The following is a 41,336-nucleotide window of genomic DNA, read 5'->3' as shown; positions in this document are numbered from 1 at the left end:
GTAGCGTCCGCCGGACAGTCCCGGGGAGCCGAGCAGTCCGGTCCCGTGCGACCGTCCGAGCCGGCTGAGGCGCGGCGCCCTGGCCCGCGGCGCGCGCGCGACCTGCCGGTGGGCTGTGTGTCCGCCGGCGATCAGGGACCGCACCGGGGCGAACGTGTCCCCGGTGACCCGGCCGGCCCAGGCGAGATCCCAGATGGCGGAAACGACGTCCTGGTCGCCCAGTACGGCGTCCATGCCGCCGGCAATGTCCGTCAGCTGCCGGAAAAAGTAACCGCCTCCGTTGGTCTGCAGGTGGTCCAGCAGCCGCCGCTGGGCATCGCCCGGTTCAAACTCGGGGGCAGGGTTCAGCGTCAGTTCCACCGAATCCGCGAGGTGCAGGCTGATCCAGCCGTCGTTGCCCGGAAGCGAGCCGGCACCTGACCAGAGGACCTCCCCGGCGGCCATGAGCTCGTCCAGCATGGCGGGCTGGTAGTTGGACACCCGGCTGGCGAGCACCAGCGGTTCCCAGGCGGACGCGGGGATGGGCACGCCGGAGAGCTGGTCCACCGCGGTGATGATGCCGTCGAGTCCGCGCAGCGCCGGCTGCCCCCGTCCCGCGCCCGGAGTGCGGACGTGCTGCCACGCCGGCAGGAACCGGCCGTAGGCGGTGATGTCCACGGGCTCCACCTCGGCCCGCAGCGCGGCCAGCGAGCGGCGGCGGAGCTTGCGGAGCACTTCCGCGTCGCACCATTCACTTCCGGCCAGGGACACGGCCGCTGAGGCCCCGGCCGACGCCGCCGCCGCTTCCGCGACGGGGTCGAGACCGGCACCGGAATCAGAAGCGGCGGCCGCCGGGCGTTCGCCGCCAGCCACCTCCGCATGGGGCCGGAACTCGCCTTCCACCACGCGGCCGTCGGCTGCCAGCCGCTTGAGGGCAGTTCCGACGACGGCGACGCCAAGTCCCAGCCTGGCAGCGGCTTCGGTGGCGGTGAACGGACCGTGGGTGCGGGCATAGCGCGAGACGAGATCGCCCAGCGGGTCCGCCACCGGCTCGATAAAGGCAAGCGGAACGCCCATGGGCAGCGGGACGCCGATGGCGTCTCTCAGCCTGGCCGCGTCCTCCACCGCGGCGAAGCGTTCGACGCCGGCGATGGTCACCTGGATGGCCCGGTTGGCCCGCTGGAGGGCCGCGAGGTGGGCGGCGGCTTCGGCAACTGTGGTTCCGGCGGATCTGGTTTCGGCGGGCTCAACCGCCGAGACGTCGGTTTCGGCAGGCGCGTCCGGCGAGGTGAGCCGGGCCGCAACTTCCCCGGGGTCCAGGGGGCCCAGCAGGCGGAGCAGATCGGCCACGCCCTCCATGCCGCGGACTTTGCGGTCGGGGGCAAGACGCTGCAGCTCGCGTTCGGTTTGGTCGATGACTCTGGCGTCCAGGAGTTCGCGCAGTTCCACGCGCCCCAGGAGTTCGTTGAGCAGCGTGGAGTCGAGCGCCAGTGCGGCCGCACGCCGTTCGGCGAGCGGGGAATCGCCTTCGTAGAGGAACTGCGCCACGTAGCCGAACAGCAGGGACTTGGCGAACGGGGACGGCTGCTGGGTGGTGGTCTGGACGATCCGGAGTTCCCGCCGTTCAACCAAGGCGGCGATATCCTTCAGCGCCGGCAAGTCATACACATCCTGCAGGCATTCGCGGACGGTTTCCAGAACGATCGGGAACGACGGGTATTTCCGGGCGACGTCCAGCAGCTGGGCGGACCGCTGCCGCTGCTGCCACAGGGGCTGCCGCTTCCCGGGGGTCTGCCGGGGCAGCAGCAGGGCCCGCGCAGCACACTCGCGGAACCGGGAGGCGAACAGGGCACTGCCGCCCACCTCGGCGGTGACAATCTGCTCCAGCTCCTCGGGGTCGAACAGGAACAGTTCGGCGCCGGGAGGCTCGTCCTCCATCATGGGAACCCGGAGCACGATACCGTCGTCGGCGGCCATGGCGGACCCGTCCAGCCCGTACCGCTGGTGGAGCCGCTGGCCCACGGCCAGGGCCCACGGCGCGTGAACTGGCATGCCGAACGGGCTGTGCAGAATGACCCGCCAGTCGCCGAGTTCGTCGTGGAAGCGTTCCACCACGAGCGTCGTGTCGCTCGGGACCACCTCCGTGGCCAGCTTCTGTTCGGACAGGTACTGGAGGAGGTTGTTCGCGGCAAAGTCGTCAAGGCCGCTGGCCTTGCAGCGTTCGGTGGCGGGGCCGACGTCGGACGCTGACAGTTCGCGGACGAACGCGCCAAGGGCGCGGCCCAAGTCCACGGGGCGTCCCAGCGAGTCGCCCTTCCAGAAGGGCAGCTTGCCGGGCTGGCCGAAGGCGGGCGAGACGAGCACACGGTCGTGCGTGATGTCTTCGATCTTCCAGCTGGTGGCGCCCAGCGCAAAGATGTCGCCGACGCGGGATTCATAGACCATTTCCTCGTCAAGCTCGCCAACCCGCCGGCCTCCCTTGGCCGGGGCCGTGCCCGAACCCTTGCCGTCGCCCGCCCCGGCGGGGGAGGCCGATCCCTCCGTCTCCGTGCCGATGATGTAGACGCCGAACAGCCCGCGGTCCGGGATGGTGCCGCCGGACGTGACGGCCAGCCGCTGGGCTCCCGGCCTGCCCTCGATGGTCCCGGCGTTGCGGTCCCAGACGATCCGCGGCCGGAGCTCGGCGAATTCATCCGAGGGGTAGCGCCCGGCCAGCAGGTCCAGCGTGGCCTCGAAGGCGGAGCGGGGGAGGGTGGCGAACGGGGCTGAGCGGCGGACGGTGGAGAACCACTCCTCCACGTCGATGCTGCCCAGGGCGGTGGCCGCGACGGTCTGCTGCGCCAGGATGTCCAGGGGATTGGCTGGCACGCTCAGCCGCTCGATCTTGCCGTCCAGCATGCGTTCAACGGTGATGGCGGTGTGCACGAGGTCGGCGCGGTGCTTGGGGAACAGGTAGCCCTGGGAGATTTCGCCCACCTGGTGCCCGGCGCGGCCCACGCGCTGCAGCCCGCTGGCCACTGAAGGCGGGGACTCGACCTGCACCACGAGGTCCACGGCACCCATGTCGATGCCGAGCTCCAGTGAGGACGTGGCCACGACACAGCGCAGCCGGCCGGATTTGAGGTCGTCCTCGATCAGGGCACGCTGGTCCTTGGACACTGAGCCGTGGTGGGCGCGGGCCAGCAGCGGCTCTGCCCCCGCGGTGCTTCCTGCCTGCGCCATCATGTGGGCAGGCGTGGCGGTCGACGCCGGGACGCCTCCGGGCACGGGTGGTGCGGGGTCGTCCCAGCCTCCGCCCACTGTCAGGAGCTGGCGTTCCGCGTGGATTTCGTTGAGCCGCGCGGTCAGGCGTTCCGCCAGCCGGCGCGAGTTGGCGAAGACGATGGTGGACTGGTTGGCCAGGACCAGGTCCACGATCTTTTCCTCCACGTGCGGCCAGATCGAGGCCTGCGGCTGCAGGCCGGAGGCCGGCCCGGAATCGAAGGCTCCGGCGGCGCCCTGCAGATCGGACATGTCCTCCACCGGGACGGACACCGTGAGGTCCCAGTTCTTCCGGGAGGGCGGGGCCACGACCTCCACCGGGGCGGAACCGGCCAGGAACTGCGCCACCAGTTCCCGCGGCTCGACCGTGGCGGAGAGCCCGATCCGCTGCGCCGGCGCGGGCAGCAGGGCGTCCAGCCGCTCCAGCGACACGGCAAGATGCGCCCCGCGCTTGGTGCCGGCCACGGCGTGGACCTCGTCCACGATGACGGTATCCACCTCGCTGAGTGTTTCCCGGGCCCTGGACGTGAGCATCAGGAAGAGGGACTCGGGGGTGGTGATCAGGATGTCCGGCGGGTTGCTGAGCAGGGCACGGCGGTCCGCGGCGGGGGTGTCGCCGGACCGGACGCCGACGGTGATCAGGGGAGCCGGCAGGTCCAGCCGCTTGGCCGTCTGCGTGATGCCGATCAGCGGGGAGCGGAGGTTGCGTTCGACGTCGACGCCAAGCGCCTTGAGCGGGGAGATGTACAGTACGCGGGTTTTCCGCTTGGGCTTCCGTGCCCGCGACTGCCTGGTTTTGGCGCCGGCTGGCGGTTCTTCAAGGCCCGGCAGCACGGCAGCATCCGGCGCGGCAGCGTCGGGTGCGGCCGACCCGGACACCAGGAGCCTGTCCAGGGCCCAGAGGAATGCAGCCAGGGTTTTACCTGAGCCGGTGGGCGCAACAACAAGGGCGTGTGAACCGGACGAAATCGCGTTCCAAGCCCCGTGCTGGGCGGGGGTGGGCTCGGAAAACGCACCGAGGAACCACTCCCTGGTGGGCCGGCTGAACTGGCCCATCGAGTCCCCGGCAGACGTGCCGGTGGCTGTGCCCGCGGGCTCCTGCGACTGCATGCCTCCATCATGCCTCACGGCACCGACACCAATAGAAGCATCAGGTCGGTCTTACCCGGCCGGAGGAAGGTCGCGGGTGGCTGGCCCCTCCAGGACCTGGCCGTCGCTGCTGAACCGGGAGCCGTGCAGCGGGCAGTCCCAGGACTTTTCGTTGTCGTTCCAGTGCAGTATTCCGCCCAAGTGCGTGCAGACCGCGGACAGGCTGCACGTCGTTCCGTTGACGGTGGAGGTGGCCACCGGCTTCCGTTCGCGCATCGTCACGGTGCCGGTGCCCTCTTCGGGCACGGTGCCGTCCGACGGAGGAAGCTTCTGCAGTCTGCCCCAGTCCTTGGCCAATGTGGCGGCCACTCCCGCGTTGAGGGTCACGGCCGAGGCCGCGCCCGGAGGTGATGTCACCCTGCGGTGGATGGTGTTGGCCCACGGCAGTTGGCCTCCGAGGATGTCCGCGGCGATGCCCAGGGACGCGGCCACCGCATTGGTCATGCCCCACTTGTTGTAGCCGGTGCCGAAGAAGATGCGCCCGCGGCCGCGGGGGAGTTTGCCGAAGAATGGCATGAGGTTGGTGGCCTGGTAATCCTGCGCGGACCATGTGTGGGTGACGGTGGCACCGGGGAAGTGCTGCTGTGCCCAGGACAGGACGTTCTCCAGATGTTCCTTCTCTGAACGGGCCCTTCCGACGGGGTGCCCGTTGCCGCCTACCAGCAGAAGATTCTTGCCGTCCGCCGGGTAATCCCTGATGGAGCGCACGGGCTGTTCCACGGAAATGTACATGCCCTCCGGCGGCGTCGCGTTTCCTGCGAGCTCCAGGGCTGCGGCGTAGGAGCGGTTCGGCTTGAGCTTGGTGAAATACAGGCCGCGGTTCAGGATGGGGCTGCCCGTGGCCAGCACCACCGAGTCGGCCTGGACCGCTCCGCGGTCAGCATGGACGGTTGACGGCCCCGCGCCCGTGACGTTCCGCACCCGCACCCCTGTGACGATCCTGCCGCCGTGGCCCCGGACGTCTTCTGCCAGCGCGGTGAGCACATCCATGGGGTTGATCTGGGCCTGCCCGCGAAGGAGCACGGCTCCCCGGATAGGGAACGGCAAACCCGCATCCCGGACGTAGTCCACCTCCAGATCGGCGGCGAGGGCCGCCGTAAGCTCCGCCCGCACTGCCTCCGTGCCCTGTTGGGTAGCGGCGTACGTGTAGGCGTCGCGTACCTGGAACGGCACGCCGCGCTGCTCCAGGTACCGCAGCAGCCATGCCTGCCCCTCGCGGTTGCCGGACACGTAGGCGTCCACCACCTTTTGGGAGTACTGCTGCCGGAGGGACGACAGCACGGTGCCCTGCAGCAGGGTCACCTTGGCCGTGGTGTTGCCGGTGGCTACGGCGCCCAGGCCGCGCCCTTCCAGGACAAGCACGTTCTGTCCCGAGCGGGCCAGCAACAGTGCCGTGGTCAGGCCGGTCAGGCCGGCGCCCACCACCACGGTGTCATAGGACTCGCCGGGGGTGAACGGGTCGCCGGTGAAAGTGTCGGTGCGGTCCAACCAGAGTGACGTCACGTGTCTCAACCTGCCTTTGGCCTGCGTCTTTGTCGCGGGGCGTTCCCGCAGCAGGCCCGACGCTGGCAGCGGGGACCCCGACGTAATCGTAAGTGTACTTACGAAGTTGGGGCCGGAACAGGCTTGGAACTGGACAGGTTGCTTGCGGCAAACTTCGCTCTAGCGGGTCTGAAATGCACCGATGCTAAGGAGTTCGATGGAGGCGTTGCTGCAGGCATCCGAGGGCCGGGACACGAACAGTGATGCCGTGTCCTCCGGCGGGTAGATCCTGAATCCGGCGGCAGGGGTCTTGGTGCAGTCCGGGTAATTCCCCGCCTGCGTGTAGCGGAGCACCGCGGTGCCTGATTTCCCGGGTGCCAGCAGAACGTCCTGGACGGCGGCGGAGCTGTCGCGCTGGGCCGGGGCCCCGATCGGCTGCCCGTTGGGTCCGGTGGTCAGGGACACGCCCGCGAACCCTTTGAGGTGGCAGGAGGCGTTGCCGCTGTTGGTGAGGATCAGCTCCATGTAGACGCTGCCGGCGGCACCGCCGCCCGTGGCATCCGTGGTGGCTTTCAGTCCTGCGGCCTTGCACAGCTGGGCGCCGGCGGCGGTGGACTGCGGTGCCTCCGGAGCCGAAGAAGTTGTAGCTGGCGAAGCCGGTTGCGATTGGGAGGTCGAAGAAGAGGCCGACGGCGGTGCGGACGTTTCGGGGGCTGCCTGCGTGCTCGGGGTGGTTGAGCCGGTTGCCGGTTCCGTAGTCCCCTGGGTGGCGGGCTGGCTTGGTCCGCAAGCGGTGAGCAGCAGCGCCAGGGCGGCAGCCGCCGTCGTGCATATCAGTCCGTTAGTGATTCGCTGAGGCCTCATGGCTCTAACATTGCGGGCGTTCCCGCCGTAGTCAACGAAGGCGCGGCGGGGACTCCGATTTGACGCCCGGATTGTGACATCTGCGGAGCGGACCTTGTCCGTTCGGTCCAAGAGGGCTCCTGCCGACGCTGATGCAACGATAAACCCGCTTCGTAGCGCAGAATTACCCAATTCTGGGACCGAAGTTGCGTTGATCTGCAGTTTTCGGTGTGCCAAAATGATCTTGGTCTCGCTTGTCTTTACCTTGTAGGAATCCACCCCCGCAAGGATTCCGGCAAGGAAACACCGCTCGTAGTCTGGCCGCGGTCCATCATCACTCCCGTGGCCAGAAGTGTCCCCCGGCAACGGGGGTTGCGCAGGGTTGCGGGGAGACAGCTCGGCACTCGTCCGTGGCAACGCCGCTACGGACGTTCCTGAAGAGGCGCATCAGTCATTGGTTTCCGGCAACGCCGCCGAAGCCAATAACGATGGGGGCTGAGGTTATGACCGGTTGGCTTGTCCGCTGGAGTCTTAAGTTTCGATTGATTGTTTTAGCCGCTGCTGCCGGCATTCTGGGGTTGGGATTAACAACCCTGCCGTCAATGCCAGTGGATAATCTTCCAGAATTCTCTCCGCCGCATGTGGAGATCCAAACCGAGGCACTGGGCCTGTCCGCCGTGGAGGTCGAACAGCTCATTACCTCGCCTATGGAGGCCGACCTGCTGAACGGGGTTGCCTGGCTCGACGAAATTCGTTCGAAGTCAGTCCCGGGCCTCTCTTCGATTGAAATGGTTTTTGAGCCTGGCACCGATATCCTCCGTGCCCGGCAGCTCGTTGCGGAGCGGCTGACGCAGGCCTTCGCTCTGCCCAACGTGTCAGCTCCGCCGGTGCTGATGCAGCCGCTGTCCTCGACGAGCCGCGTCATGATGGTGCAGATGTCCTCCCAGGACGTGTCCCCAATCGACATGTCCGTCCTGGCCCGCTGGGATCTCAAGCCGGCGCTCATGGGCGTCCCGGGCGTGGCAAACGTCTCCATCTACGGGCAGCGCGAGCAGCAGCTGCAGGTGCAGGTGGACCCGAAGCAACTTAAGGCGAAAAACGTCACCCTTAGCCAGGTGGTTGAAACCGCCGGCAATGCGGTGTGGGTATCCCCGCTGAGCTTCCTGGAAGCGTCAACCCCGGGCACAGGCGGCTTCCTCGAGTCCGCCAACCAGCGCATCGGCATCCAGCACGTGCTTCCGATCCGGACGCCGGCAGACCTCGGCAAGGTCAGCGTTGAAGGCGCAGCGGACAAGACGCTGACGCTGTCCGATGTGACCACCCTGAGCGAAGACCACCAGCCCCTGATCGGCGACGCTGTCACCGGCAAGTCGCCCGGCCTGCTGCTGGTCATCGAGAAGTTCCCCGACACGAGTGTTGCGGACGTGACGCAGGGGGTCGAGGCGGTACTGGACGGGCTGCGTCCAGGCCTTTCCGGCATCACGGTCGACTCCACGGTATTCCGCCCGGCGTCATTCGTTGAGTCCGCTGTTGGCAGCCTGGGTCTTGCCCTGCTGATCAGCCTCCTGGTGGTTACGGCCCTGATTGGCATCGCATTCCGGTCCTGGCGGTACGCCCTGCTGGCCTTCGTCGCCATTTCCGTGGCGGCCATGGCCGCGGCACTGGTGCTGCAGTTCCAAGGAGCGGTTCTGAATGTGATGGCGTTCGCGGGTCTGGTCCTTGCCCTCCTCGTCGTCATCGGCGATGTCATCACCGACCTGCACAGCTTCCGGCGGGAATCGGCCGATGATCGGGTGTCACGCGAAGCCCTGCTTGCCCACGGGCTGCAGCGGTCCCGCGTGCCTGTCCTGTTCGCCGGACTTACCGCTCTCCTTGCCCTCGCGCCGGCGCTGTTTGTCCCGGGTGTGGAGGGTGCGTTCCTGAAGCCCCTGGTGCTGTCCTACCTGTTGGCCACAGCTGTGGCGATGCTCGTTGCCCTGACGGTGACGCCGGCATTGGCGAGCCTGCTGCTGCGGGGTCACCGGCGGCCACGGCGCAGCCTTTCGGTGGTCCGCAAAGCCCGGCTCGGCTACGAGCGCACGGCGCGGGCCTTCACCGGAGCGGTGGCCACAGTGTTCGCACTTGCGGCAGCGGCACTGGCCATTGCGGCACTTGCCATCGTCCCCGCTGCCACGAGGGAACTTCCGGTTGTGGCCGCTGTTCCCGACCGGACCCTCCTTGTGGAATGGGCATCGGCGGCAAGCACGGGGACAGACGTGATGAACAGAGTCATGACCAAGGCCAGCGAAGAGCTCAGCGGAATCCGCGGAGTTTCCTCCGTGGGCGGCCACGTTGGACGGGCCATCACCTCCGATACCTCCTCCGACGTCAACGCCGGTGAACTCTGGGTGACCATGGAGGACGGCGCAGACCTCAGCAACGTGCGCGCTGAGGTGCAGGAGATTGTTGAAGGCTACCCGGGCCTGACGGCAAAGGTGACCACCTACCCGGAGCAGCAGGTGGCTGCTGCCAGCGAAATCGACAACCGCCAGTTCAGGGTGCGCGTGTTTGGCGTGGACCTGGACATCCTCCGGCAGAAGGCAAACGAGATCCACGGGATTCTGTCGCGTACGGACGGTGTGGTTGATCCGCAGGTGGACGTCACGGTAGACCAGCCTGTTGCGGAAATCGAGGTTGACCTCGCCAAGGCACAGAAGCAGGGCATCAAGCCCGGCGATGTGAGGCGCGCGGCTGCCACCGTCCTGCAGGGCATCGAGGTCGGCTACCTGTTCGAGCAGCAAAAGGTGTTCCAGGTGATCGTCAAGGGTACAGAAAACACCCGGAACAGCCTGACAAGCGTCACCGACATGATGGTTGACAAGCCTGAAGGCGGGCAGGTCCGGCTGGGTGACGTGGCCACGGTCACGCTCCGCCCGAACCAGACCGTGATCCACCATGACGACACCTCCAGGCGCATCGACGTCGTGGCCAACATCCAGGGCCGCAGCCTCGGCGACGTCACGCAGGATGTCCAGGCGGCCATCAAGGGAATGCAGTTCCCCGTGGAATACCACGCTGAGATCCCGCCGCAGTACGCCGAAAAGCAGGCCGCCGGTGCCTTGATCTGGTGGCTCGCCCTGGCGGCGGCAGCCGGCATCCTGGTCCTGCTGCTGACGGTCCTCGGCAACTGGCGGCTCGCAGGGCTCGTCTTCCTGCTGCTTCCGGTTGCACTGTCAGGCGGAATCCTCGCCGCCGACCTGAGCGGCGGTTTCGGCTCCGTGTATGTGCTGGTGGCCCTGGCGGCGGTGCTCGCCCTGGCAATCAGGGACGTGGTCATGCTGATGGGAACGTATCAATCACTGCAGTCCCGTGCCCCGTCGGATTCGCCGGCACATCTCATGCGGCAGGCGGCCGGAGAGCGGCTTCTGCCCACTGTTCTGACCACCGTGATCACCGGACTGGCACTGGTGCCGCTGGTGCTGCTCGGCGGGCCGGTCGGCGGAGGCATGCTCCTTCCGCTGGCGCTGGTTGTGTGGGGCGGGCTTATTACCACTGCCCTGCTGACCCTATTCATTCTGCCGATCCTCTTCCTCCGCATTGGTCCACGGACCAACACGGACTGGGGGAGCTCATTGGTGATCAACAACGGACCGGTTCTGGCAGAGAGGTCGGAATTGTCATGAAAAGCAATAGTGAATTTGGGGGCTGGCGTTCCGTTCTGGTGCTGGTCTGCACAGCGTCCATTGGCCTCTCCGGATGTGCCACAGTGAAAACCGCCGCGGCGCCCGCCGGGCAGGCAGCGTCCACCATGGAGAAGGCCGGCCCGGACCTGAACAAACTGACGCTGACCGACAAGGCAGTGGAAAGGCTGGGAGTGACCACGGTCAAGGTGACCAAGGGTGAAGGCAGCCCGCTGCAGGTGCCCTACGGCTCACTGGTCTATGACGCCAACGGGAAGACCTGGGTCTACACCAATCCCCAGCCGCGGACCTACATCCGGGCCGCAGTGACGGTGGAGAAGATTGCAGACAACAAGGTGCAGCTCCAGTCCGGTCCGCCTGTAGGAACCGATGTTGTCACCGTTGGTGCCGCGGAACTTTTCGGCGCCGAATTCGGCACAAAGGGTCACTGACATGCGCCGGATTGTCGGGTTCAGCCTGAAATTCCGCGCCCTGGTGGTGGCCATCGCGGTGGCAATGATGGCGTTCGGCGGCGTCCAGCTCAGCACGGCCTCCGTGGACGTCTTTCCCGAATTTGCACCGCCGAAGGTGGAGATTCAGACTATCTGCATCGGCCTTACCGCTGCCGAGGTGGAGCAGTTGGTTTCCGTTCCCCTCGAAGACGCCCTCAACGGCGTTGAGCGTCTGGATGAGATCCGCTCCAAGTCCGTGGAGCAGCTGTCCTCGATCGTGCTGATTTTCGCCCCGGGAGCGGACCTGCTTAAGGCCCGCCAGCTGGTCTCGGAGCGGATCGCCAACGTCATACCGTCGCTGCCCACCTGGGCGGCGCCGCCGGTGATCCTGCAGCCGCTGTCGTCCACCAGCCGGGTCATGAAGATCGGGCTGACTTCGGACCAGCGTTCGCTCATGGAAATGTCCATGATCACGTACTGGAAGATCCGCGCCCACCTGCTGCGGGTCCCGGGTGTGGCCAATGTAGCCATCTGGGGCGAGCGGCTGCAGATGCTGCAGGTGCAAGCGATTCCGGACAAGCTGAAGGCCAATGACGTCAGCCTGAACCAGGTCATGGAGGTCACCGCCAACGCCCTCGACGCCGGCCTGCTGCAGTATTCGCCGGGTTCCGTCATCGGCACCGGCGGCCACATTGAGACGCCCAACCAGCGGGTCGGGATCCAGCACGTGCTGCCAATCACCACTCCGAAGGACCTCGCTGAGATCACCATCGAGGAGAGGAACGGGAAGCCGCTCCGCCTGGGTGATGTGGCCAACGTCGTGGAAGACCATCAGCCGCTCATTGGCGACGCCGTGATCAACCAGGGCCAAGGGCTCATGCTCATCGTCGAGAAACTTCCCTGGGGCAACACCCTGGAAGTCACGAGGGGCGTTGAGGCTGCCCTGCAGCAAATGGAGCCGGGACTCAGCGGCATCACCGTTGATACGGAGATCTTCCGGCCCGCAACGTTCATCGAGGAGTCCCTGAACAACCTCAGCCGCGCGCTGATGCTGGGCTGCATCCTCGTGGTGCTGGTGCTGGGCGCGTTCCTCTTCCAATGGCGCACGGCGCTGATCAGCCTGATCGCCATCCCGCTGTCACTGGTGACGGCGGCGTCCGTCCTCTACCTCACAGGAGCATCGGTGAACACCATGGTCCTCGCGGGGCTGGTGATTGCCGTCGGGGTGGTGGTGGATGATGCGATCATCGACATCGAGAACATCATCCGAAGACTCCGGCAGCACCGGGCGGAGGGCGGCACAAGATCCACCGCCTCGGTGGTCCTCGAAGCCTCGCTGGAGGTCCGGGGGCCGATCATCTACGCCACGCTGATCATCATCGCTGCGGCGGTGCCGATCTTCTTCCTGCAGGGACTGACCGGGGCCTTCTTCAGGCCGCTGGCCATCTCCTACACCCTGGCGGTGCTGGCGTCGATGCTTGTGGCGCTGACCGTTACACCCGCGCTCGCCCTGATCTTCATGCGGAAAGTTCCGCTGAAGGAACAGGAACCGCCCCTTGTGAGGATACTCAAACGGGGCTACCGCGCGGTCCTGAGCCGGATGGTGCGGCGGCCCGTGGCGGGGTACGCGACCTTCGGTGCCATGGCGGCCATCGGTGCCATCACGGCACCGCTGCTCGGGCAGTCACTGCTGCCGGACTTCAAGGAGCGCGACTTCCTGATGCACTGGCTGACCCAGCCGGGCACGTCGGTTACGGAGGAATACCGCGTTAGCCAGAAAGCCTGCGAGGAACTGCTGACGATCCCGGGGGTCCGGAACTGCGGCTCGCACATTGGGCAGGCCTTCAACGCCGACGAGGTCGTGGGGGTGTACTTCGGTGAGAACTGGATCAGCATCGACCCTGCCGTGGACTATGACAAGACGCTGAAGTCAATCCATGAAGTGGTGGACGGCTATCCCGGCATTGTGCGCGACGTCCAGACCTACCTAAAGGAGAGAATCCGTGAGGTTCTCACGGGTGCCAGCGACGCCGTCGTCGTCCGGCTTTACGGGGACGACCTGGCCCTCCTGCGTTCAAAGGCTGCGGAGATTCAGACGATTTTTGAGCAGACCGAAGGAACGGTGGCCCCCCATACGGCGCTGCAAAAGGACATTCCTCAGCTGAACATCGAGGTTGATCTGGCCAAAGCCCAGAGCTACGGGCTGAAGCCGGGCGACGTCCGCCGGGCGGCGGCGACGATGGTGGCCGGCGAGGAGGTGGGCGACGTTTACCGCGGCGGCAAGGCCTACGACGTCCAGGTCTGGAGCCCGCCAGAGGTCCGGTCGGATATCAGCAGCATCAGGAACCTGCCAATCGATACACCGAGCGGGCAGAAGATCCTGCTGTCCGATGTGGCCAGCGTCCAGGTGAAACCGACCCCGAACGTCATCCAGCGTGACGCGCACTCCCGACGGATCGATATCGAAGCCAACGTCAGGGACGGCGCTCTGGGCGACGTGGTTGCGGCCATGGAGGAAGGGCTCAAGAAGGTGGAGCTGCCGCAGGGCTTCCGTACCCAGATCCTGGGTGAGTTCCAGGAGCGGCAGGCGGCGACCAAGACCCTGCTGACGCTCGCCATCGGGGCGCTGGCCGTTATCTACCTGCTGCTGCAGGTTGCCTTCGGCAGCTGGCGGCTGGCCACGCTGGTGATCCTCACGCTCCCGATTGCCCTGGTGGGTGGGGTGTTTGCCGCATTCATGGGCGGAGGCGTGCTGTCACTGGGCTCCATTGTGGGCTTCCTGACGGTCATGGGCATCGCCGCCAGGAACGGCATCCTGCTCGTCAACCACTGCCAGCACCTGGAGAAGTATGAGGGTGAAAAGTTCGGTCCGGAACTGGTCCTGCGGGGCGCCGGGGAACGCCTCTCGCCTATTCTGATGACCACCCTGGCCACGGGACTTGCCCTGGTGCCGCTGGTGGTCCTGGGGAACATCCCCGGCCATGAGATTGAACATCCCATGGCCCTGGTGATCCTCGGCGGGCTGGTGACGTCCACGCTGCTCAACCTGTTCGTGGTCCCGTCGCTGTACCTGAGGTTCGCCAAGCCGAAGGCCGAGCGCCACCAGGCACCGCCGGAGCCCGTTCTGGCTAACGCCTAGCCACGAACCCGCTCGTCCATCCGCCGCCCACGCCCCGCCACCCGCGGGAACGTGGGCGGCGGTGGTGCGGGGACGGAGTGCGGACCGGTTCCCGCCCTCCGGCGACGCAGTTCCAGCGCGAGGCTTTCCTGGCCCCGGGCCATTGCCCACCGGTGGTTGGCGGAGAAGCCGGGTTTCAGCAGCCAGCTGAGCCGCCTCAGCAGCGGCTTGGTGGCGCTGACCCGCCAGTCATATGTGATCAGGACCTCCGGGCCGTCCTGCTCGAATGTCCAGCGTCCGGTCCCGTCCAGGTCGCCCGTTGCGCGGATCGCGAAGCCCTTGCTGGTGATCGGTTCCGTGACGGTGAGGGTCCACCGCAGGGTATAGGGGAGCCAGCCCTTGGTGTGCAGCCTTGCCATCCGCCCCACGCCGTTTTCACTGCCCGGATGGATGGGGCTGACGCTTAGATACACAGACGGCCACCACCGCGCCAGCCCTGCGGCGTCACCCAGAACCGCTGCCACCTCCTCGGCCGTCCCGGCCACCCGCCACTCCGTGACGAAGGCGTAGTCCGTGCTCCTGGTGCCTGTGGCGTTCATGAGTGCCTCCTGCCAGCTGCTGCGCGCGAAAAGATCTGCAACCATTCAAGCGCGTGCCGCCCGTCCGCCATAGACTGCAGGCGTAAGTCACCACCCCGAAATTGAGGAGTAGCGATGAACTACAGCGGAAGCCAGTATGAGAAGGCCGTGACGGCGGGGGAGCTTGACCGCAGCCACGTTGGCCAGACGGTTAGCTTTCAGCCGAACGATTTCACCGTGGTGTTCGGCAGGATCGCCGGAATCGCCCGGACCGACGCCCAGGTGTACTTGACCCTGGACGGCGTAGGCGGCGGCACGCACCTGAAGGATGAGTACGACCTGCCCGTGGCGCACGAGGTGTACGTGCAGCTGGATCCGCTGAGCAGCGCCGGGAAGACCATCTCGGACGCGGAGCGGGTCATCAAGGAGAAGCTGGACGAGATCAGGAAGAACCTCCTCGACCGGGAACAGAAGTCCGGCTCCGAGTAACACACCCGGCTGTTGGCTCATACAGCGAAGAACCCCGCCGCACAGGAGTGCGGCGGGGTTCTTCTAGGCAACCGCTCCGTGTATGGGGGAACACGGAACGTTCTCGTCAAAACTAATGGACAGCTTGCTTAGGTTCCAAATCGGCGCCACCTTTTCCCAAGCCTGCGGCGGTACTATCCCGCTACCGTCGCCGTAACGGGTCTCCTGGATCTACGGCTTCGGTAGGCGGCCCGCTCTGCGAACCGGGGAATGAGCGGGCCGCCGCCCCCGGGCGACATACAGCGCGGCGGCAGCGCCGCCCTCTAACTCCGGCGGCGGGGTTGCGAGCCCGTCCGGGTTAGCCCCGTCCGCATAAAGCAAAAGACCCCGGTTCGCTTTGTTACAGGGGAACCGGGGCCTTTCTACGTGGCGGTGACGGTGGGATTTGAACCCACGTTGGCTTTTACACCAAACAACATTTCGAGTGTTGCACCTTCGGCCGCTCGGACACGTCACCAACCTCAATAGGGTACCGGAGCAAGGCCCGCATCCCCAAAACGGCATGCTTCGCACGGCCGCGAGACGGGCCCGTAGCGGCCAAGCCGGGCCGCGTCTTCCCGGAAATCGGGGCCGGGCACTAGATTCATAAGCAAGATGACTACTTTCCAGCAGCAGACCGAAGCAACCGCATATTGGACCGTGGGCCCCGGCCAGGGTGAACTCCGCGCCGAGGAGTTGCCCGTTCCCGGCCCGGAGGAGGCGCTGGTGCGCTCGCTGTACTCCGGCATCAGCAAGGGCACCGAACTTGTAGTCCACCAGGCCGCCGTTCCGCCCTGCGTCGCCGAGGAAATGCGCGCCCCGCACCAGGAGGGCTCCTTCCCATCGCCGGTGAAGTTCGGCTACCTGTCCGTGGGGGTGGTGGAGCAGGGCCCGGCGGACTGGGTGGGGCAAACCGTGTTCTGTCTCCACCCGCACCAGGACCTCTACGTGGTCCCGGTGTCCTCGCTGACCCGCGTTCCCGACGCCGTTCCTCCCCGCCGCGCGGTCCTCACCGGCACCGTGGAAACGGCCGTGAACGCCCTTTGGGAGGCGGGGCCAAGGCTGGGCGACCGCGTCGCCGTGATCGGCGCCGGGCTGGTGGGCGGCATGGTGGCCACGCTGCTGCGCACGTTTCCCCTCGCACGGCTCCAACTCGTGGACCTCGATCCAGCCCGCAAGGACCTCGCCGACGCCGTCGGCGTTGATTTCGCCCTCCCGGATGATGCCCTGCCGGACTGCGACATCGTGTTCCACTGCTCCGCGTCCGAAGGCGGGCTGGAACGCAGCCTGAAGCTGGTGGGCGATGAGGGCGACATCATCGAGATGTCCTGGTACGCCGACCGGAAAATCACGCTCCCGCTCGGTGAGGACTTCCACGCGCGCAGGCTGTCCATCCGGGCCAGTCAGGTGGGCGCCGTGGCGCGGGCCCGCCGGCACCGCCGGACCAACGCCGACAGGCTGGAGCTCGCTGTGTCCCTGCTGGAGGACCCGGTGTTCGACGCCTTCCTTACCGGCGCCTCGGACTTCGCCGGGCTGCCCGGCGTGGTCCAGGACCTGGCCGAGGGCCGGCTCGAAGCGCTGTGCCACGTCATTGAATACCCGCCCACGGAAGCCTCCGGCCCCGAATACCCCGTCCATGAAACCGAACCCACCGAAACCGCGAGGTAACCAGTGTTCAGCCTGACCGTACGCCGCCACTTCATGATTGCCCATAGCCTTCCCCGCGAGGCCTTCGGGCCCGCCCAGGGCCTGCACGGGGCGACCTTCGTCGCGGAAGTGACGTTCCGCCGTCGTGCCCTCAACGACGACGCCATCGTCCTGGACATCGGCGCAGCCGGCAACATGATTGAGGAGGTGCTGGCCGGGCTCAACTACCGGAACCTGGACGAGCACCCGGACTTCGCCGGCAAACTAAGCACCACGGAGGCCTTGGCGCAGTACATTGCCGACGCCGTCGCAAAGCGCTTGCGGGAGGATAAGGACGGACGTGAGCTCGCCGGCCTGGACGTCACCCTCCGGGAAAACCCCGATGCCTGGGCGAGCTATGCCCTTGAATTCGACCGCAGCTGACCCGGCCATGCTGCCCCCGCCGCCTGCCATCCGGCTCCTGGTACCCGCAAACATCCGGCACAACTCCGGCGGCAACGTCTACAACGCAGCGCTGGCGCAGGGCCTCGAGCAACTGGGAACAGCGGTAACCATCCAGCCGGTCGTCGGCAACTGGCCGGTTGGCAGCAAGGAAGAACGACGGCGGCTGGCCGGCTTGCTCACGACGGGGACCACCGCAGGAACCAACACCGTCACGATCGTTGACGGTCTGGTCGCCTCTGGCGCCCCCGAAGCGATGGAGGAAGCCGCCGAGGCCGGCCACGCGCCGTGGGTCCTGTTGCACATGCCCCTGGACGAACATGCGGACCTGGAAGCCCGGGCGCTGCGGGCGGCCGCCGGCGTGATCTGCACCAGCGGCTCCGCCGCCGCCGAAATCAGCCGGCGGCACGGCCTAGCCGGCGTCCGCGCGGCGCTGCCCGGAACCGAGCGCGGCCCGGTGGCGGACGGATCCGAGCCGCCGCGACTGCTGGCCGTGGCAGCACTCCTGCCCAACAAGGACCAGCTGGTTCTCCTCGGCGCGCTGGCCCGGCTGCAGGATCTGGAGTGGACGGCGGCGCTCGTCGGATCGGCCACCGCGGACCCCGGCTACGCCCGCCAGGTCGCGGCTGCAGTAGACCACTACGGCCTGGGCAGCCGGGTGCAGCTGCCCGGCGAACTAACCGGCGGGGCATTGGAGGAGCAGTGGGACGCCGCCGACCTGAGCCTGCTGGTCTCCAAGGTGGAGGCATTCGGCATGGCGGTCACCGAGTCCGTGGCCCGCGGGGTGCCGGTCATCGTCCGGGCGGGCACCGGCGCGGTGGAGGCGCTCGGGCTGGGTGCGGAAACTGCCCCAGGACGTCCGAATGGTGCTGGACCCGCCCTGCCCGGCGCCGTCGTCGAACTCGGCGGCGAACCTGACGAGCGAAGCAGCGAACCTGCCGACGGGGAAGCGGACCCGGAGCCGCTGGCGGCCCTGCTGCGCAGCTGGCTCACGGACCCCGGGCTGCGCGCCGAATGGCGCCGACGCGCCCTCGCCGGGAGGGAACTCCTGCCCGGCTGGGATGCCACTGCCCGGCAGGTGCTCGGCTACGTGGCGCCGAAAGCGTCGCCGGGCGGCCATTCCTCGCAACCGCCTGCTGATGGAGAATGAGGCATGACCAGCCACGTCCCGTCTGCCGCCACCCTGCCAGCTGTTGAAGCCCTCACCCCGGAGCTGCTCCGTGCCTGGGCCTGGCACCGGCAGGGGCTGGACGGCACACTCGAAGGCCGCACGTCGCAGGAGGTGCTCGCTGCGGCGGGCTGGGCGAGGTCTGTGGGCGGTGCCAACCCGTACCTGACCCTCTTCGCGCGCGCCGGAATCCGGCGTGAGCAGGTGGATAGGGACGTCCGCGAGCTGAGGATCCACGAACTGCCCACCGCCCGCGGCTGCACCTACGTGCTGGGCCGGGAGGACTTCGACTGGGCACTAAGCCTGGGCAAAAGCGCCGAAGAGGCCTTCCGAGTGCTGGCGCGGCTCGGCGTGGACCGCGGCGAGATCACGCTGCTGGAGGAACAAATCCTGCACGTCCTCGGCGAAGCCGACGGTCCGCTGGACCCCCGGCAGCTCAAGGAGGAGCTGGGGGAGTCAGTGCGGAGCCTGGGCGAGGAAGGCAAGAAAAAGGGGGCCGCCACCACGCTGCCCACGGCGCTGGGGCTGCTGCAGGCAGACGGCCGGATCCGCCGTGTTCCGGTCAACGGGCGCCTTGACCAGCAGCGCTATGGCTACACGCAGTGGGCCCTGCCTCCCAGCCGGCTCGGCCCCGAAGGCGCCCGCGAGGAACTGATCCGCCGCTACCTCGGCTGGACTGGCGGCGCCACCGTTAAGCAATCCCAGTGGTTCTCCGGCTTCACCCTCACCGACAGCAAGGCGGCGCTCGCCGCCGTCGGGGCCGTGGAGGTGCCCACCGCAGCCGGCGACGTGCTCTGGATGCTACCCGCCGACGTCGAACGCCTCGCGGACTTCAGTCCACCGGAAGGGGAACAGATCCAGCTGCTGGCCGGCACCGATTCGCTGGTGCTGCACCGGCGGAACGCGGCGGACCTGTTTGCGGACGAGGACCGGGACCGGAAGCTGCTGGACGCCACCCTGGCGCTGCAGGCGGACTTGCCTGACCATCCCATCTTTGACCGCGGCAGGATCATCGGGCTCTGGCAGTACGATCCCGGCAGGGAAAGGATCGCGGCCTGGCTCTTTGCCGGCCGGACGCCCGCCGTCGAGCAGCGCATCGCGGAGGTTGAGGCGTGGATCCGGGAGGACCTGGGCGACTTCCGCTCCTTCAGCCTGGATTCGCCGGCGTCCCGCCAGGTGCGGATCGAGGCGCTGGACGCCGTGGGCTAGCTGGCCCGTTAACTGCCGGTGCGGTGCACCGCGAAAAACTCCCGCAGCAGCATGCCGCATTCTTCCTCCTGCACGCCGGCATAAACCTGCACCCAGTGGTTCAGTCGGCGCTCGCGCAGAATGTCGAAAACGGAGCCCGCCGCCCCGGCCTTCTCATCCCAGGCCCCGAACACCACGCGGTGGATCCGGGCCAGAACGATCGCGCCGGCACACATGGCGCACGGTTCCAGGGTCACCACCAGCGTGCAGTCCTCCAGCCGCCAGCCGTCGCCGCTGCCGCCTTCGGCCGCCGCACGTTCACGCAGCCGTGCTGCGGCCCCGCGGATGGCCACCACCTCGGCGTGCGCGGTGGGGTCCCCGAGGGCCTCACGCTCGTTGCGTCCGGTACCCAGGACGGTCCCGTCCGGGCCGATCACGACGGCGCCGATGGGCACATCCTCGGTAGCCAGGGCCCGCCGGGCTTCTTCGAGGGCAAGGCCCATCCATTCGAGGTGTTGCGGATCTGCCGGGGCCATGGGTCAATGATAGTTTCGAAGGATACTTAGCATCGGACAACGCAAGCGCCGGGAGTAACGATGAAGTCCCTGACTGAGCGGTACGGCAGGTGGCTCGGGCCCTACGCGGCCCTGTGGATCACGCTGATCATCGGCGGCTTCCTGGTGGTGGTCCTCACGCTCCTCAGCGCAGAGGTGTACAACAGCGTCGTGGACCAGGACGGCGTCTCGGGTCTGGACAAGCCCGCCCTCCAGCTGGCCAAGGAGTACCGGAGCCCCGGACTCGACTCGGCCGTTACGGCCTTCACGAACATCGGCGGCGGCATCGGCATGCCCATCCTGGCGAGCATTCTCGTGGCCTGGCTGATCTATGTCAGCCGCAGTTGGCGGCCGCTCATCCTGGTGGGCGGCGCGGCGGCAGTCTCCGTCACCGCCACCAGCGTGGGCAAGACCCTGCTGGGCCGCACCCGTCCTGACCATCTCGACGCCGTTCCGCCGTTTGAGTTCTCGCCGTCGTTTCCGAGCGGGCACACGTTAAACACCACCGTGGTGATCAGCATCGTGGTGTACCTGGTGTGCCTGCAGTTCCGAAAGACCTCGGCACGGACCTGGGTGATCATCGCGGGGGCAGCGTTCATCATCGCTATGGGACTGAGCCGGGTGTTCCTCGGCCACCACTGGCTGACGGACGTGATGGCGGCCTGGCTGATCGGGGCGGCCTGGGTTGCCGTGGTCATCCTGGCCCACCGGCTGTTCCATGTCATCCGCCGGCGGGAGCATGCGGGCCCCGCCCCCACATTCGAGCACCCGGCCCATCTCAAAGACAGCAAAGCCGAACAGAAGGAGCGCCTGCAGGGGACGCCCGATGCCGGGGGAGGAGCCGGAAACCGGGGCGGGGAGCCAAGCCCCGGGTGATAGTTTTGACCCATGCGCACACTCCTCGTGGACCATCCGCTGGTCGCCCACAAGCTCACCGTCCTGCGGGATAAGAACACCCCTTCGCCGGTCTTCCGCCAGCTCACGGAGGAGCTGGTCACGCTCCTCGCCTACGAGGCCACCCGCGACGTCCGCACCCAGCCGGTCACCATTGAAACTCCGGTCGCCACCACCGTCGGCACCGCGTTCACCAAGCCCACCCCGCTGGTGGTTCCCATCCTGCGCGCCGGGCTGGGCATGCTCGAGGGCATGACCAAGCTGGTCCCCACCGCCGAAGTGGGCTTCCTGGGCATGGCCCGCGACGAGGAAACCCTGGACATCATCACCTACGCGGAGCGGCTGCCGGATGACCTTTCCGGACGCCAGATCTTCGTCCTCGACCCCATGCTGGCCACCGGCGGCACCCTGCGCGAGGCCATCAAGTTCCTGTTCAAGCGCGGCGCAGCCGACGTCACCTGCATCTGCCTGCTGGCCGCTCCGGAGGGCCTGGCCAAGCTGGAGGAGGAACTGAAGGACGCCAACGTCACCATCGTCCTCGCCTCCATCGACGAGAAGCTGAACGAGAAGTCCTACATCGTGCCGGGCCTGGGCGACGCCGGTGACCGGCTCTACGGCATTGCCGGGTAACCGGCCCGCAAGGTTCGGCTAAGACCCTGCGCCGGAGGTCTTCCGGAGCGCAGTGCGCCCCGGCTAGCCTGTGCACCATGGACTGGAAACTTGAACTCGTCTTCGTACCCGTGTCCGATGTGGACCGCGCCAAGGACTTCTACGTCAACAAGGTCGGCTTCAACGCTGACTACGACGAACGGCCCATGGACGGGCTCCGCTTCGTCCAGCTGACCCCGCCCGGGTCGGGCTGCTCGATCGCCATCGGGGAGGGGCTCAACGATGCTCCTCCCGGCACGGCGCCCAGCCTTCAGCTGGTGGTCAGCGACATCAACGAAGCGCACAGCCAGCTCAAGGCCAACGGCGTGGACGTCAGCGACGTGGACATCCAGGACTGGGGGCACTTCGTCTACTTCGCCGACCCGGACGGCAACAAGTGGGCGGTGCAGTACCTCCCGAACCGGCCCAACGGCTAAGTCACGAACGCCGGGTCCGGAAGCCGGATGAGGCAGGATGGAAGCCATGAGCCTTCCTGCCGAGTCCGCCACCGTCACGCTGACAGCCCGCGCCGTCCTCTTCGACATGGACGGCACCCTGGTAGATTCCACAGCCATCGTGGAGCGCGTGTGGACCGAGTTCGCCGGACGCTACGGGCTCGATATCGCGGAAATTCTCCGCACCTCCCACGGAGTGCAGGCGCTGGATACTGTCCGCCGCTTTGCGCCGGAGGGGTCCGACGTCCATGCCCTGGCGACAGAACTGGGGCAGATGGAACTGGCTGAGACCGCCGGCATCGTCGCAGTGCCGGGTGCGCTGCAGCTGCTCGAGTCCCTGCCGGCCGACGCCGTGGCCCTGGTGACGTCGGCGTCGCGCGATCTCGCCACCGTCCGGATGGCGGCGGCAGGGGTGGAGATGCCGGCAGCGGTTGTCACGTCCGAGGACGTGTCCCGCGGCAAGCCGCACCCCGAGGGCTACCTGCGCGGCGCGTCCCTGCTCGGGGCAGACCCCTCGGAAGCAGTGGTGTTCGAGGATGCTCCTGCTGGCATCGCTGCGGGAGTAGCTGCCGGCATCCGGACTGTCGCGGTGGGCCCGAACACCGGCGTCCTTCCCGACGGCGTGCTGCACATCCCGGATTACACCGCCGTTTCCGCCTCGGTGGAAACCGGCGAGGACGGTCGCCCGGCAATTTCCCTGCGGCTGTAGTCAGCGTTCGTCAGGACAGGTCGAACACAGTGCCGCCGCCGGTGGTCTCGGACTGGAAGGTGGCCGCCACCCACTCCGAGACGCGCCGCGGCGTCGGACAACCCGGTTTCACCCTGCACCATGCTTCCGCCTGGCCTCTTTGGTGGCACCGGGCGCTGGGTGCGTAGCCTGTTCGGCGCTCGCCGACCCGTGCCGTGTCGTAGGGTCTGTCGTCTGATCTGGGGGGAGCGGCGGTGGTGCTCATGACTGCGTCATTTCTGTGGTCGGGGCGGATGACTGCGGGAGCGATAGCTCGGAAGCGGCAGGATCTGCGGGAGCGTTGGTGGGGACGGGCCGCCGTCGGAAGACCCACAGCCGGAACAGCAGGAACTTCGCCGCGGTGGCCGCGAGGTTCGCGGCGGTGACGGTCGCCAGCTCGACCCAGCGGTCCGGCGTCGTGCCTCCCGGCAGTGCGCCGCTGTGGACGAGGGCGAGCGCCCCGGAGGTGAGGGCGAGCCCGATCCCAAAAACCACCAGCCCTTCAAAGTGATGGCGGGCAACATCACTGGTGCCGGCGATGCTGAACGTGAAGCGCCTGTTCGCGGCGGTGTTGGCCACGGCCGTGGTAACCAGGGGGCCGGGGGCCAGGGCGGCGCGGAGTTCGGCGACGGGAATGCGGCCGGTCACCATGTCCTTGCTGAGCCGGGCCATGCCGCGGACATCAGCGAGCGCCGTCTGGACGATGTCCACGCTTGAGTCGGGGTCGTCGGTCCAGTCCACCGGCACCTCGTGGACCCGGAGGCCGCATCGTTCGGCGAGGACCAGGAGTTCAGTGTCGAAAAACCAGGCCGTGTCCACGGTGTGCGGCAGGATCTGCTGGGCGATGTCGGCACGGATGGCCTTGAACCCGCACTGCGCGTCGCTGAAGTGGGCGCCCATGAGCGACTGCAGCATGAAGTTGTAGCTGCGGGAGATGAATTCACGCTTCGGTCCGCGGACCACGCGGGAGTTGCGGGTCAGCCGCGTGCCGATGGCCAGGTCCGAGTGGCCGGAGAGCAGCGGTGCCAGCAGCGGACCCAAGGCGGCCAGATCGGTGGAGAGGTTCACGTCCATGTAGGCCAGGACTGGCGACGGCGAGGCCAGCCAGACTTTCCGCAGGGTGTTGCCGCGGCCCTTCTCGTCGAGGTGCACCACGGTGACCTCCCGGAGTTCCCGGGCCACCCGTTCGGCAGCCTTGAGCGTGCCGTCCGTGCTCGCGTTGTCCGCAACGGTGATGCGGAACGAGTGCGGGAACGAGCGGCGCAGGTAGGCGTGGAGCCGGCGCAGGCAATCCTCCAGGTCGCGTTGCTCGTTGTAGACCGGGATGGTCACGTCCAGGACCGGCACCACGGTGGCCATGTCGATGGGCGACCGCCGGCCGTGCCGGGGGTGCGCCGGGGCCTGTCCTGCCGCGGCGCCTCCTGCGAGCGGGTGCGGCTGGGTGTGGAGCGGTGGGTGCGGCTGGGGGCCGGAGGCCTGGTCAGTGATGGTCATGCCTCAACAGTGGCCGTCGCTGTTAGGAGGGTTTTAGGGCCAAGCTGTGCGGGGGCTGTGGAAGTGACTTTGGCGCTGCCGGCCGCAGCACCAGGTGTGGTTGCCGGGTTTGCTGCACCACGCCGCATTTCTGCACCACTGTGCCTGCGGCAAGAAGAGCAGGGACGCAGAAGGGCCCCGGATCCTAGCGGATCCGGGGCCCTCGGAACCTAGGCGGTCACCCTAAAGCAGTGCAGAAATGTTCATCGCCGGCCGGTTTGGCCGCGGGAACGCTTAGTACCAGTTGTGGGCGAGGTGCCAGTTCAGGGCACCGCACGGGGAGTCGTAGCGCTCCTTGATGTAGTCCAAGCCCCAGTTGATCTGGGTGCGGTAGTTGGTGCGGTAGTCCGCCCCCGCGGTCGCCATCTTCTCGGCAGGCAGTGACTGGACGATGCCGTAGGCGCCACTGCTCGCGTTGGTGGCCGTCGTGCGCCATTCCGATTCCTTGGTCCAGAGCCGCTTCAGGCACTGCATCTGGTCTGCCGACCAGCCGAAGGACCCCAGCTTGCTGGCCGCGTAGGCCTGCGCGCCGGCCGGATCGTTCAGGGCGACCGGCGCGGCGGTCTTGGCCTTGGCAGCGGCGGCAGCCTTCGCGGCGGCAGCCTTGGCAGCGGCGGCCTGGGCGGCGTTGGCTTTGGCAACCGCAGCGGCGTTGGCAGCGGCGGCAGTCTTAGCAGCGGCTGCGTTGGCGGCGGCAGTCTCAGCGGCGGCAGTCTTAGCAGCGGCTGCGTTGGCGGCGGCAGCCTTCACGGTGGCGGCCTTTGCGGCGGCAGCCTGGGACGAGGACTGCGGCGCGATGGAGGCCGAGGACGGGGCGGGAAGCGCGGAGATCAGCGTCTTGTCGAAGCTCAGCGTCTGCCCGGCGTCAGCGGTGGCCGCGGCCGGCTCGGCGGCGGAAGGCGTAGCCTGGTCGGCCGCCTGTCCCGCTGCGCCGACGCCGACGAGAACCGTGCAGGCGGTGGCCACGACGGCTGCGCGGCGGCCGAGCGACGGGATGCGTGCGGTGAGCCCGGACCACGCGGATGCGGGCTTGGCCGGCTCTGCCCGGTGACGGGAAATCTTGGGGTCAGACTGCTGGGAGGCGCGGTCAGGGCGCGCCTGTGCCTTGAATTCAGACATGGTTGATTGCCTCTCAACACCTGCGGAGTTAGCTGTCGGGTTCGGATGAGGTCATCCGGCCGCACGGAAAATTCACGTGTCGGCTTCACCCCAAGGGCTGATGCGGAAAGCCCGGGACTCTGGTTCCCCCGCCTCTGCCTGAACTAGCGGAATCCGGGAAGCGGCAGAGCTGGGCGTCAATCCGGAGATGCGGCTCTAGTGGCGGCCGCACTCTATCGACCGTACAGGAGGCTCCTGATTAAGTCACATTTAGGTAACGGGCATCACGACGACGGCGTGGCGCCTTGCGCGGGCAGTCTGACGGCAAACTCGGTACGGCCGGGCCGGGACGTAACCTCCACTGTGCCGCCGTGCGCCTCCACGATGGACTGCACGATGGACAGGCCCAGACCGCTGGTTCCCTCGGCCGACGCGACCACGGATTCCCCCTGCGATGCCGCGGTGCGGAGGGCCGTTTGCGCGCCTGCGCCAACGTCAGCAGTACCCTTCGCCGTCGCGGAGGCGGGAGCAAGCGGCGCCCGCGCCGGGGTCGCGCGTGACGCGTCTGCGCGGGCGAAACGCGCGAAGACCTTCTCCACGAATTCGGGCGGGATGCCGGCGCCGTCGTCCGTGACAGTAATCACAGCGCTGCCGTCCGCTGACCGCATCACGCCGGTGGTCACCGTGGTGCCGGGCGGGGTGTGCTTGCGGGCATTCGAGAGCAGGTTCACGAGGACCTGGTGCAGCTGCGATGCATCGCCCCGAACCGACACAGGTTCCTCGGGAAGGTCGAGGTGCCAAGCCCGGTCCGGTGCCATGACTTTTTCGTCGCTGACGGTCTCAATCACGAGTTGCGTAAGGTCCACGTCGCTGAGCTTGAGGGGCTGGCCGTCGTCGAGCCGGGCCAGCAGGAGGAGGTCCTCCACCAGGGCCGTCATGCGTTCCGACTGGCTCTGCACACGTGCCAGGGACCGCTGGCCGTCCGGAGTGAATTTTTCCGTCATACGCATCAGCTCGGTGTAGCCGCGGATGGCCGTCAGCGGCGTGCGGAGCTCGTGGGAGGCGTCCGCCACGAACTGCCGCACCTTCATTTCGCTTTCCTGCCGCGCCTCCAATGCGTTGGACACGTTGTCCAGCATCTGGTTCAGGGCGTGACCCACGCTGCCCACTTCGGTTCCGGGATGGGCGTTCGACGGCGGGACGCGGACGGCGAGTGCCACCTCACCGGCGTCCAGCGGCAGGCGCGACACCTGGGTGGCCACCTCGGAGAGCTGCTCCAGCGGTTTCATGGTGCGGCGGATGAGCACCGTCCCGGCCAGGCCGATCAGCACGAGGCCGCCCAGCGAGACGATGGTGATGGTCCACACCAACGACGTCAGGGTGTTCTGCTTTTCCGCCAGCGGGAGCCCGGTGACGATCACGTCCCCGTAGGGCGCCTGGGCGGCGACCAGACGGTAGGTGCCCGAGGACAGTGTGCGTTCGACGGGCGCACCGTCGGGGCGGAGCTCCAGGAGGACCTGGTCGTCCGCCGCGGACAGCGTGGCGAGAGTGGCGTCCGTGGCAATGAAACCTGCGCTGATGACGGTGCCGTCCTCGATCCGGGCCGTCACGGTGCCGACCCTCTGGCCGCGGGCGCCCAGCGGGTCTGGTTTGGTGCCAGGGTTGCCCTGCGGTGGCCGCCCGAACTCGCTGGAGCGGTGCGCCGCATCCGAGAGCTGCTTGTCCAGCTGCTGGGTCAAATAGGAGTCCATCGAGGCGTAGCTGAACAGGCCGATTGCGCCGCAAATGGCCACCAGAAGCGCCATGGCAACGAGAACCAGGCGCGTGCGGAGGTGCCAGGTGTCCGGCTTCAGCCAGCTTCGGCGCTGGGTACGGGCTGCACCGGAAAGGTTTGCCACGGCCTACTCTGCAGGCTTGATGACGTAGCCCGCGCCGCGGACCGTGTGGATCATCGGCGGGTGCACGGCATCCACCTTTTTGCGCAGGTACGAGATGTACAGTTCGACGATGTTGGCCTGGCCGCCGAAGTCGTAGTTCCACACCCGGTCCAGGATCTGGGCCTTGCTGACCACGCGCTTGGGGTTCTCCATGAGGTAGCGCAGGAGCTCGAACTGGGTGGCTGTCAGCTGCAGCTCGTCGCCGGCGCGGGTGACTTCGCGTGTGTCGAGGTTCAGGACGAGGTCGCCCACCACCAGCTCGGCGGAGTCCATGGCGGCGACGCCGGAGCGCTGGACCAGCCGGTGCAGGCGCAGCAGGACTTCCTCCATGCTGAACGGCTTGGTGACGTAGTCGTCGCCGCCCGCGGCGAGGCCCACGATGCGGTCCTGTACGGCATCTTTGGCGGTGAGGAACAGCGCCGGGACCTCCGGCGCGAAGGCCCGGATTCTGCTCAGAAGCTCGACGCCGTCGAACCCGGGAAGCATCACGTCAAGCACCAGCACGTCCGGGCGGAACTCCTTGGCGAGCTTCACGGCCTCCGGGCCGTCGGCCGCGATGGCCACCGACCAGCCGGCCATGCGCAGGCCCATGCTCATGAGTTCTGAGAGGCTCGGTTCGTCATCGACCACAAGGGCACGGATGGGGGATCCGTCCGGGTGGGTCAGCTGGGGAAGGTTGTTGGTCATGGAGTGCGAAGTGGCCATGTGACAACTCTCCGTTCTGGTGTTTAGCCGCCGCTTTGGCAACCCTGTGCGTCAGCTGTGAATCCCAGCGTAGCGAGCTGAAAGGCGCTGCGTAGCTATTTTTCAGGTGACAGACCCTGGACCCTGAAGCGAGGCCCGGTGGCAGAGGCGCCACAAGCGAACCGGGCGGCCGCCGTCGTTCTGACGAATTTGACCACCGCCCCCACCCGCGCTCGGCTGAAAATTCTTCGTTCGAGGCGCGTCATAGCTGGACAATCGGCGAATCGGAGATGCGGGTTTTCGGCAACTCAAATGTCATTGAATATTCGCCGACTTTTCGGGGAAAAATCGAAGAAGATTCTGTAAGGAGAGCTTTCCGACCGTCCGTTCTGGAAAATAAATCGAAAAATCGGTCAACGGAAAAACTGTGAGGTATCACACAATCAGGCCGTTTGTCTCAACATGCGGACAGTTCCGTCCATTGTTACTTGCAAGTTTTCATTGTTACGTTGCACACTTTCAAATGTGAACAAGAACTCAACAGCACCTGCAGCCGCAGAACATTGGCCCAGCACACCAGCTGCTGCCGACATGCGCTGTTGTCGAATGCACGCCTAACTTTCACCACCCCACGAAGTTTTTAGGCATTCGCCCCCAGCCCAGCGTAGGGCGCCCCTCCCCAAAATCATTGCGGGGACCCAAGCATTCGAGCCGCGATGACGGCCATTCACATTGAGGTAAGCATTCATGTCAGTTGCATCCGGATACGTCCACATCTCAGTCCGTAACGCCAACAAAGCAGGCCAGGCGTCGGGCCTGCGGCAGGGATTCGCCGCCCGCCCCGCTTTCGCCCAGGGCGGCCAGGCAAACAGTGTTCCCGCCGCTCCGGGTTACGCACCCCAGGGCTACAACCCGAACTCCTACGGCCAGCTGCGCGCCGTCCAGGCTGACGAAGCCGTGCCGCTCACCGCGCCCACGCCTCTTGTGGCCCCGGCCGCCGCGCCGGTCCGCGCCGTACCCAATGAAAACGTTGCCCGCGGATTCGTCCTGTACATGGGCATTGACGAGGAAACCGCGGCTGCCGCCGGCACCTCGATCGCCAAGCTTGCCCAGGAGATCCGGGCTTATGCCCAGTCGCTGGTTACCGGAGCCGAGAGCTACGCCGCCGTCGCTGTGGCCCCGTCCAGCGCCCCCGGTTCAGCCCTCGACGTCGTCCGTTCCACCTTCGGCGACCCCACGGTCAATGCCCGGCAGCGCACCGAGACCGCCCGCGTGCAGCCGGCCCAGGATCCCCGCCCGTCGGGTGTCCTGATCGACCTCGCCCGCCGCGAGGTGCACCTCGACGGCGAGTCCCTGAACCTGACGTTCAAGGAATTCGAACTGCTCAACTACCTCGTGGAGAACGGCACCCGCACCGTGGGCCGCGACGAACTGCTCGAGGGCCTGTGGCGGAACGCCGAAGAAGTGCCGAACGAGCGCACCATCGACGTCCATATCCGCCGCCTGCGCTCCAAGCTGGGCCGCCTCGCCAACACCGTGCGTACCGTCCGTGGCCAGGGCTACCGCTTCTACGAACACCCTGAGGTCGTTGTCTGGGCCGCTCCGGAGTACTCGATCTAGTCCGTAGGCGACGCGCCAAAGCGGCTTTGCGAGTTCGGGGCCATCGAGCACTGGCCTCCGCGGCTAGTAGGGTGAGTCCATGAGTGCGCACCACAAGAAGCGGCTGGTCCTTATGCGCCACGCCAAAGCCGACTGGCCGGGCGGGGTGGCAGACCATGAGCGTCCTTTGGAGGAGCGTGGCCACCGCGAGGCCCCCCTTGCGGGCAAGTGGCTGCTCAAGCACAACATCGTCCCGGATTTCATCCTTTGCTCCAGTGCTCTGCGAACGCGGCAAACGTGCACCTGGGTGTGTAGTGAACTCGGTGAGAAGGCTCCGACGCCGAAACTTGAGGACGGGCTCTACGGCGCCTCCGCGCTGCGTATGCTTGCGGTCATCAACCACGTGCCGGACACCGTGACCACGCTGATGGTAATCTCCCACATGCCCGGCGTGCAGGACCTGGCCATGCACTTGGCCTCACGGAATTCCAATCACGACGCCTACATGGATGCCGCAACGCGGTTTCCCACGAGCGGGCTGACCGTGCTGGAGACAGAGAAGCCTTGGGCGGAGCTGGATGGCCAGGATGCCAAGCTCACGCACTTCAAGGTTCCGCGCGCACACTAGCCGCACCCCCTGCCCCTAGGGAACGGGCCGGGAGGTGCCGGTCCGGCCCAACGCGTTGCCGCAGTATTAGCGGCCGGGCGTCCGTCCGCCGGACCGCTGGGCGCGCGCTGGCTGGGCACTTTTCCGCGGGGTCGGTTGCTGAGCGTGCTTCTGCTGAACAGGGCGCTGCCCTGGCTGCCTGGCGCCCGCGGGAAGCCTCGCTGCAGGACGGGCCGAGCCTGCGCCCCGGACGGGACCTGCACCCCGGGGCCCGGGCATGCCAGCGGGTCGGGGGAGTGCGTTCCGCTGCAGCCGCCTCCGGGACGGCCAGACCGCCGCGCAAAACAGCACCAGCAGCGTCAGGCATCCCGAGGCCGCCGCAAGGTAGAAGTAGATGTCCGAATCCCGGGTGGTCGCGGCCTGGCCCAAGGCGGCAGCATCCTGGTTGAAGGCGAGCCCCCACGTGCGCAGGAAGGCGATGCTGCACCCGATGAACAGGCTGGTTCCCACCCCGCCCGCCAGCAGGGCGAGGTAACGGTGGCGGGCGAAGGCTTCCGCCACGGACGCCACGTACCCCACGGCCACGGCGCCGAGAAATGCAACCAGCGCTGCTTCTTCGAGCGTGATGGACGTCAGCACCAGCAGGCCTGCCGCTGCGGCAAACGCACCGATCGCTGTCTTTCCGCTGTTACCCATGTGACGCATGGGACTAATCATCCACGAGGATCGGGCCCCTTCAGCACGTAGCCGCGCATGATCGTCATGATGGCTGCAACGCTTTGGTCACGGCTCCGTTCGGGGTTGTATGTCTGGCGGTCCAGACCCACCACGAAGCAGGCGCCAAACACGGCCGCTTCCAGGCTTCCCCGGGAAATGCTGGCGTCCACCGGGTACTGCGCAGCAACGCGTTCGATTGCCGTGCCGATCACGCGCAGGAGCCTGGTCCGGAGCTCGGCGAAAGTGTCCTGCCATTCGCTCGGCGTCCGCCACTGTTCGCCCACCCACAGCCTTGCGAAGGACGGATACTCGGCCATGAAGTCCATGGCCTGGCCGATCATTGCCTCCATGCCGGCCAGCGGGTCCGCGGTCGCACCCGTCACGCTGAGCAGTCGGGCTTCGAGGATGTCGACGCCGTGCCGCAGGAGCTGGGCGATCAGGTCGGACTTGCTGCCGAAGTTGTAATAGACGGTTCCCTTGGACACGCCGGCCGCAGCGGCGATCTCGTCCACCGTCACACCTGATGCGCCGCGTTCCCCGATCAGGTCCATGGATGCCTCGAACAGCTTCTGCTTTGTGGCATTGGTCCGGCCGGGGCGGAGCTTCCTTGGTGCAACGGGTTCCTGGTCCGCCTCCAGCGTGCTCATACGGCGATCTCCGGTTTCAGGGTCTTAAGGGTCCAGAACTTGTTCCTGCGGACGGCCAGCGTCGAAAGTGCCATCCCCAGCAAAGTGTAGCCAAACAGCCCCGCCACGGTGGCCGGGATCAGGGAAAGGTCCGCCCCGTAGACCAGGTGCCGCATCCCATCCACCACGTAACCCATGGGGAGGACCCGGTGGACGGCGTGCAGCGGCTCCGGCGTGGTCTGCCACGGGAAAGTGCCGCCGGAGGAGACCAACTGCAGCACGAGCAGGATGAGGACAACCAGCTTCCCCGGCGAACCGAGCAGTGCCACCACGCCCTGGATGATGGCGCTGAATGCCATGGCGGCTGCCAGCAGGAACAGCCACATCAGCCACGGATGGGCGGGATGCAGCCCAAGGCCCACATTGACGACGACGGTGAGCAGGCTCGCCTGCACGGCCGACACCGCCAGGAACGGAAGCCAGCCCCCGACCGCGATCTTCCAGGCCGGCGCGTTGGAGGCCAGGGCGCGCTGGGTGATGGGCCGCATGGCCTGGACCAGCATGAAGATGCCGATCCACAGGGCCAGTGTCATGAAGAAGGGGGCCAGTCCGGCACCGTAGGAGCCCGCCTTTGCCTGCGAGACGTTGCTGACGGCCACGGGGTCGGACATCACGGCCGAGAGGCTGCTTTTCTGCGAGTCATCCGGGTGGGGGACCTTGCCGGCGCCCTGGGCCAGCCCGTCAGCCAGTTTCCCGGCACCGGCAGCCGCGGTGCCGGCTCCGCTCTCCAGCTGCGCCGCACCGTCGTCGAGCTTTTGGGCACCCGCCGAAAGGGCGGCGGAACCGTCCACCGCCGTCTGCTCGCCGGAAGCCAGCGCTGCTGCTCCGGCTGCCAGCCGGTCTGCCCCGGCGGACGCCGTCGAGATGCCGCCGGTCAACGCGGGTGCGGCGGCGGCCAGCCGTGCCGCGCCGGCACTTACCGCAGCCGATCCGTCGGAAAGCCGCTGGATCTGCGCGGCGTCTGACTGGATCTTCGCCTTGGCCTCGCTGACCGGGCCGGAGGCAGCCGCGGAATCAACTTCCGCGAGCACCCTGTCCGACTGTTCCTGGGTCAGGACGCCGGCGGCCACCAGCTTGCTGTTGGACTCCTGCAGCCGGCTGCGGAGGCCATTTTCTGCTGCCCCGAGCTGCCCGACGGCGTCCTGCACTTTGCTGTTAAGTGCTGCGTTTCCTGCCGCAACCTGCGCGGCGCCGTCAGCGAGGCGCTGCGAGTCGGCCGGAAGCCCGGCCGTCTTGTCGCGCAACTCCGCCAGCCCAGCGCTCAGCTGTCCGGCGCCGGCCGAGAGTTCGTTGGCCCCGTCACGAAGCCTGACCTGGCCGTTGTACAGGTCGGCCGCCCCGGTTTCCAGCTTCCCGGTTCCCTCATGCAGGGTGACCGTGCCGTCGTGCAGCCGGGTGACGCCGTCGGCCAGTTGGACAGCGCCGTCGGCCGCCTTCACCATCTGGGTGTGGATGGTGCCGAAGCCGGTGAGGAGCTGGTTGGCTGTCTCCGCACCGACTTCCTTGGCCACCGACGCATGGACGGCAGTGGTCAGCTTGTCCACGATGGTGCTCAGAAGGTAATTGTTGGCGTCGTTGGTGGTGACGTTGAGCATGGCCTGGGTCGCCGAATTGAAGCTGCCCGGCGAGGCGAGGTTGGCAGAGAAGTCCTTGGGGATCCTGAGGGCAAAGGCGTACTTTCCGTCGCTGACGCCCTGGTCCGCTTCCGCGGCGGAGTGGACAGTCTGCCAGTTGAACACGTGTCCGTCGAGGAGGCTGTCCGCCACCTTCTGCCCGGCCTCGAGCCGCGTTCCGTTGCCGCTGGCCGCCCCGGTGTCCTCCATCACGAGCGCGGCGTCAATCCGGTCGAGGTTGCCGTACGGATTCCAGTTGGCGTAGAGGTACACCGCGCCATAGAGCAGCGGCACCAGGGCTAGGGCCAGAATGGTCAGCTTGGGCAGCAGCCCGCCGGTCATGCGCTTGAGCTCGGAGCGCGCCAGCCGCAGGACAGTCACTTGGCCACCTCTTCCGTCACGCTGCAGTTTCCGTCCACATCTTCGGACTTCGGGGGCGTTTTGCGGCCATTATCTGGACAAAAACTCGCCGTGGAGGGGCGGCGGACCGCATTGCCGATCTCCGCGGTCGGTCCGGTCCAGCCGTCCGGGAGAGACGTAACGGTTGCGACGACGGCGAGGGGCCGGCCGCCGTCGTACGCCAACTCCGTGAGACGGGGCAGCCAGTGGGCAGAATCGGAACCGTGCCGGTCGGGGGAGTCCACCACGAGGAGGTCCGTGCCGGGGTTGGCAAGGGCCAGCGCCGTGAGGAGCTCGGTGCGCCGCGCCGCCGGGAGCTGTTCCGTCCACATGCCGGCGACGTCCTCAAAGCGGTTGACCTTCAGCCACGGCTTGCTGCGCAGGGCGCCGCGGTAGCGCCGGGGGATCAGGGCCAGATCCTCGGTCACCAGGTCGGCGACGCTCAGGTGCTGTTCGGGTTCGTTGACGCCTGGGGAGTCCACCAGGGCGCTGGCGCGGCGGAGCGGCCTTATTCCTGCTGAGCCGTCCCAACTGGCAGTGCCGCCGTCGGGCTTCATCCGGCCGCTCAGGACCAAGGTGAGGGCCGTGCGCTGGTCCTGGCGGTCGCCGGTTACCAGCAGCAGTTGGCCGCGGGCCACCTGCAGTGAGGTCGGCGGCAGGAGGTCGAGCCGCCGGCCTTTGACGCTGAGCTGTCGTGCGCAGAGCAAAGCGGGCCTTTCGCAGAAGTTGTCTGCTTCAAGGCTAACCGAACTGACTAGTCAGTTCAAATAAAGATCAGAGCCCGTACTTTTCCAGCAGCCGCAGCCAGACCTCGCTGACGGTGGGATAAGAGGGCACGGCGTGCCAGAGCCGGTCCAGCGGAACTTCCCCGACGACGGCGATCGTCGCCGCGTGCAGGAGTTCGGCGACGTCGGGCCCCGCGAAGGTTGCGCCGAGCAGCACCTTGCGGTCCTCGTCCACCACCAGCTGCGCCCAGCCCTTGTAGTTCCGGGCGTGCAGGGAGGAGCCAGCCACTTCGATGGGCAGCTCCACCGAGGATGCGTTGTAGCCGTCCGTGCGGGCCTGCTCCAGCGACCTGCCGACGTTGGCCAGCTCGGGGTCGGTGAACACCACGTTGGGAATGGCGTGTTCGTCGGCTGTCTGCGCGTACCGGCTCCACGGCTCAGGGTCCCCGCGCAGCTCGCCCTTGGCCCGGGCGGCAATGGCGGCGCCGGTGGCCCGGGCCTCGTACTTGCCCTGGTGGGTCAGCAGTACCTTGCCCGCCGCGTCGCCCACCGCGTACAGCCAGCGGCCGCCGTCGTTGCCCGAGGCTCCGGCCACCAGGCCGGTGGAGTCGGTGCTGATGATCAGCGGCTTGCCGTCGCTGGCGGACAGCCCCACGTTTTCCAGCCCGATCCCGTCCAGGGCGGGCCTCCGGCCGGTCGACACCAGCAGCTGGTCCACTGTGACGGTGTCGCCGCCGTCGAGCGTGAGCGTCAGGGAACCGTCCGAATTCCTGTGGACGCTGCGGGTCTTGGCGTCGAGCCGGAGCTCCACGCCGTCGGCGCGCAGGCCGGCGGCCACCAGTTCCGCTGCCTCAGTGGGAAAATTGCGCAGCAGCCCGCTGCGCGCCACCAGCGTGACCGTGGACCCGAGGCGGGCAAAAGCCTGGGCAAGCTCGGTTCCGGCGACGCCGCCGCCCAGCACGCCAAGCCGTCCGGGGACCTCCTTTGCCGAGGTCGCCTCCCGCGTGCCCCAGTACTCAACGTCGCTCAGCCCGTCGACGGGCGGCCGGTTGGGCGTGGAGCCGTTGGCAAGCACGACGGCGTGACGCGCCGTGAGTGCGTAAGCGTCGCCGTCCAGCCCGGCGACTCCCACTGTCCGCTCGCCGGTGATGCGTGCCCGGCCGCGGATCAGCTCGATGCCTGCGCTCTCCACCCATTCCACCTGGCTGGCATCCTGCCAGTGGGACGTGAAGGAGTCGCGCCGCTTGAGGACCGCGGCCGCATCAAGCGTTCCTGTCACGGCCTCGCTGGCGCCTGGAACTGACTGGGCCCCGTGCAGTGCGGTGCCCGGCCGCAGCAGTGCCTTGGATGGCATGCACGCCCAGTAGGAGCATTCGCCGCCCACCAGTTCAGCTTCCACCAGAACCGCCGTGAGGCCGCCCTGCACTACCCGGTCCGCGGCATTTTCCCCTGCCGCGCCGGCGCCGATCACAATGACATCGAATTCCCGTTCAACAAGACGTGGCATGGCAAAAGCCTACGCCCACGCCTGCCGCGGATTTCGGCAGGCGCTGCCGTAACAATGGACCCCGCCGTTCTGGGGACATGGGACATCCGCTACGGTGAGGAAAAGTACGGACAGTGCAAAGGAGCCTTCCATGCAGCCCTCCCACGTGGTTCCGCCGGCCCGCTTCGGCGCCCAGGCGCGCCTGCGCGCCCTGCAGTCGGACATCATGGAGCTCATCCTGGACCGTGAACTGGAGCCGGGCGACGCCCTTCCCACCGAAAACGAGCTGTGCCTCGCGCTCGGCGTGGGCCGGAATACCCTGCGGGAGTCGCTGAAGGTCCTGCAGGCGCTGGGGGTCATCGAGATCCGCCACGGCTTTGGCATGTTCGTTGCGACCAGCAATTTCGAATCCCTCGCCGACGGCCTGATTTTCCGCGGGCGGCTCTCGCTGCGGCACCACGGCCGGGAAGCGCGGCAGCTCGTGGACGTCCGGCACGCGCTGGAGGCGGGGCTTATTGGCAGCGCAATGGACGAGATGACGGCCGAACAGCTCGCGGCCATCGAGGAGTCCGTGGTCCGAATGGAGGAGAGCGCGGAGGCCGGGGAAGCCTTTGTGGAAGCCGATGCTGAGTTCCACCGCAGGCTCTTTGAACCCCTTAGTAATGAGCTCCTGCTAAACCTGCTAGGAGTCTTCTGGAAGGTTTACCGCAAGATCTATGCCGAGGTTGGACCCGGCGTGGAGGACCTGCCGGGACTCGCTGCAGTCCACCGGAACATCTATTCGGCCGTCGCTGCCGGGGACAAGGCCAGGGCAGCCCGCGAGCTGACGCACCACTTCGAGGGGTTCCGGCAGCGGATACGGGAGGCAGTTGCCGAATAGGAAGCCCGGTTCTGGACTAACCCATGCTTAACGCAGAAGGTCCGCATCGGTTTCCCGATGCGGACCTTCTCGCTGTGCGCCCAAAGGGATTCGAACCCCTGACCTTCTGTTCCGTAGACAGACGCTCTATCCAGCTGAGCTATGGGCGCATCTTCCGGTTCCCGGCGAGTTTTTCGCTCGCCCCGAACCTCGATTAACTTTACGCGAGGACAGCGGGAGTTCCAAATCGAGGACCCTGTAATTTACGCAACTAGACCGGTCTATGTGACCTTCGTCACCAATTTCGACTTTTCTAAATAAAAATTCCGCGAATTTCCGCGGAAGTTGGGTCCCGGCGGGCAGGACATCCGATGTCTGACCGCGAATTGGTCCAGATCATCAGAAATAGCATTTAGCACACACCACTGAACCCGAGGAAGGGAACTGCAATGGCCCACCTGGCGCGACTGCCGCTGCTTGAGAAAGCACCCACCACCCATGCCGGTCTGCTGGCCTGGGTTGAAGAGGTCGCTGGGCTCACCCAGCCGGACCGGATTCACTGGGTCGACGGCTCCGAGGAAGAAAACACCCGCCTCACCGACGAACTCGTCGCGGCCGGCACCCTGAAGCGGTTGAACCAGGACCTGTTCCCCAACTCCTTCGCTGCCTTCTCGGACCCCGCTGACGTGGCCCGCGTTGAAGAGCAGACGTTCATCTGCTCTGAGAAGGAGCACGACGCAGGCTTCACCAACAACTGGATGGCCCCGGCGGAGATGAAGGAGAAGCTGCGCGGGCTGTTCTCCGGCTCCATGCGCGGGCGCACCATGTACGTCATCCCGTTCGTCATGGGCCACCTCGACGCCGAGGACCCGAAGTTCGGCGTCGAGATCACCGACTCGGCTTATGTTGTCGCCTCCATGCGCATCATGGCCCGCATCGGCACGGACGTCCTGAACCGGATCACCCAAACCAACGCCTTCTTCGTTCCGGCCCTGCACTCCCTGGGTGCTCCGCTGGAGGCCGGCCAGGCAGACGTCCCGTGGCCCTGCAACCCGGACAAGTGGATCGTGCACTTCCCCGAAGAGCGTTCCATCTGGTCCTTCGGCTCCGGCTACGGCGGAAACGCGCTGCTGGGCAAGAAGTGCTATGCCCTGCGCATCGCCTCGGTCATGGCCCACGACGAGGGCTGGCTTGCCGAGCACATGCTCATCCTCAAGCTCACCTCGCCTGAACAGAAGACGTACTACGTCTCGGCTGCCTTCCCGTCTGCCTGCGGCAAGACCAACCTTGCCCTCCTGGACCCCACCATCAAGGGCTGGAAGGTCGAGACCCTCGGCGACGACATCACCTGGATGCGGTTCGGCAAGGAAGGCGAGCTCCGCGCCGTCAACCCCGAGGCCGGCCTGTTCGGCGTGGCCCCCGGCACCGGCTGGGGCACCAACCCGAACGCCATGCGCGCCATCGCCAAGGGCAACAGCATCTTCACGAACGTCGCGCTGACCGACGACGGCGGCGTTTGGTGGGAGGGCATGACCGAGGAAACCCCGGCGCACCTCACCGACTGGCAGGGCAACTCCTGGACGCCCGAGTCCGCCAAGCCGGCAGCCCACCCGAACTCGCGCTTCTGCACCCCGATCGACCAGATCGACATGCTGGCCGAGGAGTACCACAGCCCGAACGGCGTGGAACTGTCCGCCATCCTGTTCGGCGGCCGCCGCAAGACCACCATCCCGCTGGTCACCGAGGCCCGCGACTGGACCAACGGCATCTTCATGGGCTCCACCCTGTCGTCCGAGACCACCGCTGCTGCGGCCGGTGCCGTCGGCGTGGTCCGCCGCGACCCCATGGCCATGCTTCCGTTCATCGGCTACGACGCAGGCGACTACCTGAACCACTGGGTCAACCTGTCCGCCAAAGCTAACCCGGAGCGCCTGCCCAAGATCTTCCTGGTCAACTGGTTCCGCCGTACCGCTGAGGGTGGCTTCGCCTGGCCGGGCTTCGGGGACAACGCACGTGTCCTGAAGTGGGCCATCGAGCGGCTCGAAGGTAAGGCCGACGCCGTGGAGACCCCCATCGGCTTCGTCCCGACCGGCGACGCCATCGACCTCGACGGGCTCGACATGACCCCCGCTCAGGTGGAGGACGCCGTCCGCGTCGACGCCGACGAGTGGAAGACCGAGCTCGCTTCGATCGAAGAGTGGTTCGCCAACTTCGGCGATTCGCTGCCCGCAGCGCTCCAGCAGGAGCTCGACGGCCTGAAGTCCCGTCTGGCCTAGACCAGTACGACGGCGGCCCCGCACCTTTTTCTTCAGAGGTGCGGGGCCGCCGTCGTCCGTTCTGGAGTTTTCGTCCAGATAATAGGGGCTAGGCGGCCAGCCAGATGTCCGGTCCGAAGACCTCGTAGTGGATCCGTGTTGCGGGGATGCCTGCCTCGATGGCCTCGTTGCGGATGTTTTTCGCGCCAGGGCGAAAGTCATCGATCCGGTGCCGGCGGGGGTCTTCTCGACGACGGTCCACGGCATCCACATCTGCGTGTTCGCCTGGGCCGCGTAGAGGCCCTTCTCCAGCTTGATCAGGGCATCGGCCATGAGCCAGTAGACCTCGGTCCAGGCTTCGGCAATCTCCGGCGTGATGACCTTTGAAATACCTGTATTTGTAAATACGAGTATTGGCGCGCCTCAATTTCTACACCCCGTAGAAGTGAATTCAAATCCCGTGCAACCGGGGAACGGCTGACTGGGGCGCGAGTCAGACGCCGGGGCGGAGCCCGATGGCCTCGAAGACGGGTGTCATCTGCCGTGAGGTGGGCAGGTTGGCCACCACGACGCCGTCGAGCTCGCGGTAAAAGGCCTCGCGGGCCCGCGCCAGGGCTCCACGGAGCCTGCATTCGCTGATGAGGGGGCAACTGCCGGCCGGGCCAATGCACTCGGCGGGGTCCTCGCGGGTGTCCAGTTCCCGCAGGACCTGGCCCACGGTCACACGGCGGCCGGCTGCGCTGAGCCTCGAGCCTCCGTTGCGGCCGCGCTCCACATCAATCAGCCCGAGCATACGCAGCTTTGCCACGGCCTTGCTGACATGGTTGTACGGGGTGTTGACGGCGTCCGCGACGTTTTGGGTGGTGAGCAAGCCGCCCTCGGGCGCGGCAGCGAGCACCATGAGGGCGCGCAGGCTGACGTCCGCGAAGGCGTTGATTTTCATGCTTCTAGCCTAAATGACCTGGGCAAATCGACGTTGGGTCCGGGGCGCACAGGGTGGCTGTGCGCCTGATGACCGGCGCAATTCACCGTTTCGCCCGGTCTAGTCCGCCCAAATGACAGGCTCGTTGGAGTCGGCGGCAAGGTCGCCGAACTCCCACTCACCGCCCTCGGTGGTGGGGGAGTACGGCAGGACGGCTGCGAACACCGCGCCGTCCCGGTGTTCGGTGGCCACATGGATGGCGTCCGAGTCCTCCTCGACCAGGGTGATGTCGCAGACGACGGCGGCGGCGCGGAACTCGTCCCGGTGCTGGCGCAAAAGTTCCGTGATGTCCCGGATCATCGCGTCGGCGTCGAACTCACTGTCCCCGTCGGCCTCCGGATCCGCCGGAGAAACAGCGACGAGGCGGACGTCGCCGTCGTTCTCCACCACAAGGGCGAACGGCAGGAACCCGCCACTGCGCTCAAGCTGCTCCTGGGCCGCCGCCAATCCGGTGCCCAGCAGGTTTTCCAGATCCGTAGCCGTGGACTCCGGCACGGATGCGCGCCACGATGACTGGGCCGGGGTTGAGTCGGGTGATGCCATGAGGCCGTCCTAGCTGCGGACCAGGGCCAGCACGCGGTCGCGCACCCGCTCCATCGTGGCCCGGTCCGTGGCTTCGGCGTTCAGCCGCAGGTACGGTTCCGTGTTGGAGGGGCGCAGGTTGAACCAGAAGCTGCCGTCGGCGGCGGTGAAGGTGCTGCCGTCGAGGTGGTCCACCACCACGTCCTCGGTCTCGAAATCGGCCCGGACGCGCTCCACGGCGCCGGCCTTGTCCTCGATTTCCGAGTTGATTTCGCCGGAGGAAACGTACGGTTCGTACTCCCGGCCGAGCTCAGACAGCGGGCCGTCCTGTTCACCCAGTGCGGCCAGCACGTGCATGGCGGCAAGCATGCCGGTGTCCGCGTTCCAGAAGTCACGGAAGTAGAAGTGGGCGGAGTGCTCCCCGCCGAAGATGGCGCCTTCCTCTGCCATGACGGCCTTGATGAAGGAGTGGCCCACCCGGGTGCGTACCGCCCGGCCGCCGTCTTCGGCGACGAGCTCCGGCACCGCGCGGGAGGTCAGGAGGTTGTGGATGATGGTGGGGTTTGCCTCGCCCTGCGCCTTCGCGCGGGCGATTTCGCGGCGGGCCACCATGCCGGTGATGGCCGACGGCGAGACCGCCTCGCCCTTTTCGTCGATGACGAAGCAGCGGTCGGCGTCGCCGTCGAACGCCAGGCCGATGTCCGCGCCGTGTTCGACGACGGCGGACTGAAGGTCGCGCAGGTTTTCCGGCTCGAGGGGGTTGGCCGGGTGGTTCGGGAAGGAGCCGTCCAGTTCGAAGTAGAGCGGAACGATGTCGAAGGGCAGCTTCGGCAGCAGCGTGTCGCCCAAGACGGCGGGCGTGGTGAGTCCGGCCATGCCGTTGC

34 protein-coding genes, 2 tRNA genes, 1 pseudogene and 1 riboswitch (1 of these 38 only partly in view) are annotated in these 41,336 nt (G+C 67.1%); of the genes and pseudogenes, 16 read left to right on the top strand and 21 right to left on the bottom strand.

Annotation, left to right across the window (positions count from 1 at the left end; genetic code table 11):
• The 3 genes from DBZ45_RS00460 to DBZ45_RS22760 all read right to left on the bottom strand — a co-directional run.
• A partial coding sequence (locus tag DBZ45_RS00460) for an ATP-dependent helicase (RefSeq protein ID WP_440130480.1) occupies positions 1-4,296 on the bottom strand: 4,296 nt, incomplete at its 3' end.
• Between the two features lie 105 nt (positions 4,297-4,401).
• Positions 4,402-5,892 carry an FAD-dependent oxidoreductase gene (locus DBZ45_RS00455; RefSeq protein ID WP_111902020.1) on the bottom strand — a complete coding sequence of 497 codons (1,491 nt, stop codon included), beginning with the start codon at positions 5,890-5,892 and terminating at the stop codon, positions 4,402-4,404.
• A gap of 159 nt (positions 5,893-6,051) precedes the next feature.
• Entirely contained in the window at positions 6,052-6,735 is a 684-nt protein-coding gene (locus DBZ45_RS22760) for a DUF4232 domain-containing protein (RefSeq protein WP_190242948.1), read from the bottom strand.
• Positions 6,736-7,202: 467 nt separating this feature from the next.
• On the opposite strand from DBZ45_RS22760, the gene DBZ45_RS00440 reads away from it, so the two are divergent.
• The 3 genes from DBZ45_RS00440 to DBZ45_RS00430 are packed head-to-tail and all read left to right on the top strand — an operon-like array spanning position 7,203 to position 13,964.
• Positions 7,203-10,376 (top strand): efflux RND transporter permease subunit, encoded by a 3,174-nt coding sequence (locus DBZ45_RS00440; protein WP_317616936.1) that lies wholly within the window; start codon positions 7,203-7,205, stop codon positions 10,374-10,376.
• Entirely contained in the window at positions 10,373-10,825 is a 453-nt protein-coding gene (locus DBZ45_RS00435; RefSeq protein ID WP_111902018.1) for a hypothetical protein, read from the top strand. Before DBZ45_RS00440 ends, DBZ45_RS00435 begins: the two co-directional genes overlap by 4 nt.
• Position 10,826: 1 nt before the next feature.
• Complete coding sequence (locus tag DBZ45_RS00430) at positions 10,827-13,964, top strand: efflux RND transporter permease subunit (RefSeq protein ID WP_111902017.1); 3,138 nt, start codon at positions 10,827-10,829, stop codon at positions 13,962-13,964.
• On the opposite strand, the gene DBZ45_RS00425 is transcribed toward DBZ45_RS00430, so the two are convergent.
• The gene (locus DBZ45_RS00425; protein ID WP_111902016.1) at positions 13,961-14,542 is read right to left on the bottom strand and encodes an SRPBCC family protein; all 582 of its coding nucleotides are present in this window, start codon (positions 14,540-14,542) and stop codon (positions 13,961-13,963) included. The two genes, DBZ45_RS00430 and DBZ45_RS00425, sit on opposite strands and share 4 nt — an antisense overlap.
• Before the next feature lie 114 nt (positions 14,543-14,656).
• Here DBZ45_RS00425 and DBZ45_RS00420 point away from each other — a divergent pair, with 114 nt between their 5' ends.
• Positions 14,657-15,010 carry a hypothetical protein gene (locus DBZ45_RS00420; protein WP_102972701.1) on the top strand — a complete coding sequence of 118 codons (354 nt, stop codon included), beginning with the start codon at positions 14,657-14,659 and terminating at the stop codon, positions 15,008-15,010.
• A gap of 406 nt (positions 15,011-15,416) precedes the next feature.
• Here the strand turns inward: DBZ45_RS00420 and DBZ45_RS00415 are convergent.
• Positions 15,417-15,506 (bottom strand) — tRNA-Ser (locus DBZ45_RS00415).
• A 137-nt stretch (positions 15,507-15,643) separates the two neighbouring features.
• Here DBZ45_RS00415 and DBZ45_RS00410 point away from each other — a divergent pair.
• From DBZ45_RS00410 to DBZ45_RS00395, 4 genes are read left to right on the top strand one after another with little or no spacing between them, the layout of a single operon-like run.
• Entirely contained in the window at positions 15,644-16,696 is a 1,053-nt protein-coding gene (locus tag DBZ45_RS00410; RefSeq protein ID WP_111902015.1) for a zinc-dependent alcohol dehydrogenase, read from the top strand.
• Positions 16,697-16,699: 3 nt separating this feature from the next.
• Positions 16,700-17,098, top strand: coding sequence for a 6-pyruvoyl trahydropterin synthase family protein (locus DBZ45_RS00405; protein ID WP_111902014.1), 399 nt, complete (start codon positions 16,700-16,702; stop codon positions 17,096-17,098).
• Positions 17,073-18,266: a glycosyltransferase gene (locus DBZ45_RS00400; RefSeq protein WP_223256856.1), complete on the top strand. Its 1,194-nt coding sequence runs from the start codon at positions 17,073-17,075 to the stop codon at positions 18,264-18,266. The genes DBZ45_RS00405 and DBZ45_RS00400 overlap by 26 nt, the downstream gene beginning before the upstream one ends.
• A gap of 3 nt (positions 18,267-18,269) precedes the next feature.
• Positions 18,270-19,493 carry a DNA glycosylase AlkZ-like family protein gene (locus DBZ45_RS00395; RefSeq protein WP_111902013.1) on the top strand — a complete coding sequence of 408 codons (1,224 nt, stop codon included), beginning with the start codon at positions 18,270-18,272 and terminating at the stop codon, positions 19,491-19,493.
• An 8-nt stretch (positions 19,494-19,501) separates the two neighbouring features.
• Here the strand turns inward: DBZ45_RS00395 and DBZ45_RS00390 are convergent, their stop codons facing one another.
• Positions 19,502-20,008 carry a nucleoside deaminase gene (locus DBZ45_RS00390; RefSeq protein WP_111902012.1) on the bottom strand — a complete coding sequence of 169 codons (507 nt, stop codon included), beginning with the start codon at positions 20,006-20,008 and terminating at the stop codon, positions 19,502-19,504.
• 60 nt (positions 20,009-20,068) lie between these two features.
• Here DBZ45_RS00390 and DBZ45_RS00385 point away from each other — a divergent pair, with 60 nt between their 5' ends.
• The 4 genes from DBZ45_RS00385 to DBZ45_RS00370 all read left to right on the top strand — a co-directional run bounded on the left by DBZ45_RS00385 (position 20,069) and on the right by DBZ45_RS00370 (position 22,732).
• Entirely contained in the window at positions 20,069-20,902 is an 834-nt protein-coding gene (locus tag DBZ45_RS00385; RefSeq protein WP_111902011.1) for a phosphatase PAP2 family protein, read from the top strand.
• A 12-nt stretch (positions 20,903-20,914) separates the two neighbouring features.
• Entirely contained in the window at positions 20,915-21,550 is a 636-nt protein-coding gene (gene upp, locus DBZ45_RS00380) for a uracil phosphoribosyltransferase (protein WP_111902010.1), read from the top strand.
• 77 nt (positions 21,551-21,627) lie between these two features.
• Positions 21,628-22,005, top strand: coding sequence for a VOC family protein (locus DBZ45_RS00375; protein WP_111902009.1), 378 nt, complete (start codon positions 21,628-21,630; stop codon positions 22,003-22,005).
• Between the two features lie 46 nt (positions 22,006-22,051).
• Entirely contained in the window at positions 22,052-22,732 is a 681-nt protein-coding gene (locus tag DBZ45_RS00370) for an HAD-IA family hydrolase (protein WP_190242947.1), read from the top strand.
• 240 nt (positions 22,733-22,972) lie between these two features.
• On the opposite strand, the gene DBZ45_RS00365 is transcribed toward DBZ45_RS00370, so the two are convergent.
• From DBZ45_RS00365 to DBZ45_RS00350, 4 genes are all read right to left on the bottom strand, one after another.
• Positions 22,973-24,244, bottom strand: a complete 1,272-nt coding sequence (locus DBZ45_RS00365) for a glycosyltransferase (protein ID WP_111902007.1) — start codon at positions 24,242-24,244, stop codon at positions 22,973-22,975.
• 273 nt (positions 24,245-24,517) lie between these two features.
• The gene (locus tag DBZ45_RS00360; RefSeq protein WP_111902006.1) at positions 24,518-25,402 is read right to left on the bottom strand and encodes a hypothetical protein; all 885 of its coding nucleotides are present in this window, start codon (positions 25,400-25,402) and stop codon (positions 24,518-24,520) included.
• A gap of 3 nt (positions 25,403-25,405) precedes the next feature.
• Positions 25,406-25,561, bottom strand: a riboswitch (cyclic di-AMP (ydaO/yuaA leader).
• A 104-nt stretch (positions 25,562-25,665) separates the two neighbouring features.
• On the bottom strand, positions 25,666-27,279 hold the full coding sequence (locus tag DBZ45_RS00355) for a sensor histidine kinase (RefSeq protein WP_111902005.1): 1,614 nt from the start codon (positions 27,277-27,279) through the stop codon (positions 25,666-25,668).
• Positions 27,280-27,282: 3 nt separating this feature from the next.
• The gene (locus tag DBZ45_RS00350) at positions 27,283-28,023 is read right to left on the bottom strand and encodes a response regulator transcription factor (protein WP_111902004.1); all 741 of its coding nucleotides are present in this window, start codon (positions 28,021-28,023) and stop codon (positions 27,283-27,285) included.
• 726 nt (positions 28,024-28,749) lie between these two features.
• Between DBZ45_RS00350 and DBZ45_RS00345 the strand changes: the two genes are divergently transcribed.
• Complete coding sequence (locus DBZ45_RS00345) at positions 28,750-29,622, top strand: winged helix-turn-helix domain-containing protein (protein WP_111902003.1); 873 nt, start codon at positions 28,750-28,752, stop codon at positions 29,620-29,622.
• Between the two features lie 79 nt (positions 29,623-29,701).
• On the top strand, positions 29,702-30,229 hold the full coding sequence (locus tag DBZ45_RS00340; protein ID WP_111902002.1) for a SixA phosphatase family protein: 528 nt from the start codon (positions 29,702-29,704) through the stop codon (positions 30,227-30,229).
• A 66-nt stretch (positions 30,230-30,295) separates the two neighbouring features.
• Here the strand turns inward: DBZ45_RS00340 and DBZ45_RS00335 are convergent, their stop codons facing one another.
• The 5 genes from DBZ45_RS00335 to DBZ45_RS00315 form a co-directional block, all read right to left on the bottom strand.
• Complete coding sequence (locus DBZ45_RS00335) at positions 30,296-30,904, bottom strand: hypothetical protein (RefSeq protein ID WP_111902001.1); 609 nt, start codon at positions 30,902-30,904, stop codon at positions 30,296-30,298.
• 17 nt (positions 30,905-30,921) lie between these two features.
• Positions 30,922-31,572, bottom strand: a complete 651-nt coding sequence (locus tag DBZ45_RS00330; protein WP_111902000.1) for a TetR/AcrR family transcriptional regulator — start codon at positions 31,570-31,572, stop codon at positions 30,922-30,924.
• Positions 31,569-33,605: a YhgE/Pip family protein gene (locus DBZ45_RS00325; protein WP_111901999.1), complete on the bottom strand. Its 2,037-nt coding sequence runs from the start codon at positions 33,603-33,605 to the stop codon at positions 31,569-31,571. The genes DBZ45_RS00330 and DBZ45_RS00325 overlap by 4 nt, the downstream gene beginning before the upstream one ends.
• A complete protein-coding gene (locus tag DBZ45_RS00320; protein ID WP_111901998.1) occupies positions 33,602-34,330 on the bottom strand; it encodes an ABC transporter ATP-binding protein in 729 nt (242 codons plus the stop codon). The genes DBZ45_RS00325 and DBZ45_RS00320 overlap by 4 nt, the downstream gene beginning before the upstream one ends.
• A gap of 67 nt (positions 34,331-34,397) precedes the next feature.
• Positions 34,398-35,855, bottom strand: coding sequence for a dihydrolipoyl dehydrogenase family protein (locus DBZ45_RS00315; RefSeq protein WP_111901997.1), 1,458 nt, complete (start codon positions 35,853-35,855; stop codon positions 34,398-34,400).
• A gap of 130 nt (positions 35,856-35,985) precedes the next feature.
• Here DBZ45_RS00315 and DBZ45_RS00310 point away from each other — a divergent pair, with 130 nt between their 5' ends.
• Complete coding sequence (locus DBZ45_RS00310; RefSeq protein WP_111901996.1) at positions 35,986-36,714, top strand: FadR/GntR family transcriptional regulator; 729 nt, start codon at positions 35,986-35,988, stop codon at positions 36,712-36,714.
• Positions 36,715-36,789: 75 nt separating this feature from the next.
• Here the strand turns inward: DBZ45_RS00310 and DBZ45_RS00305 are convergent.
• Positions 36,790-36,863 (bottom strand) — tRNA-Arg (locus DBZ45_RS00305).
• 279 nt (positions 36,864-37,142) lie between these two features.
• Between DBZ45_RS00305 and DBZ45_RS00300 the strand changes: the two genes are divergently transcribed.
• Positions 37,143-38,969: a phosphoenolpyruvate carboxykinase (GTP) gene (locus tag DBZ45_RS00300; protein ID WP_111901995.1), complete on the top strand. Its 1,827-nt coding sequence runs from the start codon at positions 37,143-37,145 to the stop codon at positions 38,967-38,969.
• 88 nt (positions 38,970-39,057) lie between these two features.
• On the opposite strand, the gene DBZ45_RS22755 is transcribed toward DBZ45_RS00300, so the two are convergent.
• From DBZ45_RS22755 to DBZ45_RS00280, 5 genes and pseudogenes are all read right to left on the bottom strand, one after another.
• On the bottom strand, positions 39,058-39,210 hold the full coding sequence (locus DBZ45_RS22755; protein WP_190242946.1) for a hypothetical protein: 153 nt from the start codon (positions 39,208-39,210) through the stop codon (positions 39,058-39,060).
• A pseudogene (locus tag DBZ45_RS23065) lies at positions 39,156-39,338 on the bottom strand (hemin transporter); the annotation flags it as partial. The gene DBZ45_RS22755 and the pseudogene DBZ45_RS23065, both read right to left, overlap by 55 nt.
• A 103-nt stretch (positions 39,339-39,441) precedes the next feature.
• Positions 39,442-39,891 carry an RrF2 family transcriptional regulator gene (locus DBZ45_RS00290; RefSeq protein ID WP_111901994.1) on the bottom strand — a complete coding sequence of 150 codons (450 nt, stop codon included), beginning with the start codon at positions 39,889-39,891 and terminating at the stop codon, positions 39,442-39,444.
• A gap of 99 nt (positions 39,892-39,990) precedes the next feature.
• Positions 39,991-40,473: a hypothetical protein gene (locus DBZ45_RS00285; RefSeq protein WP_111901993.1), complete on the bottom strand. Its 483-nt coding sequence runs from the start codon at positions 40,471-40,473 to the stop codon at positions 39,991-39,993.
• Positions 40,474-40,482: 9 nt separating this feature from the next.
• Positions 40,483-41,336, bottom strand: partial view of a phosphomannomutase/phosphoglucomutase gene (locus tag DBZ45_RS00280; RefSeq protein ID WP_111901992.1) — the 3' portion only. The gene runs 565 nt beyond the window's last position; the window shows 854 of its 1,419 coding nt (coding positions 566-1,419); its start codon lies beyond the right edge, outside the window — the gene reads right to left on this strand; its stop codon occupies positions 40,483-40,485.

It is taken from the genome of Arthrobacter globiformis (assembly GCF_003261175.1).
In the GTDB taxonomy this organism is placed as follows: Bacteria; Actinomycetota; Actinomycetes; order Actinomycetales; family Micrococcaceae; genus Arthrobacter; species Arthrobacter globiformis_A.
The sequence above is the reverse complement of the archived record's forward strand: the minus strand, read 5'-3'. Positions and strand labels throughout refer to the sequence as shown.

Excerpts from the sequence above, each read along its gene's own strand:
- DBZ45_RS00410 (WP_111902015.1), top strand. The coding sequence starts at position 15,644 with ATGACTACTTTCCAGCAGCAGACCGAAGCAACCGCATATTGGACCGTG.
- DBZ45_RS00335 (WP_111902001.1), bottom strand. The coding sequence starts at position 30,904 with ATGGGTAACAGCGGAAAGACAGCGATCGGTGCGTTTGCCGCAGCGGCA.
- DBZ45_RS00350 (WP_111902004.1), bottom strand. The coding sequence starts at position 28,023 with ATGGCCACTTCGCACTCCATGACCAACAACCTTCCCCAGCTGACCCAC.
- DBZ45_RS00300 (WP_111901995.1), top strand. The coding sequence starts at position 37,143 with ATGGCCCACCTGGCGCGACTGCCGCTGCTTGAGAAAGCACCCACCACC.
- DBZ45_RS00435 (WP_111902018.1), top strand. The coding sequence starts at position 10,373 with ATGAAAAGCAATAGTGAATTTGGGGGCTGGCGTTCCGTTCTGGTGCTG.
- DBZ45_RS00290 (WP_111901994.1), bottom strand. The coding sequence starts at position 39,891 with ATGAAAATCAACGCCTTCGCGGACGTCAGCCTGCGCGCCCTCATGGTG.
- DBZ45_RS00425 (WP_111902016.1), bottom strand. The coding sequence starts at position 14,542 with ATGAACGCCACAGGCACCAGGAGCACGGACTACGCCTTCGTCACGGAG.
- DBZ45_RS00395 (WP_111902013.1), top strand. The coding sequence starts at position 18,270 with ATGACCAGCCACGTCCCGTCTGCCGCCACCCTGCCAGCTGTTGAAGCC.
- DBZ45_RS00315 (WP_111901997.1), bottom strand. The coding sequence starts at position 35,855 with ATGCCACGTCTTGTTGAACGGGAATTCGATGTCATTGTGATCGGCGCC.
- DBZ45_RS00430 (WP_111902017.1), top strand. The coding sequence starts at position 10,827 with ATGCGCCGGATTGTCGGGTTCAGCCTGAAATTCCGCGCCCTGGTGGTG.
- upp (WP_111902010.1), top strand. The coding sequence starts at position 20,915 with ATGCGCACACTCCTCGTGGACCATCCGCTGGTCGCCCACAAGCTCACC.
- DBZ45_RS00370 (WP_190242947.1), top strand. The coding sequence starts at position 22,052 with ATGAGCCTTCCTGCCGAGTCCGCCACCGTCACGCTGACAGCCCGCGCC.
- DBZ45_RS00400 (WP_223256856.1), top strand. The coding sequence starts at position 17,073 with ATGCCCTTGAATTCGACCGCAGCTGACCCGGCCATGCTGCCCCCGCCG.
- DBZ45_RS00440 (WP_317616936.1), top strand. The coding sequence starts at position 7,203 with ATGGGGGCTGAGGTTATGACCGGTTGGCTTGTCCGCTGGAGTCTTAAG.
- DBZ45_RS22760 (WP_190242948.1), bottom strand. The coding sequence starts at position 6,735 with ATGAGGCCTCAGCGAATCACTAACGGACTGATATGCACGACGGCGGCT.
- DBZ45_RS00385 (WP_111902011.1), top strand. The coding sequence starts at position 20,069 with ATGAAGTCCCTGACTGAGCGGTACGGCAGGTGGCTCGGGCCCTACGCG.
- DBZ45_RS00390 (WP_111902012.1), bottom strand. The coding sequence starts at position 20,008 with ATGGCCCCGGCAGATCCGCAACACCTCGAATGGATGGGCCTTGCCCTC.
- DBZ45_RS00345 (WP_111902003.1), top strand. The coding sequence starts at position 28,750 with ATGTCAGTTGCATCCGGATACGTCCACATCTCAGTCCGTAACGCCAAC.
- DBZ45_RS00285 (WP_111901993.1), bottom strand. The coding sequence starts at position 40,473 with ATGGCATCACCCGACTCAACCCCGGCCCAGTCATCGTGGCGCGCATCC.
- DBZ45_RS00330 (WP_111902000.1), bottom strand. The coding sequence starts at position 31,572 with ATGAGCACGCTGGAGGCGGACCAGGAACCCGTTGCACCAAGGAAGCTC.
- DBZ45_RS00375 (WP_111902009.1), top strand. The coding sequence starts at position 21,628 with ATGGACTGGAAACTTGAACTCGTCTTCGTACCCGTGTCCGATGTGGAC.
- DBZ45_RS00420 (WP_102972701.1), top strand. The coding sequence starts at position 14,657 with ATGAACTACAGCGGAAGCCAGTATGAGAAGGCCGTGACGGCGGGGGAG.
- DBZ45_RS00340 (WP_111902002.1), top strand. The coding sequence starts at position 29,702 with ATGAGTGCGCACCACAAGAAGCGGCTGGTCCTTATGCGCCACGCCAAA.
- DBZ45_RS00310 (WP_111901996.1), top strand. The coding sequence starts at position 35,986 with ATGCAGCCCTCCCACGTGGTTCCGCCGGCCCGCTTCGGCGCCCAGGCG.
- DBZ45_RS00365 (WP_111902007.1), bottom strand. The coding sequence starts at position 24,244 with ATGACCATCACTGACCAGGCCTCCGGCCCCCAGCCGCACCCACCGCTC.
- DBZ45_RS00360 (WP_111902006.1), bottom strand. The coding sequence starts at position 25,402 with ATGTCTGAATTCAAGGCACAGGCGCGCCCTGACCGCGCCTCCCAGCAG.